At 57.7% G+C, this 48951-nt stretch carries 53 protein-coding genes, 4 tRNA genes and 1 rRNA gene; 3 read left to right on the top strand and 55 right to left on the bottom strand.

Going from position 1 to position 48951, the window contains the following annotated elements:
- Positions 1-76: 76 nt before the first annotated feature.
- Positions 77-961, bottom strand: coding sequence for a sugar nucleotide-binding protein (locus NR164_RS27660; RefSeq protein WP_026140363.1), 885 nt, complete (start codon positions 959-961; stop codon positions 77-79).
- 166 nt (positions 962-1127) lie between these two features.
- Between NR164_RS27660 and NR164_RS27655 the strand changes: the two genes are divergently transcribed.
- Entirely contained in the window at positions 1128-5375 is a 4248-nt protein-coding gene (locus NR164_RS27655) for a DEAD/DEAH box helicase (RefSeq protein ID WP_256823518.1), read from the top strand.
- 164 nt (positions 5376-5539) lie between these two features.
- On the opposite strand, the gene NR164_RS27650 is transcribed toward NR164_RS27655, so the two are convergent.
- Positions 5540-6511, bottom strand: a complete 972-nt coding sequence (locus NR164_RS27650; RefSeq protein ID WP_256823517.1) for a GlxA family transcriptional regulator — start codon at positions 6509-6511, stop codon at positions 5540-5542.
- A 97-nt stretch (positions 6512-6608) separates the two neighbouring features.
- On the opposite strand from NR164_RS27650, the gene NR164_RS27645 reads away from it, so the two are divergent.
- Positions 6609-7172 (top strand): cysteine hydrolase family protein, encoded by a 564-nt coding sequence (locus tag NR164_RS27645; RefSeq protein WP_079444807.1) that lies wholly within the window; start codon positions 6609-6611, stop codon positions 7170-7172.
- Between the two features lie 21 nt (positions 7173-7193).
- Here the strand turns inward: NR164_RS27645 and tam are convergent, their stop codons facing one another.
- The 3 genes from tam to NR164_RS27630 form a co-directional block, all read right to left on the bottom strand.
- On the bottom strand, positions 7194-7955 hold the full coding sequence (gene tam, locus NR164_RS27640; protein WP_046381880.1) for a trans-aconitate 2-methyltransferase: 762 nt from the start codon (positions 7953-7955) through the stop codon (positions 7194-7196).
- A gap of 174 nt (positions 7956-8129) precedes the next feature.
- Positions 8130-8645 carry a single-stranded DNA-binding protein gene (locus tag NR164_RS27635; RefSeq protein WP_017849542.1) on the bottom strand — a complete coding sequence of 172 codons (516 nt, stop codon included), beginning with the start codon at positions 8643-8645 and terminating at the stop codon, positions 8130-8132.
- A gap of 9 nt (positions 8646-8654) precedes the next feature.
- Positions 8655-10049 carry an MFS transporter gene (locus NR164_RS27630; protein ID WP_017849543.1) on the bottom strand — a complete coding sequence of 465 codons (1395 nt, stop codon included), beginning with the start codon at positions 10047-10049 and terminating at the stop codon, positions 8655-8657.
- Between the two features lie 178 nt (positions 10050-10227).
- On the opposite strand from NR164_RS27630, the gene uvrA reads away from it, so the two are divergent.
- Positions 10228-13062 (top strand): excinuclease ABC subunit UvrA, encoded by a 2835-nt coding sequence (gene uvrA / locus NR164_RS27625; protein ID WP_017849544.1) that lies wholly within the window; start codon positions 10228-10230, stop codon positions 13060-13062.
- 66 nt (positions 13063-13128) lie between these two features.
- Here uvrA and bfr read toward each other — a convergent pair whose 3' ends face one another.
- The 50 genes from bfr to rrf form a co-directional block, all read right to left on the bottom strand.
- Positions 13129-13593 carry a bacterioferritin gene (gene bfr / locus NR164_RS27620; protein WP_017848805.1) on the bottom strand — a complete coding sequence of 155 codons (465 nt, stop codon included), beginning with the start codon at positions 13591-13593 and terminating at the stop codon, positions 13129-13131.
- Between the two features lie 155 nt (positions 13594-13748).
- Positions 13749-15197, bottom strand: a complete 1449-nt coding sequence (locus tag NR164_RS27615; protein WP_017848804.1) for a catalase — start codon at positions 15195-15197, stop codon at positions 13749-13751.
- A gap of 239 nt (positions 15198-15436) precedes the next feature.
- Positions 15437-15823, bottom strand: a complete 387-nt coding sequence (gene rplQ, locus NR164_RS27610) for a 50S ribosomal protein L17 (RefSeq protein WP_003176402.1) — start codon at positions 15821-15823, stop codon at positions 15437-15439.
- A gap of 41 nt (positions 15824-15864) precedes the next feature.
- On the bottom strand, positions 15865-16866 hold the full coding sequence (gene rpoA, locus NR164_RS27605; RefSeq protein WP_003176403.1) for a DNA-directed RNA polymerase subunit alpha: 1002 nt from the start codon (positions 16864-16866) through the stop codon (positions 15865-15867).
- A gap of 22 nt (positions 16867-16888) precedes the next feature.
- Positions 16889-17509, bottom strand: a complete 621-nt coding sequence (rpsD, locus tag NR164_RS27600) for a 30S ribosomal protein S4 (RefSeq protein WP_003176404.1) — start codon at positions 17507-17509, stop codon at positions 16889-16891.
- 18 nt (positions 17510-17527) lie between these two features.
- The gene (rpsK, locus tag NR164_RS27595; protein ID WP_002555466.1) at positions 17528-17917 is read right to left on the bottom strand and encodes a 30S ribosomal protein S11; all 390 of its coding nucleotides are present in this window, start codon (positions 17915-17917) and stop codon (positions 17528-17530) included.
- Between the two features lie 30 nt (positions 17918-17947).
- Positions 17948-18304, bottom strand: a complete 357-nt coding sequence (gene rpsM, locus NR164_RS27590; RefSeq protein WP_017848803.1) for a 30S ribosomal protein S13 — start codon at positions 18302-18304, stop codon at positions 17948-17950.
- Positions 18305-18433: 129 nt separating this feature from the next.
- Positions 18434-18550 (bottom strand): 50S ribosomal protein L36, encoded by a 117-nt coding sequence (rpmJ, locus tag NR164_RS27585; protein ID WP_002555468.1) that lies wholly within the window; start codon positions 18548-18550, stop codon positions 18434-18436.
- A gap of 27 nt (positions 18551-18577) precedes the next feature.
- Positions 18578-19906 (bottom strand): preprotein translocase subunit SecY, encoded by a 1329-nt coding sequence (gene secY / locus NR164_RS27580; RefSeq protein ID WP_003176406.1) that lies wholly within the window; start codon positions 19904-19906, stop codon positions 18578-18580.
- Positions 19907-20344, bottom strand: coding sequence for a 50S ribosomal protein L15 (rplO, locus tag NR164_RS27575; RefSeq protein ID WP_003176407.1), 438 nt, complete (start codon positions 20342-20344; stop codon positions 19907-19909).
- A 3-nt stretch (positions 20345-20347) separates the two neighbouring features.
- Positions 20348-20524, bottom strand: coding sequence for a 50S ribosomal protein L30 (gene rpmD / locus NR164_RS27570; protein WP_003176408.1), 177 nt, complete (start codon positions 20522-20524; stop codon positions 20348-20350).
- 2 nt (positions 20525-20526) lie between these two features.
- Positions 20527-21027 carry a 30S ribosomal protein S5 gene (gene rpsE / locus NR164_RS27565; RefSeq protein WP_003186035.1) on the bottom strand — a complete coding sequence of 167 codons (501 nt, stop codon included), beginning with the start codon at positions 21025-21027 and terminating at the stop codon, positions 20527-20529.
- Positions 21028-21030: 3 nt separating this feature from the next.
- The gene (gene rplR / locus NR164_RS27560; RefSeq protein WP_003186037.1) at positions 21031-21381 is read right to left on the bottom strand and encodes a 50S ribosomal protein L18; all 351 of its coding nucleotides are present in this window, start codon (positions 21379-21381) and stop codon (positions 21031-21033) included.
- A 10-nt stretch (positions 21382-21391) separates the two neighbouring features.
- On the bottom strand, positions 21392-21925 hold the full coding sequence (gene rplF, locus NR164_RS27555; RefSeq protein ID WP_003176412.1) for a 50S ribosomal protein L6: 534 nt from the start codon (positions 21923-21925) through the stop codon (positions 21392-21394).
- Between the two features lie 12 nt (positions 21926-21937).
- Positions 21938-22330 carry a 30S ribosomal protein S8 gene (rpsH, locus tag NR164_RS27550; protein WP_017848802.1) on the bottom strand — a complete coding sequence of 131 codons (393 nt, stop codon included), beginning with the start codon at positions 22328-22330 and terminating at the stop codon, positions 21938-21940.
- Positions 22331-22537: 207 nt separating this feature from the next.
- Positions 22538-22843, bottom strand: a complete 306-nt coding sequence (rpsN, locus tag NR164_RS27545) for a 30S ribosomal protein S14 (protein WP_003176414.1) — start codon at positions 22841-22843, stop codon at positions 22538-22540.
- Between the two features lie 13 nt (positions 22844-22856).
- Positions 22857-23396: a 50S ribosomal protein L5 gene (gene rplE, locus NR164_RS27540; RefSeq protein WP_003194642.1), complete on the bottom strand. Its 540-nt coding sequence runs from the start codon at positions 23394-23396 to the stop codon at positions 22857-22859.
- Between the two features lie 22 nt (positions 23397-23418).
- Entirely contained in the window at positions 23419-23733 is a 315-nt protein-coding gene (gene rplX / locus NR164_RS27535) for a 50S ribosomal protein L24 (RefSeq protein WP_007896770.1), read from the bottom strand.
- Between the two features lie 11 nt (positions 23734-23744).
- Positions 23745-24113, bottom strand: coding sequence for a 50S ribosomal protein L14 (rplN, locus tag NR164_RS27530; protein WP_002555479.1), 369 nt, complete (start codon positions 24111-24113; stop codon positions 23745-23747).
- A 23-nt stretch (positions 24114-24136) separates the two neighbouring features.
- Positions 24137-24403: a 30S ribosomal protein S17 gene (gene rpsQ, locus NR164_RS27525; RefSeq protein ID WP_003176419.1), complete on the bottom strand. Its 267-nt coding sequence runs from the start codon at positions 24401-24403 to the stop codon at positions 24137-24139.
- Positions 24404-24405: 2 nt separating this feature from the next.
- Positions 24406-24597 (bottom strand): 50S ribosomal protein L29, encoded by a 192-nt coding sequence (rpmC, locus tag NR164_RS27520; RefSeq protein WP_002555481.1) that lies wholly within the window; start codon positions 24595-24597, stop codon positions 24406-24408.
- The gene (gene rplP / locus NR164_RS27515) at positions 24597-25010 is read right to left on the bottom strand and encodes a 50S ribosomal protein L16 (RefSeq protein ID WP_003232424.1); all 414 of its coding nucleotides are present in this window, start codon (positions 25008-25010) and stop codon (positions 24597-24599) included. Before rplP ends, rpmC begins: the two co-directional genes overlap by 1 nt.
- A 12-nt stretch (positions 25011-25022) precedes the next feature.
- Complete coding sequence (gene rpsC, locus NR164_RS27510; RefSeq protein WP_003176422.1) at positions 25023-25709, bottom strand: 30S ribosomal protein S3; 687 nt, start codon at positions 25707-25709, stop codon at positions 25023-25025.
- Positions 25710-25722: 13 nt separating this feature from the next.
- Complete coding sequence (gene rplV, locus NR164_RS27505; protein WP_003103908.1) at positions 25723-26055, bottom strand: 50S ribosomal protein L22; 333 nt, start codon at positions 26053-26055, stop codon at positions 25723-25725.
- A gap of 11 nt (positions 26056-26066) precedes the next feature.
- Complete coding sequence (gene rpsS / locus NR164_RS27500; protein ID WP_002555486.1) at positions 26067-26342, bottom strand: 30S ribosomal protein S19; 276 nt, start codon at positions 26340-26342, stop codon at positions 26067-26069.
- 16 nt (positions 26343-26358) lie between these two features.
- Positions 26359-27183, bottom strand: a complete 825-nt coding sequence (rplB, locus tag NR164_RS27495; protein ID WP_003210080.1) for a 50S ribosomal protein L2 — start codon at positions 27181-27183, stop codon at positions 26359-26361.
- Positions 27184-27197: 14 nt separating this feature from the next.
- Positions 27198-27497 carry a 50S ribosomal protein L23 gene (gene rplW, locus NR164_RS27490; RefSeq protein WP_002555488.1) on the bottom strand — a complete coding sequence of 100 codons (300 nt, stop codon included), beginning with the start codon at positions 27495-27497 and terminating at the stop codon, positions 27198-27200.
- A complete protein-coding gene (rplD, locus tag NR164_RS27485; protein ID WP_003210082.1) occupies positions 27494-28096 on the bottom strand; it encodes a 50S ribosomal protein L4 in 603 nt (200 codons plus the stop codon). The genes rplW and rplD overlap by 4 nt, the downstream gene beginning before the upstream one ends.
- A 12-nt stretch (positions 28097-28108) precedes the next feature.
- Entirely contained in the window at positions 28109-28744 is a 636-nt protein-coding gene (gene rplC / locus NR164_RS27480; protein ID WP_007253310.1) for a 50S ribosomal protein L3, read from the bottom strand.
- An 81-nt stretch (positions 28745-28825) separates the two neighbouring features.
- A complete protein-coding gene (rpsJ, locus tag NR164_RS27475; RefSeq protein ID WP_003186070.1) occupies positions 28826-29137 on the bottom strand; it encodes a 30S ribosomal protein S10 in 312 nt (103 codons plus the stop codon).
- A 158-nt stretch (positions 29138-29295) separates the two neighbouring features.
- Complete coding sequence (gene tuf / locus NR164_RS27470; protein ID WP_017848801.1) at positions 29296-30489, bottom strand: elongation factor Tu; 1194 nt, start codon at positions 30487-30489, stop codon at positions 29296-29298.
- 30 nt (positions 30490-30519) lie between these two features.
- Positions 30520-32625, bottom strand: coding sequence for an elongation factor G (gene fusA, locus NR164_RS27465; RefSeq protein WP_017848800.1), 2106 nt, complete (start codon positions 32623-32625; stop codon positions 30520-30522).
- Between the two features lie 30 nt (positions 32626-32655).
- Positions 32656-33126, bottom strand: a complete 471-nt coding sequence (gene rpsG, locus NR164_RS27460) for a 30S ribosomal protein S7 (protein ID WP_002555493.1) — start codon at positions 33124-33126, stop codon at positions 32656-32658.
- Between the two features lie 118 nt (positions 33127-33244).
- Positions 33245-33616: a 30S ribosomal protein S12 gene (rpsL, locus tag NR164_RS27455; RefSeq protein ID WP_002555494.1), complete on the bottom strand. Its 372-nt coding sequence runs from the start codon at positions 33614-33616 to the stop codon at positions 33245-33247.
- A gap of 217 nt (positions 33617-33833) precedes the next feature.
- Positions 33834-38033 (bottom strand): DNA-directed RNA polymerase subunit beta', encoded by a 4200-nt coding sequence (gene rpoC / locus NR164_RS27450; RefSeq protein ID WP_017848799.1) that lies wholly within the window; start codon positions 38031-38033, stop codon positions 33834-33836.
- Between the two features lie 64 nt (positions 38034-38097).
- Positions 38098-42171, bottom strand: a complete 4074-nt coding sequence (rpoB, locus tag NR164_RS27445; protein WP_017848798.1) for a DNA-directed RNA polymerase subunit beta — start codon at positions 42169-42171, stop codon at positions 38098-38100.
- 219 nt (positions 42172-42390) lie between these two features.
- Entirely contained in the window at positions 42391-42756 is a 366-nt protein-coding gene (gene rplL, locus NR164_RS27440; RefSeq protein WP_017848797.1) for a 50S ribosomal protein L7/L12, read from the bottom strand.
- A gap of 78 nt (positions 42757-42834) precedes the next feature.
- On the bottom strand, positions 42835-43335 hold the full coding sequence (gene rplJ / locus NR164_RS27435) for a 50S ribosomal protein L10 (protein ID WP_016969477.1): 501 nt from the start codon (positions 43333-43335) through the stop codon (positions 42835-42837).
- A 199-nt stretch (positions 43336-43534) separates the two neighbouring features.
- A complete protein-coding gene (gene rplA, locus NR164_RS27430; protein WP_256823515.1) occupies positions 43535-44230 on the bottom strand; it encodes a 50S ribosomal protein L1 in 696 nt (231 codons plus the stop codon).
- On the bottom strand, positions 44230-44661 hold the full coding sequence (gene rplK / locus NR164_RS27425) for a 50S ribosomal protein L11 (RefSeq protein WP_003176435.1): 432 nt from the start codon (positions 44659-44661) through the stop codon (positions 44230-44232). Before rplK ends, rplA begins: the two co-directional genes overlap by 1 nt.
- Positions 44662-44777: 116 nt before the next feature.
- Positions 44778-45311, bottom strand: coding sequence for a transcription termination/antitermination protein NusG (gene nusG / locus NR164_RS27420; RefSeq protein ID WP_003176436.1), 534 nt, complete (start codon positions 45309-45311; stop codon positions 44778-44780).
- 9 nt (positions 45312-45320) lie between these two features.
- On the bottom strand, positions 45321-45689 hold the full coding sequence (gene secE / locus NR164_RS27415) for a preprotein translocase subunit SecE (protein ID WP_003194658.1): 369 nt from the start codon (positions 45687-45689) through the stop codon (positions 45321-45323).
- Positions 45690-45734: 45 nt separating this feature from the next.
- Positions 45735-45810, bottom strand: a tRNA-Trp gene (locus NR164_RS27410).
- Between the two features lie 161 nt (positions 45811-45971).
- Positions 45972-46047 (bottom strand) — tRNA-Thr (locus tag NR164_RS27405).
- A gap of 26 nt (positions 46048-46073) precedes the next feature.
- Positions 46074-46147, bottom strand: a tRNA-Gly gene (locus tag NR164_RS27400).
- 24 nt (positions 46148-46171) lie between these two features.
- A tRNA-Tyr gene (locus NR164_RS27395) sits at positions 46172-46256 on the bottom strand.
- A gap of 142 nt (positions 46257-46398) precedes the next feature.
- On the bottom strand, positions 46399-46845 hold the full coding sequence (locus NR164_RS27390; protein WP_017848796.1) for a hypothetical protein: 447 nt from the start codon (positions 46843-46845) through the stop codon (positions 46399-46401).
- A 7-nt stretch (positions 46846-46852) separates the two neighbouring features.
- On the bottom strand, positions 46853-47602 hold the full coding sequence (locus tag NR164_RS27385) for a pantothenate kinase (protein WP_256823514.1): 750 nt from the start codon (positions 47600-47602) through the stop codon (positions 46853-46855).
- Positions 47592-48551, bottom strand: coding sequence for a bifunctional biotin--[acetyl-CoA-carboxylase] ligase/biotin operon repressor BirA (gene birA, locus NR164_RS27380; RefSeq protein ID WP_017848794.1), 960 nt, complete (start codon positions 48549-48551; stop codon positions 47592-47594). The genes NR164_RS27385 and birA overlap by 11 nt, the downstream gene beginning before the upstream one ends.
- 168 nt (positions 48552-48719) lie before the next feature.
- Positions 48720-48835 (bottom strand): 5S ribosomal RNA (gene rrf / locus NR164_RS27375).
- Positions 48836-48951: the final 116 nt, after the last annotated feature.

Raw genomic sequence — 48951 nt, 5'->3', positions numbered from 1 at the left:
CTCCGGTTTCAAACGTAAAGGATGTCTCCGGTCTGTACCGGGGCAAGCCCCCTCCCACATTTTGCTTTGGGGTGTTTCAGCTACGGCGGTAGAACCGATCCAGCAACGCTGGCAACCCCGCTCGCCACGCCCGCGGCTTGATGCCGAAGGTATGCAGAATTTTCTTGCAGGCCAGCACCGCGTGTTGTGGTTCTTCACCGGCATCCGGCCGAGCCGCATGGGCCTGGGCGGTGGGGGCTTCGATCACCAGCGCACGGAAACTGCGCGCTTCGGTGAGGATCGCCTGGCCCAGCGCCAACGGCGTGGTCGCCTCGTGACCGGCGTAGTGATAAGTGCCCCACAGCGGCGCCGCGCAGTCGAGTTGCTTGAGTACGGAGATGATCACCCGCGCCGCATCGTCCACCGGCGTCGGGTTGCCGCGACGGTCGTCCGCCATCAGCAGTTCTTCAGTCTGCTCGGCCCGCGCCAGGAAACGCCCGAGGGTGCCGTCGACACTGTCATCCAGCAGCCAGCCAAAGCGCAGCAACACATGCTGCGGGCAGGTGGCGCGCACGCTCTGTTCGATACGCCACAACGCCTGGCCGCGCAGGCCCAGGGGCACTGGCTCGTCCTTTTCGCTGTAGGCAGTGGCGCGGGAGCCATCGAACACGCGGTAGCTGGACGGTTGCAGCAAGGTGATGCTGTGGTGCTGACACAGTTCGGCCAGGCGTTCGATCGCCGACTCCTGGGCGGCCAGACGGCTTTCGCTGACCGTTTCGGCCTGGAACCAATCGAAATAGTAGGCGAGGTTGATCAACGCATCGGGACGGGTGTCGTCGAGCAATTGGGTAAGGCTCGCGGCATCCCAGCCGTCTTGGGGCGGTTTGGGGGCGAGGAAACCGATGTCTTCCTCTGCACCGAGGCGAATCAGCGCCTGCCCGAGGGCATTCCCGCCGCCCAACAACATAAGGCGCATTCGCATAGATTGAGCTGGCCCGGTCTGTTTGGAACGATGGCTAGTATCGACAGGCGTTTGAGCCTTGCCGTGGGTATTTGCCAGAATCGTTGCATTTTGCGGGTTTGTAGCGCAACCGTCACGGACAAAGTGCGGGCTTGCAACTTGGCCCTGGCGGTTGCATATAGGGATCATGAACCTTCCTGAAACAACCGATACGGTCTTGAACGGCTTTCACCCCGCCGTCAGCGCCTGGTTCCGCAGCACCTTCCCCTCGGTGACCCACGCCCAGGCCCAGGCGTGGCCGCTGATCCGCCAGCGCCGCTCGACGCTGATCGCCGCACCCACCGGCTCCGGCAAGACGCTGACGGCCTTCCTCGCGGTGCTCGATGACCTGGTTCATCAAGGCCTGGCCAACGGCGGGCAACTGCCGGATGAAACCCAGGTGGTGTATGTGTCGCCGCTCAAGGCGCTGTCCAACGACATCCAGATCAACCTGCAAACCCCGCTGACCGGGATCACCGCGCATTTACAGCAACTGGGCCTGCCACCGCTGGCGATCCGCACCGCCGTGCGTACCGGCGACACGCCGCAAAAAGACCGCGTGCTGATGCGCAAGCGTGCGCCGCATATTCTGGTGACCACGCCGGAATCGCTCTACGTGCTGCTGGGCTCGGACTCCGGCCGGCAGATGCTCGCCAGCACGCGCACGGTGATCGTCGACGAGATCCATGCGATCGCGGCGAGCAAACGCGGCAGTCACCTGGCCCTGAGCCTCGAACGCCTGCAAGGCTTGTGCGCCGAGCCGTTGATACGCATCGGTCTGTCGGCCACGCAAAAACCCATCGAGGCGGTGTCGCGTTTTCTGGTGGGCACGGCACGTCCGTGCGCGATCGTCGACATCGGCCATGCGCGCCCGCGTGACCTGGATATCGAAGTGCCGCCGGTGCCGCTGTCAGCGGTAATGGCCAACGACGTGTGGGAATTGGTCTACGACCGCCTCGCCGCCCTCGCCCGCGAACACCGCACCACGCTGATTTTCGTCAACACCCGGCGCCTGGCCGAACGCCTGGCGCGGCATTTGAGCGAGCGCCTGGGCAAGTCCGCCGTGGCCGCGCACCACGGCAGCCTGGCCAAGGAGTTGCGCCTGGACGCCGAACAACGGCTCAAGGCTGGCGCGCTGCAAGTGCTGATCGCCACCGCATCCCTGGAACTGGGGATCGATATCGGCGAGGTCGACCTGGTGTGCCAGATCGGCTCGCCCGGTTCCATCAATGGGTTTCTGCAAAGAGTCGGTCGCTCCGGGCACCAGGTCGGCGGCACGCCCAAGGGGCGCCTGTTCGCTACCACCCGCGATGATCTGATCGAATGCGCCGCCCTGCTCGACTGCGTGCGCCGGGGCGAGCTGGACACCTTGCACATCCCGGTCGCGCCGCTGGACGTGCTGGCCCAGCAAATCGTCGCCGAAGTCAGCGCGCGGGAATGGCCGGAACAGGCGCTGCTCGAACTTATCCACCGCGCCGCGCCCTATGCCGAGCTGGATGAACGCCATTACCAGGCGCTGGTGCAGATGCTCTGCGACGGCTACAACGGCCGCCAGGGCATCCGCAGCGCCTACCTGCACCGCGACGCCGTGACCGGCACCCTGCGCGGCCGTCGGGGCGCCAGGCTGACCGCCGTGACCAGCGGCGGCACCATCCCCGACAACGCCGACTACAGCGTGTTGCTCGAGCCTCAGGGCCTGAACATCGGCAGCGTCAACGAAGACTTCGCGGTGGAAAGCATCGCCGGGGATGTCTTCCAGCTCGGTAATACGTCCTACCGGATCTTGCGGGTCGAAGCCGGCAAGGTGCGGGTCGAGGACGCCCATGGCCAGCCGCCGACCATCCCGTTCTGGCTCGGCGAAGCGCCGGGGCGCAGCCGCGAATTGTCGGCGGCGGTCGCGCGTTTGCAGGGCCAGTTGGACGAACTGCTCGGCGCCACGCCCGGCGATCTGCAGCCCACCCTCGCCTGGCTCACCGACACCCTGGGCCTGAACCGCGCCAGCGCCGAACAGATCGTGGATTACCTGGCCCGCGCGCGCCTGGCGCTCAGCGCGTTGCCGTCCCAGGACACGCTGATCATGGAGCGGTTTTTCGACGAGTCCGGCGGCACCCAACTGATCATCCACACGCCGTTCGGCAGCCGCATCAACCGCGCCTGGGGCCTGGCGCTGCGCAAGCGCTTCTGCCGCACCTTCAACTTCGAACTGCAAGCGGCGGCCAGCGAGAATGCGATCGTGCTGTCGCTGTCCACCAGCCACAGTTTCGCGCTGGATGAGGTGTGGTGTTATCTCAACAGCCAGACCGCCGAGCACCTGCTGATCCAGGCCGTGCTCGACGCACCGTTGTTCGGCGTGCGCTGGCGCTGGAACGCCGGGGTGGCCCTGGCGTTGCCGCGTTTTACCGGCGGGCGCAAGGTGGCGCCGCAGATCCAGCGGATGAAAAGCGAAGACCTGATCGCCAGCGTGTTTCCCGACCAGATCGCGTGCCTGGAAAACCTCGCCGGCGAGCGCGAAGTACCCGACCACCCGCTGGTCGAACAAACCCTGGATGACTGCCTGCACGAAGCGATGGACAGCGACGCCTGGCTGGCCCTGTTGCGGCGCATCGAGCGCGGCGAGGTACGCCTGATCAGCCGCGACCTGCCGGCGCCCTCGCCCATGGCCGCGGAAATTCTCAGCGCGCGGCCCTACACCTTTCTCGACGACGCGCCGCTGGAAGAACGCCGCACCCAGGCCGTGCTCAACCGGCGCTGGAGCGACCCGCAGAGCACCGACGACCTTGGCGCGCTGGACGCCGACGCCATCGCCGGCGTGCGCGAAGAGGCCTGGCCGGCGCCCCATGGCCTGGATGAAATGCATGAAGCGTTGATGAGCCTGGCGTGCATCGTCGACAGCGAGGTTACGCCGCAATGGCAGCAGTGGTTGCAAACGCTGGCCAAGGGCGGACGCGCCTGTCATCTGCCCCAAGGCCAGTGGGTGGCGGTGGAACGCCTGAGTTGCTTGCGGGCGATTTACCCCAACGACTTGCCGCTGTTGCCCGGCTTCGATGAGCCCTGGACCTTCGATGACGCGCTGGTGGAAGTGCTGCGCGCGCGCCTCGGGGGGTTCGGCCCGCTGAGCCTGATCGAAATCGCCGCGCCCCTTGGGCTGCCGGTGACCGACATCGCCCAGGCCCTGGCCCGCCTGGAGCAGGAAGGCTATGTGTTGCGCGGGCGTTTCAGCCCCGGCGCCCGCGAGGAACAATGGTGCGAACGGCACCTGCTGGCGCGGATTCATCGCTACACGGTCAAGCGCCTGCGCCGGGAAATCGAGCCGGTGGCGTTGCAGGACTTCATGCGCTTTCTGTTCGATTGGCAGCACCTGTCCGACGGTACGCGTGGCCAGGGCAGCGCGATGTTGCCGCAGATCGTCGCCCAGTTCGAAGGCTACGCGGCGGCCACCTCGGCCTGGGACAGTGACTTGCTCAGCGCGCGGCTCAAGGATTACACATCAACCTGGCTCGACGACCTGTGCCGCAGCGGCAAGCTGGTGTGGACACGCCTGAGCAACAAGCCCGGCGCCACCGCCCTGCGCAGCACGCCCGTGGTGCTGCTGCCGCGCAGCCAGGTGCCGTTGTGGAGCGGGTTGACCGAACAGACCGACAGCACGACGTTGTCGCCCAAGGCGCAGAAAGTCCACCAGACCCTGCGCGAACACGGCGCGTTGTTTTTCGATGAGCTGGCCCACGAAGCCCATCTGCTGCGCAGCGAGCTGGAAACGGCGCTGCAGGAGCTGGTCGGTGCCGGCCTGGTGAACGCCGACAGTTTCGCCGGGCTGCGTGCACTGACCACGCCCGCGAGTAAACGCCAGGCGCGCAGCAGCCGGCGCGGGCGCGGTGCATTTGTCGGCGGCATGGACGATGCCGGGCGCTGGGCGCTGATCCGGCGCCCGTCGACCGCCGCCGGCCCGCACTCGGCCGAAACCCTGGAGCATGTGGCGATGACCTTGCTGCGCCGCTACGGCGTGGTGTTCTGGCGACTGCTGGAGCGCGAGGCGGATTGGCTGCCAAGCTGGCGCGAACTGTTGCGCACCTTTCACCGCCTGGAGGCACGCGGGGAGATTCGCGGCGGGCGGTTCGTCAGCGGGTTGGCGGGCGAACAGTTCGCCTTGCCGGAAGCGATCCCGCTGCTGCGTGAGGTGCGGCGGCGGGCCCATGATGGAAGCCTGATCGCGGTGTGCGGGGCTGATCCGCTGAACCTGGTGGGCACGCTATTGCCGGGCAGCAAAGTGCCGGCGGTGAGTGGTAATCGGATTGTGTATCGCGATGGGTTGCCGGCGGCGGTGATGGTCGGCGGCAAACAGCAACTGTTGGTGGAGGGGGATCAGCGGGCGGTGTTGGAGAAGTTGATCAGGCATTGAGCCGGGTGACTTTGAAGGCCTCATCGGGGGCAAGCCCCCTCCCACATTTGATTGTGTTCACAGATCAACGTGTGGGAGGGGGCTTGCCCCCGATGAGGCCAGAACATCATCAGGCCTATAGGAAGCTGACGAGGCGAGCGAGGGCGGTGACGACGAAACATTCTTCACACACCAAACCGGCTGCGGTACTCGCTGGGCGCCAGGCCGGTGATTTTCTTGAAGGTGGCGCGAAACGCGCTGGGGTCCTGATAGCCCACGGTCCAGGCGATATGGTCGATGGTGCCGTTGGTGAACTCGAGCATTTGCCGGGCTTTGCCCACTCGCAGGTGCTGGCAGTATTCGGTGGGTTTCAAACCCGTCGCGCCGCGAAAGCGCCGCAGGAACGTGCGTTCTTCGAGGCCGGCCTCCTGCGCCATCGCCGCCACCGAGACATCCACCGCGCCACTGGCTTGCAACCAGTGCTGCACTTTCAGGATCGCGCCGTCGCCATGCCAGAGAATCGGCGCAAAGTTGCTGCCGCACTGGCTGGCGCTGTCGCTGTGTTCGATCACCAGAAAGCGCGCCGTGTCCGCCGCAACGCTCGGCCCCATGAGGCGGTCGACCAGGCGCAGGCCCAGTTCGGACCACGCCATCAGCCCGGCGGTGGTGATCAGGTCGCCGTCATCGACGATCGGTTTATCCGCTTCCAGACGCACCGCAGGGTAACGCTCTGCGAACGTACTGGCAGAAGACCAATGGGTGGTGGCGCTGCGCCCGTCCAGCAAACCACTGCGCGCCAGCATGATCGAGCCGATGCACACGCCACCGAGCACGGTGCCCGCCGCGTGTTGTTGGCGTAGCCATTGCAACAACGCGGGTGGCGTCTGTTGCTCGGTGAATTCGCCAATCGACGGTGGCACCAGCACGGCCATCAGCGGTTGGCCGGGGCCGGGATGGCTGGCGAATACGCGCGCGGGCGTACCATCTGCCGCCACCTGCCAATGGCTGACCCGCAGCAGCGGCAATTGCGCGGATTGGTGCGCGGCGGCGATCCGGTTGGCCACCCCGAACAGATCGGTCAGGCCATGCACCGCCGCCAGTTGCGCGCCCTGATAGATCAACACACCCAACTCGATGATCGAGCGTTCCACGGCCATTGTCAGTTTTCCCCCTGCTATTGTCGGTGCAGCCAATCCCCGGTCGGTGCGCCAGCTACGATACTGGCGCCCATCAACCCATCACGAGGCAACACACATGGCCAAGCAAGCGCTCATCCTAATCGATATCCAGAATGACTACTTCCCCCACGGCAAGTGGCCACTCGACGGCGTGGAAGCCGCGGCAGACAAGGCCGCGCAGGCGCTGCAGGCATTTCGCCAGGCGGGCGATGCGGTGATTCATGTGCGCCATGAGTTCACCTCGGAAGATGCACCGTTCTTCACCCCAGGCTCCGAAGGCGCGCATCTGCACCCCAAGGTGCTGAACGAAGGCAGTGAGCCGGTGGTGCTTAAACATTTCGTGAATGCGTTTCGCGAAACCCAACTGCGCACGGCGCTGGAACAACGCAGCATCACGGACCTGGTGGTGGTCGGCAGCATGAGCCATATGTGCATCGACGCCGTGGTACGGGCGGCGGCGGACCTCGGTTACAAGGTCACCGTGCTCCATGACGCCTGCGCCACGCGGGATCAGGAGTTCAACGGGCAAGTGATTCCGGCGGCGCAGGTGCATGGGGCGTATATGGCATCGCTGGCATTTGGGTATGCGAGCGTGGTGTCGACGCAGGAATACTTGCAGGCGCAAGCGGCGGCGGCCTGACCGCCACGTGCGGGCGTGGGGCTAGCGGGTTGCGATGATGAACAGGCGCGGGAAAGGCAGCAGCACGGTGCCATCAGCCAGGGCCGGATAAGCCTGGGTAATTCGCGCCTGATAGTCCTGTAGGAAGGCGGCTTTTTCGTCGTCACTCAACGGTGCGAGGAACGGCCGCAATGCCGAGGCCTTGAACCACTCCACCACAGCCGCGTGATCCGCCAGCGGGTGCAGGTAGGTGGTGCGCCACACATCGACAGCGCTGCAGTGTTTGCTCAGCAGTTCGTAGTAATAGCTCGCCGTGTGCCGTTCATTGTGTTTGACCGCGCCGATCCTGGCGGACCATGGGCCATCGGCGGCGACTTCACGCGCCAGCCGATGGGCGGGCTCGTCGAGGTTGTCCGGGGTTTGCACCGCCAGGGTTCCGCCGGAGGTCAACTGGCTGACCAGGTGCGGGTAAAGCGTGGCGTGGTCCGGCAGCCATTGCAGGGAAGCATTCGCCAGGATCACATCGAACGGTTGCGCCGGGCTCCAGGCGCCGATATCCGCCCGTTCGAAGTTCAGCGTCGGCAGGCGCTTGCGGGCGTCGGCCAGCATGTCGTCGGAGCTGTCCATGCCGGTGACGCGAGCCTGCGGAAAACGCTCGGCCAACACTTGCGTGGAATTACCGGGGCCGCAGCCCAGGTCGACGGCGGTTTGCACCGCGGTATTGGGAATGGCCGCGACCAGATCACGGACGGGGCGTGTGCGCTGTTGTTCGAACAGCGTGTATTGCTTGGCGGACCAGGTCATCGCGGCGCTCCTTGTGTTTAAAGGTTGATCACAGCCTAAATGTTGTGAGCCGTGGGAACAAATGTCGGGGCTGGCAATGTGAGCTTCGACGGAGGCCTGATCAACGGACATAAAAAAACCCCGCGGCCTACGCCAGCGGGGGTTCTTGTGTATTGCTCGTTTTGGGTCTTGGACCTAGAACGGAATATCGTCATCAAAGCTGTCGAAATCTGCAGCCGGTTGCGGAGCAGCCTGTTGTGGCGCTGGACGCGACTCACGCTGTGGCTGCTGGCTTGGCTGCGGACGCGACTGCTGTGGACGCGGTGCCGAGTTGGACATGCCGCCCTGGCCCTGTTGGTCGCCCTGTGGACGGCCGCCGAGCAGTTGCATGGTGCCTTGCATGTCGACCACGATTTCAGTGGTGTAACGCTTGATGCCGTCTTTTTCCCACTCGCGGGTCTGCAGTTTGCCTTCGATGTAGACCTGCGAACCTTTGCGCAGGTATTCACCGGCGATCTCTGCCACTTTGCCGAACATCGACACACGGTGCCATTCGGTTTTCTCGACCTTCTGGCCGGTCTGCTTGTCGGTCCACTGTTCGCTGGTCGCCAGACTCAGGTTGGTCACGGCGTTACCGTTAGGCAAGTAGCGAACTTCGGGATCCTGGCCGCATGTACCGACCAATATGACTTTGTTAACCCCACGGGCCATAACGTTCTCCTAAGCTGGGCGCGCTGTCGGCACTGGGTTGACCAGTTGCTCGAGCGTCGCGCGATCCAATAATTCGGTGTCCAATTTGATGTAGATGGCGGCTTCTTCAGCAATAACCACAGCATCGGTAACCCCTGTAACGGCCTTAAGGCGCTCGGCCAAGCCAGCTTCGCGTATCGCTTCAGGCGATAACGGCAAGCGCAGACTCGTCACATAGGGAGGTTCGCGCATGGTAACAGCAAAGGCTAGCCAGAGGGCAGCCAGACCTGCGCATCCGAGGAACACAACCGACAAACCGCCGTGCTGGAACATCCAGCCACCCATGATGCCGCCCAGTGCAGAGCCCAGGAACTGGCTGGTGGAATACACCCCCATCGCCGTGCCCTTGCCGCCGGCCGGTGAAACTTTACTGATCAGCGAAGGCAGCGAAGCCTCCAGCAGGTTGAACGCGGTGAAGAACACCACCGTACCGATTACCAGCGCCCGCAGGCTGTCGCCGAACTGCCAGAAGAATAGCTCAGTGAGCATCAGCGTCACGACGGCGCCGAGTAAAACTCGTTTCATTTTGCGTTTCTTCTCGCCATAGATGATGAATGGGATCATGGCGAAGAATGAAATCAGCAGCGCGGTCAGATAGACCCACCAGTGCTGCTCCTTGGGCAGCCCGGCTTTTTCCACCAGGGCCAGGGGCAAGGCCACGAAGCTGCTCATCAGCATCGCGTGCAACACGAAGATACCCAAATCCAGGCGCAGCAGGTCCGGGTGCTTGAGGGTCGGCAGCAGCGCCTGGCGCGCGACGCCGGATTCACGGTGCTGCAGAGTGCCGGTGGAACGCGGCACCATGAAGGCCACGATCACGATACCGAACAACGCCATGCCACCGGTGGCCAGGAACAGCCCGTGCAAACCGAAGGCGCGGGTCAGCAACGGGCCGACCACCATCGCGACGGCGAACGACAGGCCGATGGTCATGCCGATCATGGCCATGGCCTTGGTGCGGTGTTGTTCGCGGGTCAGGTCCGACAGCAAGGCCATGACCGCTGCGGAAATCGCGCCAGCGCCCTGTAGGACACGCCCGGCGATCACGCCCCAGATCGAATCGGACTGGGCCGCGAGTACGCTGCCGAGGGCAAACACGATCAACCCGAGGTAGATCACCGGGCGGCGGCCGATGCGGTCGGAAATGATCCCGAACGGAATCTGGAAAATCGCCTGGGTCAGGCCGTAAGCGCCAATGGCCAGGCCGATCAGGGCGGGGGTCGCGCCTGCGAGATCCATCCCGTAGGTCGCCAGCACCGGCAACACCATGAACATGCCAAGCATACGGAAGGCGAACACCAGGGCCAGACCGCTTGCTGCTCGGGTCTCGCCGCTACTCATGCGTTCGCTGTGGGGATCGTGCATGGAAAAACCTCGTGTGAACCGGCGGCGATTCTACCAGTCCCATCGATTGAGAGGGTATATGCGGCGGTTTGCCGCGCAGGTTTCATGTAAGGCTGCACCTGGCACCTTGACAGTGTATATTCATCCAGTCTTTAGCCGTATACTCCGGCATTATTTACGCCCGCCGTGCGAGGCCATCTTGGACAAGATCCTGATTCGTGGGGCTAGAACCCACAACCTGAAGAACATCGACCTGACCCTGCCCCGGGACAAACTGATCGTCATCACCGGTTTGTCCGGGTCCGGCAAATCGTCGCTGGCGTTCGACACGCTGTACGCCGAAGGCCAGCGGCGCTATGTCGAGTCGCTGTCGGCCTATGCCCGCCAGTTTCTGTCGATGATGGAAAAGCCCGACGTCGACACCATCGAAGGCCTGTCGCCGGCAATTTCCATCGAGCAGAAGTCGACTTCCCACAACCCGCGCTCCACCGTGGGCACCATCACCGAGATCTACGACTACCTGCGCCTGCTGTATGCGCGCGTCGGTATCCCGCGCTGCCCGGACCACGACATCCCGCTGGAAGCCCAGACCGTCAGCCAGATGGTCGACCTGGTGCTGGCCCAGCCGGAAGGCGCCAAGCTGATGCTGCTGGCGCCGGTGATTCGCGAGCGCAAGGGTGAACACCTTTCAGTGTTTGAAGAACTGCGCGCGCAAGGTTTCGTGCGTGCGCGGATCAACGGCAAGCTGTACGAGCTGGACGAAGCGCCGAAGCTCGACAAGCAGAAGAAGCACTCGATCGATGTCGTGGTCGACCGCTTCAAAGTACGCGCCGACTTGCAGCAGCGCCTGGCGGAATCCTTCGAGACAGCCCTGAAGCTGGCGGACGGTATCGCCCTGGTCGCGCCGATGGACGACGAACCGGGCGAAGAGATCATCTTCTCCGCACGCTTTGCCTGCCCGATCTGTGGCCACGCCATCAGCGAGCTGGAACCCAAGCTGTTTTCCTTCAACAACCCGGCCGGCGCCTGCCCGACCTGCGATGGCCTGGGCGTGAAGCAGTTTTTCGACATCAAGCGCCTGGTCAATGGCGAGCTGACGCTGGCGGAAGGCGCGATACGCGGCTGGGACAGGCGTAACGTCTATTACTTCCAGATGCTCGGCTCGTTGGCCTCGCACTATAAGTTCAGCCTGGAAGTACCGTTCAACCAACTGCCGGCGGATCAGCAAAAGGTCATTCTCAACGGCAGCGGTTCGCAGAACGTCGACTTCAAATACCTCAACGACCGTGGCGATATCGTCAAACGCTCGCATCCGTTCGAAGGCATCGTACCCAACCTCGAACGCCGCTACCGCGAGACCGAGTCGGCGAGCGTGCGGGAAGAACTGGCCAAGTTCCTCAGCACCCAGCCCTGCCCGGATTGCCGTGGCACCCGCCTGCGCCGTGAGGCGCGGCACGTATGGGTTGGCGAGAAGACCCTGCCGGCGGTGACCAACCTGCCGATCGGCGACGCCTGTGAATATTTCGGCGTACTCAAGCTGACCGGACGCCGTGGGGAGATTGCCGACAAGATCCTCAAGGAGATTCGCGAGCGCCTGCAGTTCCTGGTCAACGTCGGCCTGGATTACCTGTCGCTGGACCGCAGCGCCGATACCTTGTCGGGCGGTGAAGCCCAGCGCATCCGCCTGGCCAGCCAGATCGGCGCCGGCCTGGTGGGCGTGTTGTATATCCTTGATGAGCCGTCGATTGGCTTGCACCAGCGCGACAACGATCGCCTCCTGGGCACGCTGAAACACCTGCGGGACATCGGCAACACGGTGATCGTGGTCGAGCACGACGAAGACGCGATTCGCCTGGCCGATTATGTGGTCGATATCGGCCCGGGCGCTGGCGTGCATGGTGGGCATATCGTCGCCCAAGGCACGCCTGCCGAAGTGATGGCTCATCCAGACTCGCTGACCGGCAAGTACCTGTCCGGGCGCGTGAGGATTGAAGTGCCGTCCAAGCGCACGCCACGCAACAAGAAGATGGCGTTGCACCTCAAGGGCGCGCGCGGCAACAACCTGCGCAATGTCGACCTGGAAATTCCGCTGGGTCTGCTGACCTGCGTGACGGGTGTTTCCGGCTCGGGCAAGTCGACGCTGATCAACAACACGCTGTTCCCGTTGAGCGCCACCGCCCTGAACGGCGCGACCACGCTGGAAGCGGCTGCACATGACAGCATCAAGGGCCTGGAGCTCCTCGACAAAGTGGTCGATATCGACCAGAGCCCGATTGGCCGTACCCCCCGCTCCAACCCGGCGACCTATACCGGGCTGTTCACGCCCATTCGCGAGTTGTTCGCCGGCGTGCCGGAATCCCGCTCGCGGGGCTACGGGCCAGGCCGGTTCTCGTTCAACGTCAAGGGCGGGCGCTGCGAAGCGTGCCAGGGCGATGGCTTGATCAAGGTAGAGATGCACTTCCTGCCGGACATCTACGTGCCGTGCGATGTGTGCAAGAGCAAGCGCTACAACCGCGAAACCCTTGAGATCAAATACAAGGGCAAGAACATCCACGAAACCCTGGAGATGACCATCGAGGAAGCGCGGGTGTTCTTCGACGCGGTTCCGGCGTTGGCGCGCAAGCTGCAGACGCTGATGGATGTGGGCTTGTCGTACATCAAGCTGGGGCAATCGGCGACCACGCTGTCCGGTGGTGAAGCGCAACGGGTCAAGCTGTCCCGTGAGCTGTCCAAGCGCGATACCGGTAAAACCCTGTATATCCTCGATGAGCCGACCACGGGCCTGCACTTCGCGGACATTCAGCAATTGCTGGATGTGTTGCACCGCCTGCGCGACCACGGCAACACCGTGGTGGTGATCGAGCACAACCTGGATGTGATCAAGACCGCCGACTGGCTGGTCGACCTCGGGCCGGAAGGCGGTTCCAAGGGCGGTCAGATCATCGCGGTAGGTACGCCGGAGCAGGTCTCCGAGATGCCGCAATCGCACACGGGTTACTACTTGAAACCGTTGCTCGCGCGCGACCGGGCCTGATTTATCCGGCCCAATAAAAAGCCCCTGTCACTTCAACGGTGACAGGGGCTTTTTTACAGCCGGGAATCAGAACTGCGATTGCAGGTAATTCTCCAGGCCGACCAGCTTGATCAGGCCCAACTGCTTTTCCAGCCAGTAGGTGTGATCTTCTTCGGTATCGGCCAACTGCACGCGCAGAATTTCACGGGTGACATAGTCGTTGTGCTGCTCGCACAGCTCGATGCCCTTGCACAGCGCGGCACGGACCTTGTTCTCGAGGCGCAGGTCAGCGGCGAGCATCTCAGGCACCGTTGTGCCTACGTCCAAGTCGTCGGGACGCATGCGTGGCGTGCCTTCGAGCATCAGGATACGGCGCATCAGTGCGTCGGCGTGCTGGGTCTCTTCTTCCATCTCGTGGTTGATACGCTCGTAGAGCTCGGTAAAGCCCCAGTCTTCGTACATACGCGAATGGATGAAATATTGGTCACGAGCCGCGAGTTCGCCCGTCAGCAACGTGTTGAGGTAATCGATTACGTCGGGGTGACCTTGCATCGCCCTACATCTCCCTGCTTGAAAGTCTTTAGTTTGAACCATGCTGACCCATAGGTCACGGAGCCAACGGCTGAAAAGTGAAGATTTCCTGAGAAAAACAGCTGATTTAACGCAAAAACCGCCCAAATGAGGGCGGTTCTGCTTATCGTTTAGAGTCAGTTAATCGATACACCCAGCGCCTTTGCGATTGCTTCTCCATAAGCCGGATCGGCTTTGAAGAAGTGCTGCAACTGCCGCTGGACCACATCACTGGAAACCCCCGCCATGGCGCCGGCGATGTTGCCGGTGAGCAAGGCTTTCTGCTCATCGTTCATCAGGCGGAACAGCGCACCGGCGTGGCTGTAATAGTCGGTGTCTTCGCGGTGATCGTAACGATCCGCGGCACCGCTCAGGGCCAATGCGGGCTCGGCGTACTGTGGCGCTTGTTTCGGCGCGTCGGCGTAGCTGTTTGGCTCATAGTTGGGCGCCCCACCGCCGTTGCTGCCGAAGGCCATCGAGCCATCACGCTGGTAGCTGTTGACCGGGCTACGTGGGGCATTCACCGGCAATTGCTGGTGGTTGGTGCCGATACGGTAGCGGTGGGCATCTGCGTAAGCGAAGACGCGACCTTGCAGCATGCGGTCCGGCGACAGGCCAACACCCGGGACCATGTTGCTCGGGCCGAACGCCGCTTGTTCCACTTCGGCGAAGTAGTTCTGCGGATTACGGTTGAGCTCCAGTTCACCGACTTCGATCAGCGGGAACTCCTTCTGCGACCAGGTTTTGGTCACGTCAAAGGGGTTCTCGTAATGTGCGTTGGCCTGGGCCTCGGTCATGATCTGAATGCAAACGCGCCATTTCGGGAAATCCCCGCGCTCGATCGCACCAAACAGATCGCGCTGTGCGTAATCAGGGTCGGTACCGGCCAAACGTGCCGCCTCGGCCGGTGCCAGGTTCTTGATGCCTTGCTTGGTCTTGTAGTGCCACTTCACCCAGTGCCGCTCGCCCTTGGCGTTGATCAAGCTGTAGGTGTGGCTACCGAAGCCGTGCATGTGGCGGTAACCGTCAGGGATACCACGGTCCGAAAACAGGATGGTGACCTGGTGCAGCGCCTCCGGGGAGTGCGACCAGAAATCCCACATCATCTGCGCGCTTTTCAGATTGCTTTGCGGCAGGCGTTTTTGAGTGTGGATGAAATCAGGGAACTTGAGTGGGTCGCGGATGAAGAACACCGGGGTGTTGTTACCGACGATGTCCCAGTTGCCTTCTTCGGTGTAGAACTTCAAGGCAAAGCCACGAGGGTCGCGCTCGGTATCCGCCGAACCACGTTCGCCACCAACCGTGGAGAAACGCAGAAAGGTCGGCGTTTGTTTACCAACGGCCTCGAACAGCTTGGCGCTGGTGTACTGAGTAATGTCCCGGGTGACGGTGAACGTGCCGTAAGCACCCGAACCTTTGGCGTGTACGCGACGCTCAGGGATGTTTTCGCGGTTGAAGTGAGCGAGCTTCTCGATCAGGTGAAAATCATCGAGCAACAACGGGCCACGCGGGCCGGCGGAACGGGAGTTCTGGTTGTCCGCCACGGGAGCGCCGCTGGCGGTGGTAAGAATTTTGTTCTGGCTCATGTTCAATCTTCCTCAGGTCGGACTTGGAACTGCCGGCTAATCGGCTTGCAGTGAGTATTGATCATCAACATGACGTCTACAAATTCATTAAATTGTGGACATCAATAGAAAATTACTACCAATACACCCGACGCCCATAATGCCGCGGCCAGATCGATGCACGCTTGTATCCATGGCGCTTTTCTTACGCGCACAAAAAACCGGGCGCTAGGCCCGGTTCTTCGTTACAGACTGTCGTCTTACTCGGCGCTTACAGCTTCGCCGGCAGTAGCACGATCAACCAACTCGACATACGCCATAGGCGCGTTGTCGCCAGCGCGGAAACCGCACTTGAGGATGCGCAGGTAGCCACCCTCACGGGTAGCGTAACGCTTGCCCAGGTCGTTGAAGAGCTTACCAACGATAGCTTTCGAACGAGTACGGTCGAAGGCCAGACGGCGGTTAGCCAGGCTGTCTGTCTTAGCCAAAGTGATCAGCGGCTCAGCAACGCGACGCAGTTCTTTAGCTTTCGGCAGTGTAGTTTTGATCAGCTCGTGCTCGAACAGCGACACCGCCATGTTTTGGAACATGGCCTTACGGTGCGAGCTGGTACGGCTCAGGTGACGTCCACTTTTACGATGACGCATGGTTCATTCCTTACCAAACTCACGTTCGGTGATTACGACGATCAGGCAGTCGCCTTGTCGTCCTTCTTAAGACTTGCAGGCGGCCAGTTGTCGAGGCGCATGCCGAGGGACAGACCGCGGGAGGCCAGAACGTCCTTGATTTCAGTCAAGGATTTCTTGCCCAGGTTCGGAGTCTTCAACAGTTCTACTTCGGTACGCTGAATCAGGTCGCCGATGTAGTAAATGTTTTCCGCCTTAAGGCAGTTAGCCGAACGTACAGTCAGTTCCAGATCGTCAACCGGGCGAAGCAGGATCGGATCGATCTCGTCTTCCTGCTCGATTACCACTGGTTCGCTGTCGCCTTTGAGGTCGACGAACGCAGCCAACTGCTGTTGCAGAATGGTTGCAGCGCGACGGATAGCCTCTTCAGGGTCCAGAGTACCGTTGGTTTCCAGATCAATAACCAGCTTGTCCAGGTTAGTACGCTGCTCGACACGGGCGTTTTCCACCACGTATGCGATGCGGCGAACCGGGCTGAACGAAGAGTCAAGCTGCAAGCGACCAATGCTGCGGCTTTCGTCTTCATCGCTCTGACGCGAGTCGGCCGGTTCATAACCACGACCACGAGCTACAGTGAGCTTCATGTTCAGGGCGCCGTTAGACGCCAGGTTAGCGATTACGTGATCGGGGTTAACGATCTCGACATCATGATCCAGCTGAATATCGGCAGCGGTAACCACCCCCGAACCCTTCTTCGACAAGGTCAGCGTAACTTCGTCACGGCCGTGCAGCTTGATAGCCAGACCTTTAAGGTTCAACAGGATTTCAATTACGTCTTCCTGTACACCTTCGATGGCGCTGTACTCGTGGAGCACACCGTCAATCTCGGCCTCGACTACTGCACAGCCGGGCATTGAGGACAACAGGATGCGGCGCAGCGCGTTGCCCAGGGTGTGGCCAAAACCACGCTCGAGAGGCTCGAGTGTGATTTTGGCGCGGGTTGGACTGACAACCTGCACATCAATGTGGCGGGGTGTCAGGAACTCATTTACCGAAATCTGCATGGATGCACCTATTTTCTAGCCCTTACTTGGAGTAGAGCTCGACAATCAGGCTTTCGTTGATGTCGGCGGACAGATCACTGCGAGCTGGAACGTTCTTGAAAACGCCCGACTTCTTCTCAGTGTCTACTTCTACCCATTCTACGCGGCCACGTTGGGCACACAGATCGAGAGCTTGGACAATGCGAAGTTGGTTTTTTGCTTTCTCGCGAACAGCGACCACATCACCAGCACGAACCTGGTAGGACGGAACGTTTACGGTCTGGCCGTTAACGCTGATCGACTTGTGCGATACCAGCTGACGGGATTCGGCACGAGTAGAACCAAAGCCCATACGGTATACAACGTTGTCCAGACGGCATTCGAGCAGTTGCAGCAGGTTTTCACCGGTTGCACCTTTCTTGCCAGCAGCTTCTTTGTAGTAGCCGCTGAACTGACGCTCGAGAACGCCGTAGATACGACGGACCTTCTGCTTTTCACGCAGTTGGGTGCCGTAATCGGACTGGCGACCGCGGCGTTGGCCGTGGATACCAGGTGCTGCTTCAATGTTGCACTTCGATTCGATCGCGCGCACGCCGCTCTTCAGGAAGAGATCGGTGCCTTCGCGACGAGCGAGTTTGCATTTTGGACCAATGTAACGAGCCATTCTTTACAATCTCCTGGATTACACGCGGCGCTTCTTCGGCGGACGGCACCCGTTGTGCGGGATTGGCGTCACGTCGGTGATGCTGGCGATCTTATAGCCACAGCCGTTCAAAGCACGGACAGCGGACTCACGACCTGGACCTGGACCTTTGACGTTAACGTCGAGGTTTTTCAGGCCGTATTCCAGCGCAGCTTGACCAGCACGTTCAGCAGCTACTTGAGCAGCAAACGGGGTGGACTTGCGGGAACCGCGGAAACCCGAACCACCGGAGGTAGCCCAAGAAAGCGCGTTACCTTGACGGTCGGTGATGGTCACGATGGTGTTGTTAAAAGAAGCATGGATGTGGGCGATGCCATCAACCACTGTCTTTTTAACTTTTTTACGAGGACGAGCAGCAGGTTTTGCCATGATAATTTTCCTGTCGATTCGCGGGGGCGATTACTTGCGGATCGGCTTACGCGGACCTTTACGGGTACGCGCGTTAGTCTTGGTACGCTGACCGCGTACTGGAAGACCACGACGATGACGCAGACCGCGATAGCAACCGAGGTCCATCAAACGCTTGATTTTCATGTTGATTTCGCGACGCAGGTCACCTTCAGTGGTGAACTTCGCCACTTCGCCACGCAGCAATTCAACCTGCTCGTCGCTCAGATCCTTGATCTTAGCGGCTGGGTTTACCCCAGCGACCGCGCAAATTTTCTGCGCAGTAGTGCGACCAACACCATAGATGTAGGTCAGCGAGATAACAGTGTGCTTGTTATCTGGAATGTTAACGCCTGCAATACGGGCCATTCAGTGGGACTCCAATTGACAGCTACCTACGCCCCGGAAGCCAAGAAATAGGGCGCGAGATAATATCGCTGTAATAACAAATAATCAACCCGGCAGCGCACTAGCTGCCGGGCTTCAAGCGGATCACACTCAGCCTTGGCGCTGTTTGTGACGCGGTTCCGCGCTGCAAATTACTCGAACAACACCTTCGCGGCGAATAATCTTGCAGTTACGGCACAGCTTTTTCACCGATGCACGAACTTTCATCACCAACTCCTCGAACCTTATGGGTACTCAGCGCAACATGCCGCTGCCGTAACCCTTCAGGTTGGCTTTCTTCATCAGGGATTCGTACTGGTGCGAAACGAGGTGCGATTGTACTTGGGACATGAAGTCCATCACAACCACGACCACGATCAGCAACGAGGTCCCGCCAAGGTAGAACGGAACGTTTGCTGCAACCACCAGGAACTGGGGCAACAAGCACACGGCCGTCATATATAGAGCACCGAACAGGGTCAAACGAGTCAGAACGCCATCAATGTAGCGTGCAGACTGCTCACCTGGACGGATGCCCGGAATAAAGGCACCGGACTTCTTCAGGTTTTCCGCTACGTCTTTCGGATTGAACATCAACGCCGTATAGAAGAAGCAGAAGAAAATAATCCCTGCACTAAACAGCAGAATATTCAACGGCTGACCAGGAGCGATCGACTGAGAGAGGTCCTGCAGCCAGCCCATGTTTTCAGACTGACCAAACCAGGTACCCAACGAAGCCGGAAACAGCAAGATGCTGCTCGCGAAAATCGCCGGAATAACACCGGCCATATTCACTTTCAGCGGCAAGTGGCTGGTCTGCGCGGCAAAGACCTTGCGGCCCTGCTGACGCTTGGCGTAGTGAACAGCAATACGACGCTGGCCACGCTCAATGAACACCACAAAACCGATAATCGCTACTGCCAGCAAACCGATGGCAACCAGGGCGAAAATGTTGATATCACCCTGACGTGCAGACTCGAAAGACTGCCCGATCGCTCTCGGAAGACCGGCGACGATACCTGCGAAAATCAACATCGAGATACCGTTACCAACACCACGCTCAGTAATCTGCTCACCCAGCCACATCATGAACATCGCACCAGCCACAAACGTGGATACCGCGACGAAATGGAAGCCAAAGTCACCAGTGAACGCAACACCCTGCCCCGCCAGGCCAACGGACATGCCGATAGCTTGAACCAGGGCGAGGATGACAGTGCCGTAGCGGGTGTACTGGCTAATCTTGCGACGGCCAGCTTCACCTTCCTTCTTCAACTGCTCCAGCTGCGGGCTGACGGCGGTCATCAGTTGCATGATGATCGATGCCGAAATGTACGGCATGATCCCCAGTGCAAAGATGCTCATCCGTTCCAGCGCGCCGCCGGAAAACATGTTGAACAAGCTAAGAATGGTCCCCTCATTCTGTCGAAACAGGTCTGCGAGTCGGTCCGGGTTGATACCTGGAACCGGGATGTGTGCGCCTATTCGGTAGACGATAATCGCCAGGAACAGAAAACGCAGACGAGCCCAAAGTTCAGACATACCGCCTTTGCCGAGCGCTGAGAGAGCACCTTGCTTAGCCATTTATTCCTCGAACTTGCCGCCAGCTGCTTCGATAGCCGAACGCGCACCTTTGGTGGCGCCGATTCCCTTGCCGATAGTGACAGCGCGAGTCACTTCACCGGACAGCATGATTTTCACACGCTGTACGTTGACGTTGATCACGTTGGCATCTTTCAGGGTCTGCACAGTAACGATGTCGCCTTCCACTTTAGCCAGCTCGGACAGACGCACTTCTGCGCGGTCCATGGCTTTCAGGGATACGAAACCGAACTTAGGCAGGCGACGATGCAGCGGCTGTTGACCGCCTTCAAAGCCTGGAGCAATGGTGCCACCGGAGCGGGAGGTTTGACCTTTGTGGCCACGGCCACCAGTCTTACCCAAACCGCTACCGATACCACGGCCCGGACGATGCTTTTCGCGACGGGAACCCGGCGCTGGACTCAGATCATTGAGTTTCATCGATTAACCCTCGACACGCAGCATGTAGTAAGCCTTGTTGATCATCCCGCGATTCTCGGGAGTATCCTGGACTTCTACAGTGTGACCGATGCGACGCAGACCCAAACCCTTAACGCACAATTTGTGGTTAGGGATGCGGCCGGTCATGCTTTTGATCAGCGTTACTTTAACGGTAGCCATGATCAGAAGATCTCCTTGACGCTTTTGCCACGCTTGGCGGCAATGGATTCAGGAGACTGCATTGCTTTCAAACCCTTGAAAGTGGCGTGAACCACGTTTACTGGGTTAGTCGAGCCGTAGCACTTGGCCAGAACGTTCTGAACGCCAGCAACTTCGAGGACAGCACGCATAGCGCCGCCAGCGATGATACCGGTACCTTCAGAAGCAGGCTGCATGTACACCTTCGAAGCGCCATGGGCGGACTTCATTGCGTACTGCAGAGTGGTGCCGTTCAGATCAACTTGGATCATGTTGCGACGAGCAGCTTCCATTGCCTTCTGGATCGCAGCAGGCACTTCACGTGACTTGCCACGGCCGAAGCCAACGCGCCCTTTACCATCACCTACCACGGTCAACGCGGTGAAAGTGAAGATACGGCCGCCTTTAACGGTTTTGGCTACGCGGTTAACTTGAACCAGCTTCTCAATGTAGCCTTCGTCGCGCTTTTGGTCGTTATTTGACATAACTTAGAACTCCAGCCCAGCTTCACGAGCAGCATCAGCCAGCGCCTTGACGCGACCGTGATACTTGAAGCCAGAGCGGTCGAAAGCCACCTGCGAGACGCCAGCGGCTTTAGCACGCGTAGCGACCAGCTGGCCAACCTTAGTGGCCGCGTCGATGTTGCCGGTGGCACCATCACGCAGTTCTTTATCCAAAGTCGAGGCGCTTGCCAGGACTTTGTTGCCGTCGGCCGAGATGACCTGGGCGTAGATGTGCTGCGACGAGCGGAACACGCAGAGACGCACGACTTCGAGTTCGTGCATTTTCAGGCGTGCTTTGCGAGCGCGACGCAGTCGAGTAACTTTTTTGTCGGTCATTTGCTATGCCCTACTTCTTCTTGGCTTCTTTACGACGGACGACTTCGTCCGCGTAGCGCACACCTTTGCCTTTGTACGGCTCTGGTGGACGGAAGTCGCGGATCTCAGCGGCCACCTGACCTACCAGCTGCTTATCGATGCCCTTGATCAGGATATCGGTTTGGCTAGGGGTCTCAGCGGTGATGCCTTCCGGCAGTTCGTAATCCACTGGGTGCGAGAAGCCAAGGGCCAGGTTCAAAACCGTGCCTTTTGCTTGCGCTTTGTAACCAACACCGACCAGCTGGAGCTTACGCTCGAAGCCTTGGCTTACGCCTTGGACCATGTTGTTTACCAACGCACGCGTGGTACCGGCCATTGCGCGAGTTTGTTGATCGCCATTGCGAGCAGCGAAACGCAGCTCACCAGCTTCTTCAACGATCTCAACGGACGAATGGATGTTCAGTTCAAGAGTACCCTTGGCACCCTTCACCGAAAGCTGTTGGCCTGCGAATTTTACTTCGACACCGGCTGGCAGCTTAACGGGGTTCTTAGCGACGCGAGACATGCTTATCCCCCCTTAGAACACAGTGCAAAGAACTTCGCCGCCGACACCGGCAGCGCGCGCAGCACGATCCGTCATCACACCTTTGTTGGTGGAGACGATAGACACGCCAAGACCGCCACGAACTTTCGGCAGATCTTCAACGGACTTGTACTGACGCAGGCCTGGACGGCTAACGCGCTTCACTTCCTCGATGACCGGACGGCCTTCGAAGTACTTCAGCTCGATGGACAGCAGTGGTTTGATTTCGCTGCTGATCTGATAACCCGCAATGTAGCCTTCGTCTTTCAGGACTTTGGCAACAGCTACCTTCAACGTGGAAGATGGCATGCTTACGACGGACTTTTCAGCCATCTGGGCATTACGGATACGAGTTAGCATGTCCGCTAACGGGTCCTGCATACTCATGGGCTAGACGCTCCTAATACAAAAAAATTAGCCTTGCGGCTACATATGTCGCTGAGTATCTCCGGGCATAGAAAACACGGGCTCAGGCGAGCCGGGTATTCTAGACACACTCCGGAAATGAAACAAGCCCCAAAAGGGGCTTGTTCCAGATTCAAGGTACCGGCGGTCAGTATCTTGCGATTCAGACCGTCCGGACTTTGAAAGTACTTACCAGCTGGCTTTAACCAGACCTGGTACGTCACCACGCATTGCCGCTTCACGCAGTTTGTTACGGCCGAGGCCGAACTTGCGGTAAACGCCGTGTGGACGACCGGTCAGGCGGCAGCGGTTACGCATGCGCGAGGCGCTTGCGTCACGTGGCTGCTTCTGCAGAGCTACTGTGGCTTCCCAACGTGCTTCTGGACTTGCGTTCAGATCAACGATGATTGCTTTCAGTGCTGCACGCTTCTTGGCGTACTTGGCAACCGTGAGCTGACGTTTCAGCTCGCGGTTTTTCATGCTCATCTTGGCCATGGTCCTACTCCAATCAGTTGCGGAACGGGAATTTGAAAGCACGCAACAGGGCGCGACCTTCATCATCGTTCTTGGCAGTGGTGGTCAGGGTGATGTCCAGACCGCGGAGAGCATCGATCTTGTCGTAGTCGATTTCCGGGAAGATGATCTGCTCTTTCACGCCCATGCTGTAGTTACCACGACCATCGAAGGACTTGGCATTCAGGCCGCGGAAGTCGCGGACCCGAGGCAGGGAGATCGACAGCAGACGATCCAGGAATTCGTACATACGCTCACGGCGCAGAGTCACTTTGACGCCGATCGGCCAACCTTCACGGACTTTAAAGCCAGCGATGGATTTCCGAGCGTAAGTCACAACGACTTTTTGACCGGTGATCTTTTCCAGGTCAGCAACAGCGTGCTCGATGACTTTTTTGTCGCCGATCGCTTCGCCCAGACCCATGTTCAGGGTGATTTTGGTAACGCGCGGAACTTCCATCACGTTCCCGAGCTTAAGTTCTTCCTTAAGCTTGGGGGCGATTTCCTTCCGGTAAATCTCTTGTAGTCGTGCCATGGTCTTATCTACCTAGCAGTGTTCAAGCATCAACCGCTTTTTGGGTCGACTTGAAGACACGAATTTTCTTACCGTCTTCTACTTTGAAACCAACGCGGTCAGCCTTGTTGGTTTCGCCGTTGAAGATGGCGACGTTAGAAGCGTGCAGTGGCGCTTCTTTCTCGACGATACCGCCTTGTACGCCCGACATAGGGTTAGGCTTGGTATGACGCTTGACCAGGTTCAGACCACCGACGACCAGACGGTCGTCAGCGAGAACCTTCAGCACCTTACCGCGCTTACCTTTGTCTTTGCCGGCGATCACGATGATCTCGTCGTCACGACGAATCTTTTGCATGTCGGATCTCCTTACAGCACTTCTGGGGCGAGCGAGACGATCTTCATGAACTTCTCAGTACGAAGTTCACGGGTCACTGGCCCAAAGATACGGGTGCCGATCGGCTCTTGCTTGTTGTTCAGAAGAACAGCAGCGTTGCCATCAAAGCGGATAATGGAGCCATCTGCACGGCGAACGCCGTGACGAGTGCGAACTACAACAGCAGTCATCACTTGGCCTTTTTTCACTTTACCGCGAGGAATTGCTTCCTTCACGGTAACTTTGATGATGTCACCGATACCAGCGTAACGACGATGGGAGCCACCCAGCACCTTGATGCACATAACACGGCGAGCGCCGCTGTTATCGGCCACATCGAGCATGGATTGAGTCTGAATCATATAATTTCTCCGACCCCTAGTCCTTAGACTTCCACAGCGCGTTCGAGAACATCAACCAGTGCCCAAGACTTGGTCTTGGCCAGCGGACGAGTTTCACGAATAGTGACTTTGTCGCCGATGTGGCACTGGTTGGTTTCGTCGTGCGCGTGCAGCTTAGTCGAACGCTTAACATATTTACCGTAGATCGGGTGCTTAACGCGACGCTCGATCAAAACGGTGATGGTTTTGTCCATCTTGTCGCTGACAACACGGCCAGTCAGCGTACGGACAGTCTTTTCGGCTTCAGCCATGATCACTTACCTGCCTGCTGGTTGAGCACAGTCTTCACGCGAGCGATGTCACGCTTAACTTGCGAGAGCAGATGAGACTGCCCCAACTGGCCAGTTGCTTTCTGCATGCGCAGATTGAACTGGTCGCGCAGCAGGCCGAGCAGTTGCTCGTTCAGCTGCTGTGCGGATTTTTCACGAAGTTCATTCGCTTTCATCACATCACCGTCCGTTTAACAAAGGCGGTGGCGAGCGGCAGCTTTGCAGCAGCCAGGGCAAAAGCCTCACGCGCCAGCTCTTCAGTTACACCCTCGATTTCATACAGGACTTTGCCTGGCTGAATCTGGGCTACCCAGTATTCCACGTTACCCTTACCTTTACCCATCCGAACTTCGAGGGGCTTTTTGGAGATCGGCTTGTCCGGGAATACACGGATCCAGATCTTGCCGCCACGTTTTACGTGACGGGTCAGAGCACGACGCGCTGACTCGATCTGACGAGCGGTGAGACGACCACGAGCTACAGACTTCAGCGCGAATTCGCCGAAGCTGACTTTGCTACCGCGCTGAGCCAGACCACGGTTGTGGCCTGTCATCTGCTTGCGGAACTTCGTACGCTTTGGTTGCAACATTTGGCGTACCCCTTACTTAGCAGCTTTTTTACGAGGCGCTGGTGCTTGTGGTTTCAGTTCTTCTTGGCGACCACCAATTACTTCGCCTTTGAAGATCCAAACCTTTACACCGATCACACCATAAGTGGTGTGAGCTTCGTAGTTGGCATAGTCGATGTCGGCACGCAGGGTGTGCAGTGGCACACGACCTTCGCGATACCATTCAGTACGTGCGATTTCAGCACCGCCGAGACGACCGCTCACTTGGATTTTGATGCCTTTGGCACCAATACGCATGGCGTTCTGTACGGCGCGCTTCATAGCGCGACGGAACATGACGCGACGCTCCAGCTGCTGAGCTACGCTCTGCGCAACCAGCATACCGTCGAGCTCCGGCTTGCGGATCTCTTCGATATTGATGTGCACAGGCACACCCATTTGCTTGGTCAGGTCCTGACGCAGTTTCTCAACATCTTCACCTTTCTTCCCGATAACGATACCTGGACGAGCGGTGTGGATGGTGATACGTGCAGTTTGTGCCGGACGATGGATATCGATACGGCTTACGGACGCGCTTTTTAGTTTGTCTTGGAGATACTCACGCACCTTCAGATCAGCGAACAAATAGTCCGCATAAGTCCGACCGTCTGCGTACCAGACGGAGGTGTGCTCCTTGACGATTCCCAGGCGAATGCCAATGGGATGTACTTTCTGACCCATCTCTTCGACTCCGTTACTTGTCAGCAACCTTGACAGTGATATGGCAAGACCGCTTGACGATGCGATCAGCACGGCCTTTGGCACGCGGCATGATACGCTTCAGCGAACGCCCTTCGTTGACGAAAACGGTGCTGACCTTCAGGTCATCAACGTCTGCGCCTTCGTTATGCTCGGCGTTGGCTACGGCCGACTCCAGCACTTTCTTCATGATCTCGGCGGCTTTCTTACTGCTGAAAGCCAACAGGTTGAGCGCTTCGCCCACCTTCTTCCCGCGGATCTGGTCGGCGACCAAGCGGGCTTTCTGGGCGGAGATTCGAGCGCCCGACAACTTAGCGGCTACTTCCATTTCCTTACCCCTTAACGCTTGGCTTTCTTGTCTGCCACGTGCCCACGATAAGTGCGGGTACCGGCAAACTCGCCTAGTTTGTGGCCGACCATGTCTTCGTTAACGAGAACTGGGACGTGTTGACGACCGTTGTGTACTGCGATGGTCAGACCGACCATTTGTGGCAGGATCATCGAACGACGCGACCAGGTCTTAACTGGTTTGCGATCGTTCTTTTCCGCCGCCACTTCGATCTTCTTCAGTAGGTGAAGATCAATAAAAGGACCTTTTTTCAGAGAACGTGGCACTGTCGTATCCCTCTATTTACTTGCGACGACGGACGATCATTTTGTCGGTACGCTTATTACCACGAGTCTTCGCGCCCTTAGTCGGGAAGCCCCATGGCGATACCGGATGACGACCACCAGAGGTACGACCTTCACCACCACCGTGTGGGTGGTCAACCGGGTTCATGGCAACACCACGAACGGTTGGGCGAACGCCACGCCAGCGTTTGGCACCAGCTTTACCCAGCGAACGCAGGCTGTGCTCGGAGTTCGAGACTTCACCCAGGGTCGCGCGGCATTCAGCCAGCACTTTACGCATCTCACCAGAACGCAGACGCAGGGTCACGTAGACACCTTCACGAGCGATCAGCTGAGCCGAAGCACCAGCGGAACGAGCGATTTGCGCGCCTTTACCTGGCTTCAATTCGATGCCGTGTACGGTGCTACCAACTGGAATGTTACGCAGTTGCAGAGCGTTGCCCGGCTTGATCGGTGCCAGAGCACCTGCGATCAGCTGGTCACCAGCACTCACGCCTTTAGGGGCGATGATGTAGCGACGCTCGCCATCTGCGTACAGCAGCAGAGCGATGTGAGCAGTACGGTTTGGATCGTATTCGATACGCTCGACAGTGGCAGCGATGCCATCTTTGTCGTTGCGACGGAAGTCGACCAGACGATAATGCTGTTTATGGCCACCACCGATGTGACGAGTGGTAATGCGACCATTGTTGTTACGACCACCAGTCTTCGATTTCTTCTCGAGCAGCGGTGCGTGAGGAGCGCCTTTATGCAGCTCCTGGTTGACCACCTTGACCACAAAACGGCGGCCAGGGGAAGTCGGTTTGCATTTAACGATTGCCATGATGCACCCCTTCCTTACTCAGCACTGCTGCTGAAATCGAGATCTTGGCCTGGCTGAAGGGAGATAACTGCCTTCTTCCAGTCATTACGCTTGCCCAGACCGCGAGCAGTGCGCTTGCTCTTACCCAGAACATTCAGGGTAGTAACACGCTCTACTTTCACGCTGAACAGGCTTTCGACGGCCTTCTTGATTTCCAGCTTGGTTGCGTCAGTTGCAACCTTGAAAACGAACTGGCCTTTCTTGTCAGCCAGAACCGTAGCCTTTTCGGAAACGTGCGGGCCAAGCAGAACTTTAAATACGCGTTCCTGGTTCATCCCAGCAGCTCCTCGAATTTCTTCACGGCCGACACGGTGATCAACACCTTGTCGTATGCGATCAGACTAACTGGATCGGAACCTTGCACGTCACGTACATCAACGTGTGGCAGGTTGCGAGCAGCCAGGTACAGGTTCTGATCAACAGCTTCAGACACGATCAAGACGTCAGTCAGGCCCATGCCGTTCAGCTTGTTCAGCAGATCTTTGGTTTTCGGTGCTTCAACAGCGAAGTCCTGAACCACGACCAGACGATCAGTACGCACGAGTTCAGCAAGGATGGAGCGCAGTGCTGCGCGGTACATCTTCTTGTTGAGCTTCTGAGTGTGATCCTGCGGACGAGCTGCGAAAGTGGTACCGCCGCCGCGCCAGATTGGGCTACGGATAGTACCGGCACGAGCACGGCCAGTACCTTTCTGACGCCAAGGGCGCTTACCGCCACCACGAACGTCGGAACGGGTCTTTTGCTGCTTGCTACCTTGACGGCCGCCGGCCATGTAGGCCACGACTGCTTGGTGAACGAGCGTCTCGTTGAATTCGCCGCCAAATGTCAGTTCGGAAACTTCGATCGCTTGAGCGTCATTTACATTTAATTGCATGTCAGCTTCCCCTTAACCGCGAGCCTTGGCCGCTGGACGTACAACCAGGTTGCCGCCAGTAGCGCCAGGAACAGCACCCTTGACCAACAACAGATTGCGTTCAGCGTCGACGCGCACTACTTCGAGGGACTGCACGGTCACGCGCTCAGCGCCCATATGACCGGACATTTTTTTGCCCTTGAATACACGACCAGGAGTCTGGCACTGGCCAATAGAGCCCGGGACGCGGTGGGAAACGGAGTTACCGTGAGTGTTGTCTTGGCCACGGAAATTCCAACGCTTGATCGTACCCTGGAAGCCTTTACCCTTGGACTGACCGGTTACATCAACCAGTTGACCAGCGGCGAAGATTTCAGCGTTGATCAGATCGCCAGCCTGGTAGTCGCCTTCTTCAAGACGGAACTCCATAACAGTGCGACCAGCTGCAACGTTTGCTTTAGCGAAGTGACCTGCTTGAGCAGCAGTCACGCGCGAAGCACGACGCTCGCCGACAGTGACTTGCACTGCACGATAGCCATCGGTTTCTTCAGTTTTGAACTGGGTGACGCGATTCGGTTCGATCTCAATGACCGTGACCGGAATGGAGACACCTTCTTCGGTGAAAATACGGGTCATACCGCATTTACGACCGACTACACCAATAGTCATGTTGTAAACCTCATGAGTGTACGGGGCTTTCACCCGCTATGGCCGCCCATTTCAGAGCGTTACACGACTAAGACCCAAGTCTTAGCCGAGGCTGATCTGTACTTCCACACCGGCCGCCAGATCAAGCTTCATAAGTGCATCAACGGTTTTATCCGTTGGCTGGACGATGTCCAGTACGCGCTTATGAGTACGGATCTCGTACTGGTCACGCGCGTCTTTGTTGACGTGCGGGGAGACCAGAACGGTGAACCGCTCTTTACGGGTAGGCAGTGGAATTGGACCACGCACTTGAGCACCAGTACGTTTCGCGGTTTCCACGATTTCCTGGGTGGATTGGTCGATCAGGCGATGGTCAAAAGCCTTCAACCTGATACGGATTTGCTGATTTTGCATTGGATTTCAGACTCCGGCTGCTATTCCCAGCGAGCGCAATACGCCCGTTAAAAGGAGGCGCAATTCTATAGACGCCCCAGATAGGTGTCAACCCAATAAAAAAAGCCCCCGCTGAGCGGGGGCTTTTTCAAAACCTCGAAGCTAACTCAAAAAAGAGCTTACTCGATGATTTTAGCTACAACGCCAGCACCAACGGTACGGCCGCCTTCACGGATAGCGAAGCGCAGACCGTCTTCCATTGCGATGGTTTTGATCAGGGTAACAGTCATTTGAATGTTATCGCCTGGCATTACCATTTCAACGCCTTCTGGCAATTCGCAGTTACCAGTCACGTCAGTAGTACGGAAGTAGAACTGTGGACGGTAGCCTTTGAAGAACGGAGTGTGACGACCGCCTTCTTCCTTGCTCAGAACGTAAACTTCTGCGGTGAACTTGGTGTGCGGCTTAACGGTACCTGGCTTAACCAGAACCTGACCACGTTCAACGTCATCACGCTTGGTGCCGCGCAGCAGTACGCCGCAGTTCTCGCCAGCACGACCTTCGTCGAGCAGCTTGCGGAACATTTCAACACCGGTGCAAGTGGTAACGGTGGTGTCACGCAGACCAACGATTTCCAGTGGGTCTTGAACGCGAACGATACCACGCTCGATACGACCAGTCACAACAGTACCGCGACCCGAGATCGAGAATACGTCTTCGATTGGCATCAGGAATGGCTTGTCGGTCAGACGAACTGGTTCTGGGATGTAGCTGTCCAGAGTTTCAACCAGTTTACGAACGGCAGTGGTGCCCATTTCGTTGTCGTCTTTGCCTTCCAGCGCCATACGAGCAGAACCGATGATGATCGGAGTGTCGTCGCCTGGGAAGTCGTAAGTGCTCAGCAGATCGCGCACTTCCATCTCAACCAGTTCCAGCAGCTCAGCGTCGTCTACCAGGTCAGCCTTGTTCAGGAAAACCACGATGTACGGAACGCCTACCTGACGGGACAGCAGGATGTGCTCACGGGTTTGTGGCATCGGACCATCAGCGGCCGAGCAAACCAGGATCGCGCCGTCCATCTGGGCAGCACCAGTGATCATGTTCTTCACATAGTCAGCGTGACCTGGGCAGTCAACGTGAGCGTAGTGACGAATCTTCGAGTTGTACTCGACGTGCGCGGTGTTGATGGTGATACCACGAGCTTTTTCTTCTGGTGCGCTGTCGATTTTATCGAAATCAACGATTGCGGAACCGAATACTTCGGAGCAAACGCGAGTCAGAGCAGCAGTCAGAGTGGTTTTACCGTGGTCAACGTGACCGATGGTGCCAACGTTGACGTGCGGTAGGGAACGATCAAATTTTTCTTTAGCCACGACAATTAACTCCTTGCCTAAAGGACTGAATCAGCCTTGTTTTTTGGATACAGTTTCAGCGATGTGCGCCGGAGCTGTGTTGTATTTTTTGAATTCCATAGAGTAGCTTGCGCGACCCTGGGACATGGAGCGAACGTCGGTCGCATAACCGAACATCTCACCCAACGGAACCTCGGCGCGAATCACTTTGCCGGAAACCGTGTCTTCCATACCCAAGATCATGCCGCGACGACGGTTAAGGTCGCCCATGACATCACCCATATAGTCTTCAGGTGTAACAACTTCTACCGCCATGATTGGCTCAAGCAACTCACCACCGCCCTTCTGGGCCAGTTGCTTGGTTGCCATGGAAGCAGCCACCTTGAACGCCATCTCGTTGGAGTCGACGTCGTGGTAAGAACCGTCAAAAACGGTTGCTTTCAGGCCGATCAGCGGATAGCCGGCGACAACACCGTTCTTCATCTGCTCTTCGATACCCTTCTGGATAGCAGGGATGTATTCCTTAGGAACAACACCACCTACTACTTCGTTCACGAATTGCAGACCTTCCTGACCTTCGTCAGCAGGAGCAAAACGGATCCAGCAGTGACCGAACTGACCACGACCGCCGGACTGACGAACGAACTTGCCTTCGATTTCACAGTTCTTCGTGATGCGCTCACGATAGGAAACCTGAGGCTTACCGATGTTGGCTTCGACGTTGAACTCACGGCGCATCCGGTCAACCAGGATGTCCAGGTGCAACTCGCCCATGCCGGAGATGATCGTTTGACCAGTCTCTTCATCAGTCTTGACGCGGAAAGATGGATCTTCCTGAGCAAGTTTGCCCAGAGCGATACCCATTTTTTCCTGGTCATCCTTGGTCTTAGGCTCTACGGCAACCGAAATAACCGGCTCCGGGAAGTCCATGCGAACCAGGATGATTGGCTTAGCAGCGTCGCACAAAGTTTCACCAGTGGTGACGTCCTTCATGCCGATCAGGGCCGCGATGTCACCAGCGCGCACTTCCTTGATCTCTTCACGGGCGTTTGCGTGCATTTGCACCATACGACCCACGCGCTCTTTCTTACCTTTAACCGAGTTGATCACGCCGTCGCCGGAGGCCAACACGCCCGAGTAAACGCGGACGAAAGTCAAGGTACCCACGAATGGGTCGGTTGCGATCTTGAACGCCAGAGCCGAGAACGGCTCGCTGTCATCGGCGTGACGCTCCATCTCTTCTTCCTCGTTATCAGGGTTGGTACCCTTGATAGCAGGAATGTCGGTTGGAGCAGGCAGGTAGTCGATAACGGCGTCGAGAACCAGGGGAACACCCTTGTTCTTGAAGGAAGAACCACAAACAGCCAAGACGATCTCACCAGCGATAGTACGCTGACGCAGAGCGGCCTTGATTTCCGCGTTGGTGAGTTCTTCACCTTCGAGGTACTTGTTCATCAGCTCTTCGCTGGCTTCGGCAGCAGCCTCAACCATGTTGTTACGCCACTCGTCAGCCAGCTCCTGCAGTTCAGCAGGGATAGGCTTACGAACAGGAACCATACCTTTGTCAGCGTCATTCCAGTAGACGGCTTCCATGGCGATCAGATCGATCTGGCCCTGGAAGTTATCTTCGGAACCGATTGCCAATTGAATTGGCACCGGAGTGTGACCCAGACGCTGCTTGATCTGACCGATCACGCGCAGGAAGTTGGCACCAGCACGGTCCATCTTGTTTACGTAAACAAGACGTGGAACGCCGTATTTGTTGGCTTGACGCCATACGGTTTCCGACTGAGGCTCAACACCCGAGGTACCGCAGAACACAACGACAGCGCCGTCGAGTACACGCAGGGAACGCTCAACTTCAATGGTGAAGTCTACGTGGCCTGGGGTATCGATAACGTTGAAGCGGTGCTCGTCTTTGTACTGCTTCTCGGAACCTTTCCAGAAGGCGGTAATAGCAGCAGAAGTAATGGTAATACCACGCTCCTGCTCCTGAACCATCCAGTCTGTGGTCGCGGCGCCGTCATGCACCTCGCCCATCTTGTGACTTTTGCCGGTGTAAAAAAGGACGCGCTCGGTGGTGGTGGTTTTACCAGCATCCACGTGAGCAACGATACCAATGTTACGGTAGCGATTAATCGGTGTAGTACGAGCCATAAAGCCCTCGCAAATTGAGTGACGCTGGATTTAGAAGCGGTAGTGCGAGAAAGCCTTGTTAGCTTCAGCCATACGGTGCACGTCTTCACGCTTCTTAACAGCAGCGCCTTTACCTTCAGCAGCGTCCAACAGTTCGCCAGCCAAACGCAGAGCCATAGACTTCTCGCCACGCTTACGGGCGAAGTCTACCAACCAGCGCATTGCCAGGGCGTTACGACGGGACGGACGAACTTCAACCGGAACCTGGTAAGTAGCACCGCCTACACGGCGCGACTTCACTTCGACCAGCGGAGCGATGGCGTCGAGAGCTTTCTCGAAGATTTCCAGGGGGTCGCTGTTCTTGCGTTCTTTAACCTTTTCCAGCGCGCCATAAACGATACGCTCGGCAACGGCTTTCTTGCCGCTTTCCATCACGTGGTTCATGAACTTGGCCAGGATTTGGCTTCCGTATTTTGGATCGTCAAGCACTTCGCGCTTGGCTGCTACGCGTCTTCTTGGCATGGATAAGCCCTCAAACGGTCTTCAGGTTCGCTCGGAATCGGTGCCCTTTCGGGACGCCTCCGACCTTACTCTTATCGACTCAGAAAATAAGATGATTCAGTTTTACAAAAAGCCGCTACTACTTAGGCTTCTTGGTACCGTACTTCGAACGACCCTGGTTACGACCTTTAACGCCGGAAGTATCCAAGGAGCCGCGTACGGTGTGGTAACGAACACCTGGCAAGTCTTTTACACGACCGCCGCGGATCAGTACCACGCTGTGCTCTTGCAGGTTGTGGCCTTCACCGCCGATGTACGAGGAAACCTCGAAACCGTTGGTCAGACGCACACGGCATACTTTACGCAGTGCCGAGTTAGGTTTTTTCGGCGTAGTGGTATACACGCGAGTGCATACGCCACGACGTTGCGGGCAGTTCTGCAGCGCAGGTACGTCGGATTTCTCGACGATACGCTTACGCGGCTGACGTACCAGCTGGTTGATAGTTGCCATCTACTAGCTCCACTGTTGTCTTGCGACGCTATTGTCTTGCAAGAAAAGCAAAATGGCAGGAACGAATTCCCGCCAAATTTAGGGGTACAAGAGTCTAAAGAGGATCTTGCCCCCAGTCAAGGCAAGGCCCCGACCTCCCCTCTCAACGAACCGGGGCAAAACTGCCTCGATCCGACGAATGGGGGCTGCCAGGGCCCAGACTTATTTATCGCAGAACTCAGTTACCGCTTGAGTTCAGCGCTTCGGTCAGTGCAGCTTCCACTTCACTGGCGCTTACGCGCAACGGCTTGTCAGCATCACGGCGGCGCTTGCGCTCGCTGTGGTAAGCCAAACCGGTACCGGCTGGGATCAGACGACCCACAACCACGTTTTCTTTCAGGCCGCGCAGGTAATCGCGCTTGCCGGTTACCGCTGCTTCGGTCAGTACGCGAGTGGTCTCCTGGAAGGAGGCCGCCGAGATGAACGACTCAGTGGACAACGACGCCTTGGTGATACCCAGCAGTACACGAGTAAATTTGGAAACAAATTTCTCGTCGGCTGCCAGACGTTCGTTTTCTACCAGTACGTGAGTCAGTTCCATCTGGTCGCCCTTGATGAAACTGGAATCGCCGGATTCAGCGATTTCAACTTTACGCAGCATCTGACGCAGGATGGTCTCGATGTGCTTATCGTTGATCTTCACGCCTTGCAGACGGTAAACGTCCTGGATCTCGTTAACGATGTACTTGGCCAGCGCACTCACACCCAGCAGACGCAGGATGTCGTGTGGATCGCTCGGACCGTCGGAGATAACTTCGCCGCGGTTTACCTGTTCGCCTTCGAACACGTTCAGGTGACGCCACTTCGGAATCAGCTCTTCATACGGATCGCTACCGTCGTTCGGGGTAATGACCAGACGGCGCTTGCCCTTGGTCTCTTTACCGAACGCGATGGTGCCGCTGACTTCAGCCAGAATCGACGCTTCTTTCGGACGACGAGCTTCGAACAAGTCGGCAACACGCGGCAGACCACCGGTGATGTCACGGGTCTTCGAAGTCTCTTGCGGGATACGCGCGATAACGTCACCGATCGCGATCTTCGCACCATCCGCCACACCGACCAGGGCGTTGGCTGGCAGGAAGTACTGAGCGATTACGTCAGTGCCTGGCAGCAACAGATCCTTGCCGTTGTCATCGACCATCTTCACGGCAGGACGGATGTCTTTACCGGCAGCTGGACGATCTTTCGCGTCGAGGACTTCAATGTTGGTCATACCGGTCAATTCGTCAGTCTGACGCTTGATCGTGATGCCTTCTTCCATGCCCACGTAGGTCACGGTACCTTTCATTTCGGTAACGATTGGGTGAGTGTGCGGATCCCACTTGGCCACGATTGCGCCAGCGTCGACCTTGTCACCTTCTTTAACCGAAATCACAGCACCATACGGCAGCTTGTAGCGCTCACGCTCACGACCGTAGTCATCAGCGATTGCCAGCTCACCGGAACGGGACACCGCAACCAGGCAACCATCCACTCGCTCAACGTGCTTGAGGTTGTGCAGGCGGACGGTACCGCCATTCTTCACCTGAACGCTGTCGGCTGCGGAGGTCCGGCTTGCCGCACCACCGATGTGGAATGTACGCATGGTCAGCTGGGTACCCGGCTCACCGATGGACTGGGCAGCGATAACGCCGACCGCTTCACCGATGTTCACCTGGTGACCACGAGCCAAGTCACGGCCATAGCACTTGGCGCAAATGCCGAAGCGGGTTTCGCAGCTGATCGGCGAGCGAACGATCACTTCGTCGATGCTGTTGAGTTCGATGAACTCGACCCACTTCTCGTCAACCAGGGTGCCGGCAGGAACGATAATTTCCTCGGTACCTGGCTTGAATACGTCACGGGCAATAACACGACCCAATACGCGCTCACCCAGCGGCTCTACAACGTCACCGCCTTCAATGTGCGGTGTCATCAGCAGGCCGTGTTCGGTGCCGCAATCGATCTCGGTTACAACCAGATCTTGTGCAACGTCTACCAGACGACGAGTCAGGTAACCGGAGTTAGCGGTTTTCAACGCGGTATCCGCCAGACCTTTACGAGCACCGTGAGTAGAGATGAAGTACTGAAGTACGCTCAAACCTTCACGGAAGTTCGCAGTAATCGGCGTTTCGATGATGGAACCGTCCGGCTTGGCCATCAGGCCACGCATACCGGCGAGCTGACGGATCTGCGCAGCAGAACCCCGTGCGCCCGAGTCGGCCATCATGTACATCGAGTTGAAAGACTCTTGATCGACTTCTACGCCATGACGGTCGATAACCTTCTCTTTCGAGAGGTTAGCCATCATCGCCTTCGACACTTCGTCGTTGGCCTTGGACCAAAGGTCGATCACTTTGTTGTACTTCTCGCCCTGGGTTACCAGGCCGGAGGCGTACTGGCTTTCGATCTCTTTCACTTCATCGGTGGCAGCACTGATGATGCGGGCTTTTTCATCCGGGATAACGAAGTCGTTAACACCGATGGAAACGCCGGAAATGGTCGAATAGGCAAAACCGGTGTACATCAACTGGTCAGCGAAGATCACGGTCTCTTTCAGACCAACCACGCGGTAGCACTGGTTGATCAGCTTGGAGATCGCCTTTTTCTTCATCGGCAGGTTGACGACGTCGTAAGACAAACCTTTTGGCACAACCTGGTACAACAGCGCACGGCCGACAGTGGTGTCGACGATACGGACATTGCTCACGCTGCCGCCGTCACGGTCGTTCACGGTTTCGTGAATCCGCACTTTGACCTTGGCGTGCAGTGCGGCTTCGCCGGCACGGAACACACGGTCAACTTCCTGCAGGTCAGCGAACACACGACCTTCGCCCTTGGCGTTGATCGCTTCACGGGTCATGTAGTACAGACCCAGTACAACGTCCTGCGACGGAACGATGATTGGCTCACCGTTGGCTGGCGACAGGATGTTGTTGGTCGACATCATCAACGCACGCGCTTCCAACTGGGCTTCCAGTGTCAGCGGTACGTGCACGGCCATTTGGTCGCCGTCGAAGTCGGCGTTGTACGCAGCACAGACCAGAGGGTGCAGCTGGATAGCCTTGCCTTCGATCAGTACCGGCTCAAACGCCTGGATACCCAGACGGTGAAGGGTCGGTGCACGGTTGAGGAGAACCGGGTGTTCGCGGATCACTTCAGCGAGAACGTCCCAAACCTCTGGCAGTTCGCGCTCGACCATTTTCTTGGCCGCTTTGATCGTGGTCGCGAGACCGCGCATTTCCAGCTTGCCGAAGATGAACGGCTTGAACAGCTCAAGGGCCATCTTCTTAGGCAGACCGCACTGGTGCAGACGCAGGGTCGGGCCTACGGTAATTACCGAACGACCGGAGTAGTCAACACGCTTACCGAGCAAGTTCTGACGGAAACGACCTTGCTTACCCTTGATCATGTCAGCCAGGGATTTCAGAGGACGCTTGTTCGAACCGGTGATAGCGCGGCCACGACGACCGTTGTCGAGCAGGGCATCGACGGCTTCTTGCAACATACGCTTTTCGTTGCGCACGATGATGTCCGGAGCGGACAGATCGAGCAGGCGCTTCAAGCGGTTGTTACGGTTGATCACGCGGCGGTACAGGTCGTTGAGGTCGGACGTCGCGAAACGACCACCGTCCAACGGTACCAGCGGACGCAGGTCTGGCGGCAGAACCGGCAGAACGGTCAGCACCATCCACTCTGGCAAGTTGCCGGAACCCTGGAAGGCTTCCATCAACTTCAGACGCTTGGACAGCTTCTTGATTTTGGTTTCGGAGTTGGTTTGCGGAATTTCTTCACGCAGACGGCCAATCTCGTGTTCCAGGTCGATAGCGTGCAGCAGTTCGCGGACAGCTTCGGCACCCATGCGGGCATCGAAATCGTCGCCGAACTCTTCCAGCGCTTCGAAGTACTGCTCGTCGTTCAGCAGCTGACCTTTTTCAAGGGTGGTCATGCCTGGATCGATAACGACATAGCTCTCGAAGTAGAGAACGCGTTCGATATCACGCAGGGTCATGTCCATCAGCAAGCCGATACGGGACGGCAGCGATTTCAGGAACCAGATGTGGGCAACCGGCGAAGCCAGTTCGATGTGCGCCATGCGCTCACGACGAACCTTGGCCAGTGCAACTTCAACGCCGCACTTCTCGCAGATCACACCACGGTGCTTCAAGCGCTTGTACTTACCGCACAGGCACTCGTAATCCTTTACCGGGCCAAAGATCTTGGCGCAGAACAGGCCGTCACGCTCGGGTTTGAACGTACGGTAGTTGATGGTTTCCGGCTTTTTAACTTCACCGAACGACCACGAACGGATCATCTCAGGCGATGCCAGTCCAATACGGATGGCGTCGAACTCTTCGACTTGACCCTGGTTTTTCAGCAAATTCAGTAGGTCTTTCAAGGCCTTTCCTCCTGGCGGAGCAGAGAGCGGGCCAAATAGCCCCGCTCTCGATTCGCGTCACGTGTTATTCGGTTTCCAGATCGATATCGATGCCGAGGGAACGAATTTCTTTGATCAACACGTTGAAGGACTCGGGCATGCCCGGCTCCATACGGTGATCGCCGTCCACGATGTTTTTGTACATCTTGGTCCGACCGTTCACATCGTCCGACTTCACTGTGAGCATTTCTTGCAGAGTGTAAGCAGCACCGTATGCTTCCAGTGCCCAGACCTCCATCTCCCCGAAACGCTGACCACCGAACTGAGCCTTACCACCCAGCGGCTGCTGGGTAACCAGGCTGTACGAACCGGTAGAACGAGCGTGCATCTTGTCGTCTACCAAGTGGTTCAGCTTCAGCATGTACATGTAGCCAACAGTAACCGGGCGCTCGAACTTGTTGCCGGTGCGGCCGTCGAACAGCTGCATCTGGCCGCTTTCGGGCAGGTCTGCCAGTTTCAGCATGGCCTTGATTTCGCTTTCCTTGGCACCGTCGAACACCGGGGTAGCCATTGGAACGCCGCCGCGCAGGTTCTTCGCCAGATCCAGGATTTCCTGGTCGGAGAAGGTATCCAGCTCTTCTTTGCGGCCGCCGATCTCGTTGTAGATCTCGTGCAGGAACTTGCGCAGGTCAGCAACCTTGCGCTGCTCTTCGATCATACGGTTGATCTTCTCGCCCAGACCTTTGGCCGCGAGGCCCAGGTGGGTTTCGAGGATCTGACCAACGTTCATACGCGAAGGTACGCCCAACGGGTTGAGGACGACGTCGACCGGGGTGCCATTGGCATCGTGCGGCATGTCTTCAACCGGCATGATCACGGAGACCACACCCTTGTTACCGTGACGACCGGCCATCTTGTCGCCCGGTTGGATGCGGCGACGGATTGCCAGGTAAACCTTGACGATTTTCAGCACGCCTGGAGCCAGGTCATCGCCCTGCTGCAGTTTGCGCTTCTTGTCTTCGAACTTGTCGTCCAGCAGACGGCGGCGATCGACGATGTAGGCCTGGGCCTTCTCGAGCTGCTCGTTCAGAGCGTCTTCAGCCATGCGCAGTTTGAACCACTGGCCGTGCTCAAGACCGTCGAGGACTTCGTCGGTGATGTCCTGACCTTTCTTCAGGCCCGCGCCGCCTTCGGCCTTGTGGCCTACCAGAGCGGAACGCAGACGTTCGAAGGTCGCGCCTTCAACGATCCGGAACTCTTCGTTCAGGTCCTTGCGGATCTCGTCGAGCTGGGTCTTCTCGATGGACAGTGCACGAGCATCACGCTCAACACCGTCGCGGGTGAAGACCTGTACGTCGATGACAGTACCTTTGGTACCGGTCGGTACGCGCAGGGAGGTGTCTTTAACGTCGCTGGCTTTTTCACCGAAGATGGCACGCAACAGCTTCTCTTCCGGAGTCAGTTGGGTCTCGCCTTTCGGAGTGACCTTACCGACCAGGATGTCGCCTGCGCCAACTTCAGCACCTACGTAAACGATACCGGCTTCGTCCAGCTTGTTCAGTGCAGCTTCACCCACATTCGGGATGTCTGCAGTGATTTCCTCTGGCCCAAGCTTGGTATCACGCGCCACACAGGTCAGTTCCTGGATGTGGATCGTGGTGAAGCGGTCTTCTTGAACCACACGCTCGGACAGGCAGATGGAGTCTTCGAAGTTGAAGCCGTTCCATGCCATGAACGCGATACGCATGTTCTGGCCCAGCGCCAGTTCACCCATGTCGGTGGACGGGCCGTCAGCCATGATGTCGCTGCGCTGAACGCGATCACCCTTACGCACCAGCGGACGCTGGTTGATGCAGGTGTTCTGGTTCGAGCGGGTGTATTTGGTCAGGTTGTAGATGTCGACACCGGCTTCGCCAGTTTCAACTTCGTCATCGGCAACACGCACCACGATACGGCTGGCATCAACGGAGTCGATCACGCCGCCACGACGAGCCACGACGCAAACGCCGGAGTCACGGGCTACGTTACGCTCCATGCCGGTACCTACCAGCGGCTTGTCAGCACGCAGAGTCGGTACAGCTTGACGCTGCATGTTGGAACCCATCAACGCACGGTTGGCGTCATCGTGCTCCAGGAACGGGATCAGCGACGCGGCGACCGAAACTACCTGCTTGGGCGATACGTCCATCAAGGTGACGTCTTCCGGCGCCTTGACGGTGAACTCGTTCAAGTGACGAACAGCTACCAGCTCGTCGACCAGGACCTTCTTCTCGTTCATCGTGGCCGAAGCCTGAGCGATCACGTGATCGGCTTCTTCGATGGCGGACAGGAATACGATCTCGTCGGTGACCAGAGCGTCTTTCACCACACGGTACGGGCTCTCAAGGAAGCCGTACTGGTTGGTGCGCGCATAGGCGGCCAGGGAGTTGATCAGACCGATGTTCGGACCTTCCGGCGTTTCGATCGGGCAAACACGACCGTAGTGCGTCGGGTGTACGTCACGAACTTCGAAGCCAGCACGCTCACGGGTCAGACCGCCCGGGCCCAGTGCAGATACACGGCGCTTGTGGGTGATCTCGGAGAGCGGGTTGTTCTGGTCCATGAACTGCGAGAGCTGGCTGGAACCGAAGAACTCTTTCACCGCCGCAGCCACTGGCTTGGCGTTGATCAGGTCTTGCGGCATCAGGCCTTCGCTTTCAGCCATCGACAGACGCTCTTTGACCGCACGCTCAACACGTACCAGGCCAACGCGGAACTGGTTCTCGGCCATTTCGCCTACGCAGCGAACACGACGGTTACCCAGGTGGTCGATGTCATCGACGATGCCTTTGCCGTTACGGATGTCGACCAGAGTCTTCAGGACCGCAACGATGTCTTCCTTGCACAGCACGCCCGAACCTTCGATCTCGGTACGACCGATACGACGGTTGAACTTCATCCGGCCGACCGCAGACAGGTCATAGCGCTCAGGGCTGAAGAACAGGTTGTTGAACAGGGTTTCGGCAGCGTCTTTGGTCGGTGGCTCGCCAGGACGCATCATGCGATAGATCTCGACCAGCGCTTCCAATTGGTTGCTGGTGGAGTCGATCTTCAAGGTGTCGGAGACGAACGGACCGCAGTCGATATCGTTGGTGTACAAGGTCTCGATGCGAACAACCTGGGCCTTGGCGATTTTTGCCAGGATCTCGGTGTTCAGCTCGGTGTTGCACTCAGCCAGGATTTCGCCTGTGGCCGGGTGAACGATGACCTTGGCGGTCGTGCGACCCAGGACGTAGTCCAGAGGCACTTCCAGCGACTTGATACCGGCTTTTTCGATCTGGTTGATGTGGCGCGCAGTGATACGGCGGCCGGCTTCAACGATGACCTTGCCATTTTCGTCCTGGATGTCCAGGACAGCAATTTCACCACGCAGACGCGAAGCGATCAGTTCCAGGCTGAGGGTTTCGTCCTTCAGGCTGAACACGTTGGTGGTGTAGAAAGCATCAAGCACTTGCTCAGTGGTATAGCCGAGCGCGCGCAGCAGTACCGAGGCCGGCAGCTTGCGACGACGGTCGATACGCACGAACACGCAGTCTTTCGGGTCGAACTCGAAGTCCAACCACGAACCACGGTACGGAATGATCCGCGCGGAGTACAGGAGCTTACCGGAGCTGTGCGTCTTGCCGCGGTCGTGGTCGAAGAACACGCCCGGGGAACGGTGCAGCTGGGAAACGATAACACGCTCGGTACCGTTGATAACGAAGGTACCGTTTTCAGTCATCAGTGGGATTTCGCCCATGTAGACTTCTTGCTCTTTGATGTCCTTGATCGCTTTGTTCGACGATTCTTTGTCGAAAATGATCAGACGGACTTTTACCCGCAAAGGTACGGCGTACGTAACACCGCGCAACACGCATTCTTTGACATCAAATGCCGGTTCGCCCAGGCGATAACCGACGTACTCCAGCGCAGCATTGCCGGAGTAGCTGATGATCGGGAAAACGGATTTGAAGGCCGCATGCAGGCCCACGTCGCGGAACTGATCTTTGGTCGCTCCCGCCTGCAAGAATTCACGATACGAATCCAGCTGGATAGCCAGAAGGTACGGGACATCCATGACGTCCGGCAACTTGCTAAAGTCCTTGCGGATACGTTTTTTCTCAGTATATGAGTAAGCCATCAGCGTTCCCCAGCTTGGTCACCTGCTTGTTTGGCCCTCCCGACGGGAGCAGCCAGAAAATCTTGCAAACCCCTTGGTTTGCACCACCGCACCGGGTGGCTACAGCACGTTAATGGCGGCGACCGAGTCGACAGCCAAGAACGGAAAAAGGCCGGTGGCAAGAGCCACCAGCCATCAGCCTTCAGCTTAACGCTTGGGCTGGAGACGCAAGGTCGATGCTTACTTCAGCTCGACTTTAGCGCCTGCTTCTTCCAGAGTTGCTTTGGCTTTGTCAGCTGCGTCTTTGGCAACAGCTTCCAGAACCATGGCAGGAGCGCCGTCAACTACAGCCTTGGCTTCTTTCAGGCCCAGACCGGTCAGTTCACGAACTGCCTTGATCACGTTTACTTTCTTCTCGCCAGCTTCCAGCAGCATGACGTTGAATTCGGTTTGCTCTTCAGCAACAGCAGCAACAGCGGCTGGGCCAGCGGAAGCAGCGGCAGCAGAAACGCCGAATTTTTCTTCGAAAGCTTTGATCAGCTCAACAACCTGCAGAACCGACATTTCAGCTACGGCGTTGAGGATATCTTCTTGGGAGATAGACATTACTGTATTTCCTGAATTGGGGGACGGCCTACGCGGCCATCGAAATAAACAAAAATACGCGAGAGAAAATGCTCAGCCTTAGGCTGCGGCAGCTTCTTTTTGCTCGCGAACTGCAGCCAGAGTACGAGCCAGCTTGCTGGTAGCGCCTTGAATCACGCTCATCAGTTGCGAAATAGCTTCGTCACGGGTCGGCAGTGTTGCCAGTACGTCGATTTGGTTAGCTGCGAGGAACTTGCCCTCGAACGCAGCTGCCTTGATCTCGAACTTGTCCTGACTCTTGGCGAACTCTTTGAACAAACGGGCAGCAGCGCCTGGATGTTCTTTGGAGAACGCGATCAGAGTCGGGCCGGTGAACACGTCGTTGAGGACACTGTATTCAGTGTCAGCAACAGCGCGCTTGAGCAGGGTGTTACGTACAACACGTACGTATACGCCAGCTTCACGAGCCTCTTTACGGAGTCCGGTCATAGCGCCTACTGTCACACCACGGGCATCAGCCACGACAGCGGACAGAGCAGCTTTGGCAGCCTCGTTGACTTCAGCGACGATGGCCTTCTTGTCTTCGAGATTAATTGCCACGGGTTTAACTCCTGCTTGTTACCGTTTCATCTGGCCGAAGCCGGATGTCGTTTTGGTGTCTGATTCGGTAAGGAACCGGGAGCACCATCTGCGTAGGCTTGAGGTTTAAGACTTGCGTCGCCTACGGTCTTGGATAGCCCCCGCCAGGCAGGGACCCCAATTTTTTCAATTGGCGCGATCGCTCACGCCAACTTGTGTCTTATACGTCCAGCGAGCCTTGGTCGATGACCAGACCTGGGCCCATAGTGGTGCTCAGGGTAACGCGCTTGACGTAGATGCCTTTCGAGGAAGCTGGTTTGATACGCTTCAGATCAGCGATCAGGGCTTCAACGTTTTCCTTCAGCTTGACGGCATCGAAGCCGACTTTGCCAACGGAAGTGTGAATGATGCCGTTTTTGTCGGTGCGATAACGAACCTGACCAGCCTTGGCGTTTTTAACCGCGGTAGCGACGTCTGGGGTTACGGTGCCGACTTTTGGGTTAGGCATCAGGCCACGTGGACCAAGGATCTGACCCAACTGACCTACAACGCGCATTGCATCCGGGGAAGCAATAACGACGTCATAGCTCAGGTCGCCGCCTTTCATTTCGGCAGCCAGGTCGTCCATGCCAACGCGATCGGCGCCGGCGGCCAGAGCAGCTTCAGCTGCTGGACCTTGGGTGAAGACAGCAACACGTACAGTCTTGCCAGTACCGTGTGGCAGCACAGTAGCGCTACGAACGACCTGGTCGGATTTACGTGGGTCAACACCCAGGTTCACAGCAACGTCAACCGACTCGCTGAACTTGACAGTCGACAGCTCGGTCAGCAGGGCAGCAGCGTCTACAAAGTTGTAGGCCTTGCCTGCTTCGATTTTGCCGGCGATAGCCTTTTGGCGCTTGGTCAGCTTAGCCATTACACACCCTCCACGTTAAGGCCCATGCTACGAGCAGAACCGGCGATGGTACGCACGGCTGCATCCATATCAGCTGCAGTCAGATCCGCGTTTTTGGTTTTCGCGATTTCTTCCAGCTGAGCACGAGTCACGGTGCCAACCTTAACGGTGTTAGGACGAGCGGAACCGCTAGTCAGACCAGCAGCTTTCTTCAACAGAACCGAAGCCGGGGTCGACTTGGTTTCGAAGGTGAAGCTACGGTCGCTGTATACAGTGATGATCACTGGAGTCGGCAGACCTGGCTCAAGACCCTGAGTACGGGCGTTGAAGGCCTTGCAGAATTCCATGATGTTCACGCCGTGCTGACCCAGAGCTGGACCGACGGGTGGGCTAGGGTTGGCCTGAGCGGCCTTCACTTGCAGCTTGATGTAAGCGGTAATCTTCTTGGCCATGAGGCACTCCAATTACGGGTTCGAACGCCTCGAAAGGCTCCCCGGTTACTTGCGCGTTTATCCCAGTGACGACAAAACCCCACAGCCTAGGCTGCGGGGTTGGGATGCTTGCTCAGTTAGACCTTTTCGACCTGACTGAACTCCAACTCTACCGGAGTAGAGCGTCCGAAAATAAGCACTGCCACTTGGATCCGGCTCTTTTCGTAGTTAACTTCTTCGACGGTGCCGTTGAAATCAGCAAACGGACCATCGGTGACACGAACAACCTCACCTGGCTCGAACAACGTCTTCGGCTTAGGCTTGTCGCTACCGTCAGCAACACGACGCAGAATCGCTTCTGCTTCTTTGTCGGTGATCGGAGCAGGCTTATCGGCAGTACCGCCAATGAAGCCCATGACACGAGGGGTATCCTTGACCAAGTGCCAAGTACCTTCATTCATGTCCATCTGAACCAGCACGTAGCCTGGGAAGAACTTGCGTTCACTCTTGCGCTTCTGCCCATTCCGCATTTCAACCACTTCTTCAGTGGGAACCAGAATTTCGCCGAAGCCATCTTCCATGCCTGCCAGCTTTACGCGCTCCAGCAAAGAGCGCATAACATGCTTCTCGTAACCCGAGTAAGCATGCACAACGTACCAACGCTTAGCCACGGGACACCCTTAGCCAACAATCAAGGAAACAAGCCAGCCGAGCAGGGAATCAAGCCCCCACAACAGCAACGCCATAACCAGAACAACAGCCACAACAATCAACGTGGTCTGCGTGGTTTCTTGGCGAGTCGGCCAAACGACTTTACGAATTTCGGTGCGAGCTTCCTTCACCAGGACCGCGAAAGACTTGCCTTTGGCAGTCTGCAGGCCTACAAAGGCAGCTACAGCAGCGAGGGCGAGCAAAGCGAGTACGCGGTACAGGATCGGCGAAGCAGAATAGTACTGATTGCCAACAACGCCTACGACCACCAATGCGACTACAGCGAGCCACTTGACCAGATCGAAACGAGAGCTTTGAGCTTCAGCCTTAGGAGTCATCTATGAAGATCCTGTGAAAAGAAAGCCAGATACACCACGTGAATCTGGCAGGTCAGGAGGGAATCGAACCCCCAACCTACGGTTTTGGAGACCGTCGCTCTGCCAATTGAGCTACTGACCTAAAACAAAATCAGGCCGACCATTATGCAGGCCTGAAAAAGACTTTACAACAGCCAACCCCTAGAGACTTGAAACCAACCGGCGAAAACGCCCGTTACAACAGAATCAAGCCGAGATAGCCGTTAAAACAAAGGCAGATATTTTCATATCTGCCTTGTTATATGGAGCTCTTGAGCGGATTTGAACCGCTGACCTCACCCTTACCAAGGGTGTGCTCTACCAACTGAGCTACAAGAGCAAAACACGCTGCACAACCTGCAAACTTGGAGCGGGTAGCGGGAATCGAACCCGCATCATCAGCTTGGAAGGCTGAGGTTCTACCACTAAACTATACCCGCGGAGCTTGCAGCTCACGCTAAAAATGGTGGAGGGGGAAGGATTCGAACCTTCGAAGTCGTAGACGTCAGATTTACAGTCTGATCCCTTTGGCCGCTCGGGAACCCCTCCTAAGCGAGCCGGCATTCTACATCATGCCAGCCTTCTGTCAAGCATTTTCTCATTAAAAATATGAGGTTAGCTGCGTTGACCTTCGCTTCACACTGTAGGCCTTAAAGGTCTTCACTGCGAAGCGGGCGCCATTCTATGCAAACTATTCGAGAGTTGCAATGCCTTCGCACAGCATTATTTTATGTTTTAACTCATTGAATTCCTTAGCAAGGTTTTCAAACGGCAGATCCTCAGCCAGACGCCGGCTTTCAGGGGCCACACGAAGCCAGTAACCGGACGCCTCAGGCGTGCTCAACAGTTGAACCTTGACCTTTATATCCAGGCTTGTGAGGCGCTGCTCAAGCGACTGCGCCTGGCGCTGGTCGGCAAAGCCGCCGATGTATAAGCAGGTATTCTGCGCCTCGGGCGCTTTTGCTCGGTCACGCCGGGACACCGAGTCCGAGGACTCGCTTAGCAGCCGAATATCCTGCTGAGGGCCACGATACAGACTCAGGGGCGTGACATCCTTGGCGCGCAACGGCGCCTCTTGCTGATGCCAAACGTAATAGAAGGCATTAAGAACGAGTAAAAGTAAAAACAGCCAACGCATAAACACCTCAGGACAATGGACACGCCATGGCCAGACCAACGAAAACCAGGTCCGGGACCAACCGCGCCTGCGGCACGGCGTCCGAGACCAGATCAGCATCCCCACCCGTCAGGAATACGGTGAAATCATCACCCCAGTAGCTTCGGGCCAACTCGAGCTGGGTCAACACGAAGCCCCTGAGCATCAGCGTACAACCACGCTCGACAGCCTCCGCGGTCGTGCGCCCGGGGGAGAGCCGCTCCAGGGCACGTTCAGCCGCCGCGTCGTCGTAGCGTATCTTGCGGGTGTGCGTGCGCAACTGGTTGCGCATCAACGGCATGCCGGGGCAAATGAAGCCGCCCAGGTGCTGGCCGTCTGCCGCGATGAAATCGGCGGTGGCTGCGGTACCAAAATCGAGTACCAGGCACGCGCCCGAAGCCAACTTGAAGCCACCCAGCATCGCCAGCCAGCGATCAAGACCAAGGCGTTCGAAGTCTTGGTAGCCATTGCGCACGCCAGCCATCTCACGCGCGGGGACAGCACAGGAGACGACAACACCGAAAGCCCCCCGCAAAGCCTCGACCAGCTTATTGGTCTCTTCTGAAGCCCGAACACTCACCAATCGGCAACGCGCCAACGACAGGCCTGGTAGCGCTGCCAGGCTTTCGATCAATGCGAGGTCCGACCCCACAACACCTTCGGCGCAAGCTTTCGCCTGATCCGATTCAAGTACGCGCCATTTGATAAAGCTATTCCCACAGTCGAGCTCAAGAATCATCACGCAACCTCAGGCTTAGCTCACCACCGCTGTATATTTTTTCAACACCATCGACGCTCAAACGCAACGCACCCTGGCGGTCGACCCCCAGAACCACCCCGTCAACCTGATTGACTCCAGCAATGAGGGACACCGCCCTGCCCTGCCACAAGTGATTCTGCTCCCACTCCTCCTGAAGCGCCGCAAAGCCGGAGGCGGCGTGTCGCTCCAAGTAACGTTGCAACTGCAGCCCCAACCGCGCCACCAGTAGATTGCGATCTACGGGAGAGCCCGTTTCAAGCTGCACCGACGTCCACTGCTGATCGATTGCCGCGACTTTCTGCATATTTACGTTGATGCCGATCCCGAGCACAACGTGGCAGATATCAGCAGGATCGCCGACCAACTCCAGCAGGATACCGGCAATTTTCTTCTGCCCCACCAAGACATCGTTTGGCCATTTCAAGGCGGCTCCTTGCACGCCCGACTCGCGCAAGGCCTGCATGACCGCAAGCCCCACAACCAGGCTCAGCCCCTCTAGCTGCCGCAGACCACCCTCGATGCGCAGCACGAGGCTGTAATACACATTCTGAGCGAACGGGCTGACCCACTTGCGCCCCCGTCGACCTCGCCCGGCGCTCTGCTGCTCGGCGAGCACCAGGAATGGTGCCGCGCAACCCGCATCGACAAGGCGCAAGGCTTCAGCATTGGTGGAGTCAATGGAATCGGATATGTGGACGGGCCACGCCAGAGAAGGCGCCTTCAGCGCGATGTCTTCGGCATTCAAGAACACCAGCGGCGATGCCAATTGGTACCCCCTGCCACGCACTTTGTGGATGGGCAGGTTTAACTCAGCCTCAAGATGCTGAAGCTGCTTCCATACAGCACTGCGACTGACGCCCAGGGCAGCGCCCAGCGCTTCCCCGGAGTGGAATCGACCATCTTTCAGAAGTTTTAACAACGTCAGCATGCAAGTATCGCCTCACAATGAGGCACGCATGATAGCCATGCGCAGGGTCATTGCATAGAAAGGCCGGGCCTTAGCACTGACGTCCGTCGCAAAGAGCCACTTGACCCTTTCCGACCGCCCAAAACAAAACCCCTGTCTGCGTGAGCAAACAGGGGTTCTGGAATTTAATCTTGACGATGACCTACTCTCACATGGGGAAACCCCACACTACCATCGGCGATGCATCGTTTCACTGCTGAGTTCGGGATGGGATCAGGTGGTTCCAATGCTCTATGGTCGTCAAGAAATTCGGGTACTGAGTCGTGGCCAGCTGGCCTCGCTTCAGCAAATTGGGTATGTGATAGTTTTCGGTGTTTTGTAAGAGTCGAACTTTCGGTTCGTTTCGTCTTCACACACCGCA

It is taken from the genome of Pseudomonas sp. Pse79 (assembly GCF_024519615.1).
Classification (GTDB): Bacteria; Pseudomonadota; Gammaproteobacteria; order Pseudomonadales; family Pseudomonadaceae; genus Aquipseudomonas; species Aquipseudomonas veronii.
The sequence above is the reverse complement of the archived record's forward strand: the minus strand, read 5'-3'. Positions and strand labels throughout refer to the sequence as shown.

Excerpts from the sequence above, each read along its gene's own strand:
- rplW (WP_002555488.1), bottom strand. The coding sequence starts at position 27,497 with ATGAACCAGGAACGCGTATTTAAAGTTCTGCTTGGCCCGCACGTTTCC.
- rpsQ (WP_003176419.1), bottom strand. The coding sequence starts at position 24,403 with ATGGCTGAAGCCGAAAAGACTGTCCGTACGCTGACTGGCCGTGTTGTC.
- rplX (WP_007896770.1), bottom strand. The coding sequence starts at position 23,733 with ATGCAAAAGATTCGTCGTGACGACGAGATCATCGTGATCGCCGGCAAA.
- rpoB (WP_017848798.1), bottom strand. The coding sequence starts at position 42,171 with ATGGCTTACTCATATACTGAGAAAAAACGTATCCGCAAGGACTTTAGC.
- NR164_RS27385 (WP_256823514.1), bottom strand. The coding sequence starts at position 47,602 with ATGATTCTTGAGCTCGACTGTGGGAATAGCTTTATCAAATGGCGCGTA.
- birA (WP_017848794.1), bottom strand. The coding sequence starts at position 48,551 with ATGCTGACGTTGTTAAAACTTCTGAAAGATGGTCGATTCCACTCCGGG.
- rpsJ (WP_003186070.1), bottom strand. The coding sequence starts at position 29,137 with ATGCAAAATCAGCAAATCCGTATCAGGTTGAAGGCTTTTGACCATCGC.
- rpsD (WP_003176404.1), bottom strand. The coding sequence starts at position 17,509 with ATGGCTCGTTACATTGGTCCAAAATGCAAACTCGCTCGTCGCGAAGGC.
- rpsM (WP_017848803.1), bottom strand. The coding sequence starts at position 18,304 with ATGGCCCGTATTGCAGGCGTTAACATTCCAGATAACAAGCACACTGTT.
- rpmD (WP_003176408.1), bottom strand. The coding sequence starts at position 20,524 with ATGGCTACCGTTAAAGTAACGCTGATCAAAAGCATGACCGGCCGCATC.
- rplN (WP_002555479.1), bottom strand. The coding sequence starts at position 24,113 with ATGATTCAGACTCAATCCATGCTCGATGTGGCCGATAACAGCGGCGCT.
- rpmC (WP_002555481.1), bottom strand. The coding sequence starts at position 24,597 with ATGAAAGCGAATGAACTTCGTGAAAAATCCGCACAGCAGCTGAACGAG.
- rplE (WP_003194642.1), bottom strand. The coding sequence starts at position 23,396 with ATGGCACGACTACAAGAGATTTACCGGAAGGAAATCGCCCCCAAGCTT.
- NR164_RS27650 (WP_256823517.1), bottom strand. The coding sequence starts at position 6,511 with ATGGCCGTGGAACGCTCGATCATCGAGTTGGGTGTGTTGATCTATCAG.
- NR164_RS27635 (WP_017849542.1), bottom strand. The coding sequence starts at position 8,645 with ATGGCCCGTGGGGTTAACAAAGTCATATTGGTCGGTACATGCGGCCAG.
- rplO (WP_003176407.1), bottom strand. The coding sequence starts at position 20,344 with ATGAAACTCAATGATCTGAGTCCAGCGCCGGGTTCCCGTCGCGAAAAG.
- rplB (WP_003210080.1), bottom strand. The coding sequence starts at position 27,183 with ATGGCAATCGTTAAATGCAAACCGACTTCCCCTGGCCGCCGTTTTGTG.
- tam (WP_046381880.1), bottom strand. The coding sequence starts at position 7,955 with ATGACCTGGTCCGCCAAGCAATACACGCTGTTCGAACAACAGCGCACA.
- fusA (WP_017848800.1), bottom strand. The coding sequence starts at position 32,625 with ATGGCTCGTACTACACCGATTAATCGCTACCGTAACATTGGTATCGTT.
- rpsN (WP_003176414.1), bottom strand. The coding sequence starts at position 22,843 with ATGGCCAAGATGAGCATGAAAAACCGCGAGCTGAAACGTCAGCTCACG.
- rplV (WP_003103908.1), bottom strand. The coding sequence starts at position 26,055 with ATGGAAGTAGCCGCTAAGTTGTCGGGCGCTCGAATCTCCGCCCAGAAA.
- NR164_RS27655 (WP_256823518.1), top strand. The coding sequence starts at position 1,128 with ATGAACCTTCCTGAAACAACCGATACGGTCTTGAACGGCTTTCACCCC.
- rplD (WP_003210082.1), bottom strand. The coding sequence starts at position 28,096 with ATGCAATTAAATGTAAATGACGCTCAAGCGATCGAAGTTTCCGAACTG.
- rplQ (WP_003176402.1), bottom strand. The coding sequence starts at position 15,823 with ATGCGTCATCGTAAAAGTGGACGTCACCTGAGCCGTACCAGCTCGCAC.
- rpoA (WP_003176403.1), bottom strand. The coding sequence starts at position 16,866 with ATGCAGATTTCGGTAAATGAGTTCCTGACACCCCGCCACATTGATGTG.
- rplR (WP_003186037.1), bottom strand. The coding sequence starts at position 21,381 with ATGACCGACAAAAAAGTTACTCGACTGCGTCGCGCTCGCAAAGCACGC.
- rpsK (WP_002555466.1), bottom strand. The coding sequence starts at position 17,917 with ATGGCAAAACCTGCTGCTCGTCCTCGTAAAAAAGTTAAAAAGACAGTG.
- bfr (WP_017848805.1), bottom strand. The coding sequence starts at position 13,593 with ATGCAAGGTCACCCCGACGTAATCGATTACCTCAACACGTTGCTGACG.
- NR164_RS27645 (WP_079444807.1), top strand. The coding sequence starts at position 6,609 with ATGGCCAAGCAAGCGCTCATCCTAATCGATATCCAGAATGACTACTTC.
- NR164_RS27615 (WP_017848804.1), bottom strand. The coding sequence starts at position 15,197 with ATGAGCCAGAACAAAATTCTTACCACCGCCAGCGGCGCTCCCGTGGCG.
- rplC (WP_007253310.1), bottom strand. The coding sequence starts at position 28,744 with ATGACTATTGGTGTAGTCGGTCGTAAATGCGGTATGACCCGTATTTTC.
- NR164_RS27390 (WP_017848796.1), bottom strand. The coding sequence starts at position 46,845 with ATGCGTTGGCTGTTTTTACTTTTACTCGTTCTTAATGCCTTCTATTAC.
- rpmJ (WP_002555468.1), bottom strand. The coding sequence starts at position 18,550 with ATGAAAGTTCGTGCATCGGTGAAAAAGCTGTGCCGTAACTGCAAGATT.
- NR164_RS27660 (WP_026140363.1), bottom strand. The coding sequence starts at position 961 with ATGCGAATGCGCCTTATGTTGTTGGGCGGCGGGAATGCCCTCGGGCAG.
- secY (WP_003176406.1), bottom strand. The coding sequence starts at position 19,906 with ATGGCTAAGCAAGGTGCTCTCTCAGCGCTCGGCAAAGGCGGTATGTCT.
- rplF (WP_003176412.1), bottom strand. The coding sequence starts at position 21,925 with ATGTCTCGCGTCGCTAAGAACCCCGTTAAGCTGCCAGCCGGTGTCGAA.
- rpsG (WP_002555493.1), bottom strand. The coding sequence starts at position 33,126 with ATGCCAAGAAGACGCGTAGCAGCCAAGCGCGAAGTGCTTGACGATCCA.
- rpsL (WP_002555494.1), bottom strand. The coding sequence starts at position 33,616 with ATGGCAACTATCAACCAGCTGGTACGTCAGCCGCGTAAGCGTATCGTC.
- rplP (WP_003232424.1), bottom strand. The coding sequence starts at position 25,010 with ATGTTGCAACCAAAGCGTACGAAGTTCCGCAAGCAGATGACAGGCCAC.
- rpsE (WP_003186035.1), bottom strand. The coding sequence starts at position 21,027 with ATGTCAAATAACGACCAAAAGCGCGACGAAGGCTACATTGAGAAGCTG.
- rplA (WP_256823515.1), bottom strand. The coding sequence starts at position 44,230 with ATGGCTAAGCTGACCAAGCGCCAAAAGGCTATCGCCGGCAAAATCGAA.
- rplL (WP_017848797.1), bottom strand. The coding sequence starts at position 42,756 with ATGTCTATCTCCCAAGAAGATATCCTCAACGCCGTAGCTGAAATGTCG.
- secE (WP_003194658.1), bottom strand. The coding sequence starts at position 45,689 with ATGACTCCTAAGGCTGAAGCTCAAAGCTCTCGTTTCGATCTGGTCAAG.
- rpsH (WP_017848802.1), bottom strand. The coding sequence starts at position 22,330 with ATGAGTATGCAGGACCCGTTAGCGGACATGCTAACTCGTATCCGTAAT.
- rplK (WP_003176435.1), bottom strand. The coding sequence starts at position 44,661 with ATGGCCAAGAAGATTACCGCTTACATCAAGCTGCAAGTGAAGGCCGCT.
- rpsC (WP_003176422.1), bottom strand. The coding sequence starts at position 25,709 with ATGGGTCAGAAAGTACATCCCATTGGCATTCGCCTGGGAATCGTCAAG.
- NR164_RS27630 (WP_017849543.1), bottom strand. The coding sequence starts at position 10,049 with ATGCACGATCCCCACAGCGAACGCATGAGTAGCGGCGAGACCCGAGCA.